General features: G+C 59.0%; 54 protein-coding genes, 4 tRNA genes and 2 pseudogenes (1 of these 60 cut by a window edge). 28 read left to right on the forward strand and 32 right to left on the reverse strand.

The window, feature by feature from the left end:
• From E2F43_RS14245 to E2F43_RS14280, 8 genes and pseudogenes are all read right to left on the reverse strand, one after another.
• On the reverse strand, positions 1-123 hold a 123-nt coding region (locus E2F43_RS14245; RefSeq protein ID WP_238946959.1), incomplete at its 3' end, for a GTP-binding protein.
• Positions 124-204: 81 nt separating this feature from the next.
• Positions 205-280, reverse strand: a tRNA-Thr gene (locus E2F43_RS14250).
• Positions 281-297: 17 nt separating this feature from the next.
• Positions 298-371, reverse strand: a tRNA-Gly gene (locus E2F43_RS14255).
• A 140-nt stretch (positions 372-511) separates the two neighbouring features.
• Positions 512-595: transfer RNA gene (locus tag E2F43_RS14260), tRNA-Tyr, on the reverse strand.
• Positions 596-766: 171 nt separating this feature from the next.
• Positions 767-842 (reverse strand) — tRNA-Thr (locus tag E2F43_RS14265).
• A gap of 170 nt (positions 843-1,012) precedes the next feature.
• Positions 1,013-1,819, reverse strand: coding sequence for a hypothetical protein (locus E2F43_RS14270; protein ID WP_238946931.1), 807 nt, complete (start codon positions 1,817-1,819; stop codon positions 1,013-1,015).
• A gap of 494 nt (positions 1,820-2,313) precedes the next feature.
• Positions 2,314-3,653: pseudogene (locus E2F43_RS14275) on the reverse strand (IS3 family transposase).
• 512 nt (positions 3,654-4,165) lie between these two features.
• Positions 4,166-4,912 carry a hypothetical protein gene (locus tag E2F43_RS14280; protein ID WP_133213800.1) on the reverse strand — a complete coding sequence of 249 codons (747 nt, stop codon included), beginning with the start codon at positions 4,910-4,912 and terminating at the stop codon, positions 4,166-4,168.
• Between the two features lie 256 nt (positions 4,913-5,168).
• On the opposite strand from E2F43_RS14280, the gene E2F43_RS14285 reads away from it, so the two are divergent.
• The 3 genes from E2F43_RS14285 to E2F43_RS14295 are packed head-to-tail and all read left to right on the forward strand — an operon-like array spanning position 5,169 to position 9,273.
• Entirely contained in the window at positions 5,169-6,554 is a 1,386-nt protein-coding gene (locus tag E2F43_RS14285) for a glycosyltransferase family 39 protein (protein ID WP_133213801.1), read from the forward strand.
• Between the two features lie 2 nt (positions 6,555-6,556).
• Positions 6,557-7,312 (forward strand): Stf0 family sulfotransferase, encoded by a 756-nt coding sequence (locus E2F43_RS14290; RefSeq protein WP_133213802.1) that lies wholly within the window; start codon positions 6,557-6,559, stop codon positions 7,310-7,312.
• 11 nt (positions 7,313-7,323) lie between these two features.
• Positions 7,324-9,273 (forward strand): acyltransferase family protein, encoded by a 1,950-nt coding sequence (locus E2F43_RS14295; protein ID WP_133213804.1) that lies wholly within the window; start codon positions 7,324-7,326, stop codon positions 9,271-9,273.
• Here E2F43_RS14295 and E2F43_RS14300 read toward each other — a convergent pair.
• Together E2F43_RS14300 and birA are read right to left on the reverse strand one after the other, a co-directional pair.
• On the reverse strand, positions 9,263-10,003 hold the full coding sequence (locus E2F43_RS14300; protein ID WP_165954325.1) for a type III pantothenate kinase: 741 nt from the start codon (positions 10,001-10,003) through the stop codon (positions 9,263-9,265). The genes E2F43_RS14295 and E2F43_RS14300 overlap by 11 nt on opposite strands.
• A complete protein-coding gene (birA, locus tag E2F43_RS14305; protein WP_133213808.1) occupies positions 10,000-10,977 on the reverse strand; it encodes a bifunctional biotin--[acetyl-CoA-carboxylase] ligase/biotin operon repressor BirA in 978 nt (325 codons plus the stop codon). The genes E2F43_RS14300 and birA overlap by 4 nt, the downstream gene beginning before the upstream one ends.
• A gap of 117 nt (positions 10,978-11,094) precedes the next feature.
• Here birA and E2F43_RS14310 point away from each other — a divergent pair, with 117 nt between their 5' ends.
• The 3 genes from E2F43_RS14310 to E2F43_RS14320 are packed head-to-tail and all read left to right on the forward strand — an operon-like array spanning position 11,095 to position 13,547.
• A complete protein-coding gene (locus tag E2F43_RS14310; protein WP_133213810.1) occupies positions 11,095-11,445 on the forward strand; it encodes a hypothetical protein in 351 nt (116 codons plus the stop codon).
• Positions 11,442-13,004 (forward strand): cation:proton antiporter family protein, encoded by a 1,563-nt coding sequence (locus tag E2F43_RS14315; protein WP_133213812.1) that lies wholly within the window; start codon positions 11,442-11,444, stop codon positions 13,002-13,004. The genes E2F43_RS14310 and E2F43_RS14315 overlap by 4 nt, the downstream gene beginning before the upstream one ends.
• The gene (locus E2F43_RS14320; RefSeq protein WP_133213814.1) at positions 13,005-13,547 is read left to right on the forward strand and encodes a YaeQ family protein; all 543 of its coding nucleotides are present in this window, start codon (positions 13,005-13,007) and stop codon (positions 13,545-13,547) included.
• Positions 13,548-13,705: 158 nt separating this feature from the next.
• Here the strand turns inward: E2F43_RS14320 and E2F43_RS14325 are convergent, their stop codons facing one another.
• Positions 13,706-15,025, reverse strand: coding sequence for a sterol desaturase family protein (locus E2F43_RS14325; RefSeq protein ID WP_133213816.1), 1,320 nt, complete (start codon positions 15,023-15,025; stop codon positions 13,706-13,708).
• A gap of 183 nt (positions 15,026-15,208) precedes the next feature.
• Between E2F43_RS14325 and E2F43_RS14330 the strand changes: the two genes are divergently transcribed.
• Both E2F43_RS14330 and E2F43_RS14335 read left to right on the forward strand, forming a co-directional pair.
• Positions 15,209-16,624, forward strand: a complete 1,416-nt coding sequence (locus tag E2F43_RS14330; protein ID WP_133213818.1) for an AlkA N-terminal domain-containing protein — start codon at positions 15,209-15,211, stop codon at positions 16,622-16,624.
• Positions 16,621-17,088 (forward strand): methylated-DNA--[protein]-cysteine S-methyltransferase, encoded by a 468-nt coding sequence (locus tag E2F43_RS14335; RefSeq protein WP_133213820.1) that lies wholly within the window; start codon positions 16,621-16,623, stop codon positions 17,086-17,088. Before E2F43_RS14330 ends, E2F43_RS14335 begins: the two co-directional genes overlap by 4 nt.
• A gap of 56 nt (positions 17,089-17,144) precedes the next feature.
• Here E2F43_RS14335 and E2F43_RS14340 read toward each other — a convergent pair whose 3' ends face one another.
• From E2F43_RS14340 to cysQ, 3 genes are all read right to left on the reverse strand, one after another.
• Complete coding sequence (locus tag E2F43_RS14340) at positions 17,145-18,041, reverse strand: MBL fold metallo-hydrolase (RefSeq protein ID WP_133213822.1); 897 nt, start codon at positions 18,039-18,041, stop codon at positions 17,145-17,147.
• Between the two features lie 15 nt (positions 18,042-18,056).
• Complete coding sequence (locus tag E2F43_RS14345; protein ID WP_133213824.1) at positions 18,057-18,308, reverse strand: YdcH family protein; 252 nt, start codon at positions 18,306-18,308, stop codon at positions 18,057-18,059.
• Between the two features lie 95 nt (positions 18,309-18,403).
• Complete coding sequence (cysQ, locus tag E2F43_RS14350) at positions 18,404-19,240, reverse strand: 3'(2'),5'-bisphosphate nucleotidase CysQ (protein ID WP_238946932.1); 837 nt, start codon at positions 19,238-19,240, stop codon at positions 18,404-18,406.
• Positions 19,241-19,344: 104 nt separating this feature from the next.
• Between cysQ and yrfG the strand changes: the two genes are divergently transcribed.
• On the forward strand, positions 19,345-20,007 hold the full coding sequence (yrfG, locus tag E2F43_RS14355; protein WP_133213826.1) for a GMP/IMP nucleotidase: 663 nt from the start codon (positions 19,345-19,347) through the stop codon (positions 20,005-20,007).
• A gap of 64 nt (positions 20,008-20,071) precedes the next feature.
• Positions 20,072-20,467: a ribosome-associated heat shock protein Hsp15 gene (gene hslR, locus E2F43_RS14360; RefSeq protein WP_133213828.1), complete on the forward strand. Its 396-nt coding sequence runs from the start codon at positions 20,072-20,074 to the stop codon at positions 20,465-20,467.
• Between the two features lie 312 nt (positions 20,468-20,779).
• Here hslR and E2F43_RS14370 read toward each other — a convergent pair whose 3' ends face one another.
• Positions 20,780-21,982: a GGDEF domain-containing protein gene (locus E2F43_RS14370; RefSeq protein WP_133213832.1), complete on the reverse strand. Its 1,203-nt coding sequence runs from the start codon at positions 21,980-21,982 to the stop codon at positions 20,780-20,782.
• A gap of 144 nt (positions 21,983-22,126) precedes the next feature.
• Between E2F43_RS14370 and E2F43_RS14375 the strand changes: the two genes are divergently transcribed.
• The 9 genes from E2F43_RS14375 to E2F43_RS14415 all read left to right on the forward strand — a co-directional run bounded on the left by E2F43_RS14375 (position 22,127) and on the right by E2F43_RS14415 (position 32,019).
• A complete protein-coding gene (locus tag E2F43_RS14375; protein ID WP_133213834.1) occupies positions 22,127-22,864 on the forward strand; it encodes an SGNH/GDSL hydrolase family protein in 738 nt (245 codons plus the stop codon).
• A gap of 36 nt (positions 22,865-22,900) precedes the next feature.
• On the forward strand, positions 22,901-24,853 hold the full coding sequence (dxs, locus tag E2F43_RS14380) for a 1-deoxy-D-xylulose-5-phosphate synthase (protein WP_133213836.1): 1,953 nt from the start codon (positions 22,901-22,903) through the stop codon (positions 24,851-24,853).
• A gap of 183 nt (positions 24,854-25,036) precedes the next feature.
• Positions 25,037-26,233: a glycosyltransferase gene (locus E2F43_RS14385; protein WP_133213838.1), complete on the forward strand. Its 1,197-nt coding sequence runs from the start codon at positions 25,037-25,039 to the stop codon at positions 26,231-26,233.
• A gap of 11 nt (positions 26,234-26,244) precedes the next feature.
• Positions 26,245-27,570, forward strand: a complete 1,326-nt coding sequence (locus tag E2F43_RS14390) for a flippase (protein ID WP_133213840.1) — start codon at positions 26,245-26,247, stop codon at positions 27,568-27,570.
• 179 nt (positions 27,571-27,749) lie between these two features.
• Positions 27,750-28,247, forward strand: coding sequence for an FkbM family methyltransferase (locus E2F43_RS14395; protein ID WP_133213842.1), 498 nt, complete (start codon positions 27,750-27,752; stop codon positions 28,245-28,247).
• Positions 28,248-28,319: 72 nt separating this feature from the next.
• Positions 28,320-29,276, forward strand: a complete 957-nt coding sequence (locus tag E2F43_RS14400) for a UDP-glucuronic acid decarboxylase family protein (protein ID WP_133213844.1) — start codon at positions 28,320-28,322, stop codon at positions 29,274-29,276.
• 2 nt (positions 29,277-29,278) lie between these two features.
• Entirely contained in the window at positions 29,279-30,301 is a 1,023-nt protein-coding gene (locus E2F43_RS14405; protein ID WP_133213846.1) for a glycosyltransferase family protein, read from the forward strand.
• A gap of 2 nt (positions 30,302-30,303) precedes the next feature.
• Complete coding sequence (locus E2F43_RS14410; protein WP_133213848.1) at positions 30,304-31,107, forward strand: class I SAM-dependent methyltransferase; 804 nt, start codon at positions 30,304-30,306, stop codon at positions 31,105-31,107.
• Between the two features lie 33 nt (positions 31,108-31,140).
• Positions 31,141-32,019 carry a hypothetical protein gene (locus E2F43_RS14415; protein WP_133213850.1) on the forward strand — a complete coding sequence of 293 codons (879 nt, stop codon included), beginning with the start codon at positions 31,141-31,143 and terminating at the stop codon, positions 32,017-32,019.
• A gap of 12 nt (positions 32,020-32,031) precedes the next feature.
• Here E2F43_RS14415 and E2F43_RS14420 read toward each other — a convergent pair whose 3' ends face one another.
• Positions 32,032-32,952, reverse strand: coding sequence for a glycosyltransferase family 2 protein (locus E2F43_RS14420; protein WP_238946933.1), 921 nt, complete (start codon positions 32,950-32,952; stop codon positions 32,032-32,034).
• 91 nt (positions 32,953-33,043) lie between these two features.
• Here E2F43_RS14420 and E2F43_RS14425 point away from each other — a divergent pair, with 91 nt between their 5' ends.
• Positions 33,044-33,946: a rhamnan synthesis F family protein gene (locus E2F43_RS14425; RefSeq protein ID WP_133213852.1), complete on the forward strand. Its 903-nt coding sequence runs from the start codon at positions 33,044-33,046 to the stop codon at positions 33,944-33,946.
• 60 nt (positions 33,947-34,006) lie between these two features.
• A complete protein-coding gene (locus E2F43_RS14430; protein ID WP_133213854.1) occupies positions 34,007-34,930 on the forward strand; it encodes a glycosyltransferase in 924 nt (307 codons plus the stop codon).
• A gap of 445 nt (positions 34,931-35,375) precedes the next feature.
• Here the strand turns inward: E2F43_RS14430 and E2F43_RS19320 are convergent, their stop codons facing one another.
• The 4 genes and pseudogenes from E2F43_RS19320 to E2F43_RS19465 all read right to left on the reverse strand — a co-directional run bounded on the left by E2F43_RS19320 (position 35,376) and on the right by E2F43_RS19465 (position 36,478).
• Entirely contained in the window at positions 35,376-35,522 is a 147-nt protein-coding gene (locus tag E2F43_RS19320) for a GDP-mannose 4,6-dehydratase (RefSeq protein ID WP_238946934.1), read from the reverse strand.
• Positions 35,523-35,533: 11 nt separating this feature from the next.
• Complete coding sequence (locus E2F43_RS19455; RefSeq protein ID WP_275259685.1) at positions 35,534-35,881, reverse strand: Rossmann-fold NAD(P)-binding domain-containing protein; 348 nt, start codon at positions 35,879-35,881, stop codon at positions 35,534-35,536.
• A 29-nt stretch (positions 35,882-35,910) separates the two neighbouring features.
• Positions 35,911-36,000 (reverse strand): annotated as a pseudogene (locus E2F43_RS19460) (NAD-dependent epimerase/dehydratase family protein); the annotation flags it as partial.
• 127 nt (positions 36,001-36,127) lie between these two features.
• Complete coding sequence (locus E2F43_RS19465; protein WP_275259682.1) at positions 36,128-36,478, reverse strand: NAD-dependent epimerase/dehydratase family protein; 351 nt, start codon at positions 36,476-36,478, stop codon at positions 36,128-36,130.
• A 254-nt stretch (positions 36,479-36,732) separates the two neighbouring features.
• Here E2F43_RS19465 and xseB point away from each other — a divergent pair, with 254 nt between their 5' ends.
• Both xseB and E2F43_RS14450 read left to right on the forward strand, forming a co-directional pair.
• Positions 36,733-36,957, forward strand: a complete 225-nt coding sequence (gene xseB / locus E2F43_RS14445; protein ID WP_133213856.1) for an exodeoxyribonuclease VII small subunit — start codon at positions 36,733-36,735, stop codon at positions 36,955-36,957.
• 5 nt (positions 36,958-36,962) lie between these two features.
• The gene (locus E2F43_RS14450) at positions 36,963-37,850 is read left to right on the forward strand and encodes a polyprenyl synthetase family protein (RefSeq protein WP_238946935.1); all 888 of its coding nucleotides are present in this window, start codon (positions 36,963-36,965) and stop codon (positions 37,848-37,850) included.
• Positions 37,851-38,034: 184 nt separating this feature from the next.
• Here E2F43_RS14450 and ribA read toward each other — a convergent pair whose 3' ends face one another.
• The 4 genes from ribA to E2F43_RS14470 all read right to left on the reverse strand — a co-directional run bounded on the left by ribA (position 38,035) and on the right by E2F43_RS14470 (position 41,081).
• On the reverse strand, positions 38,035-38,631 hold the full coding sequence (gene ribA, locus E2F43_RS14455; RefSeq protein WP_133213858.1) for a GTP cyclohydrolase II: 597 nt from the start codon (positions 38,629-38,631) through the stop codon (positions 38,035-38,037).
• A 97-nt stretch (positions 38,632-38,728) separates the two neighbouring features.
• Complete coding sequence (locus tag E2F43_RS14460; RefSeq protein ID WP_165954328.1) at positions 38,729-39,775, reverse strand: GSU2403 family nucleotidyltransferase fold protein; 1,047 nt, start codon at positions 39,773-39,775, stop codon at positions 38,729-38,731.
• Between the two features lie 98 nt (positions 39,776-39,873).
• Positions 39,874-40,515 carry a retropepsin-like aspartic protease family protein gene (locus E2F43_RS14465; RefSeq protein ID WP_165954329.1) on the reverse strand — a complete coding sequence of 214 codons (642 nt, stop codon included), beginning with the start codon at positions 40,513-40,515 and terminating at the stop codon, positions 39,874-39,876.
• 86 nt (positions 40,516-40,601) lie between these two features.
• A complete protein-coding gene (locus E2F43_RS14470) occupies positions 40,602-41,081 on the reverse strand; it encodes a phosphatidylglycerophosphatase A family protein (RefSeq protein WP_133213864.1) in 480 nt (159 codons plus the stop codon).
• Between the two features lie 136 nt (positions 41,082-41,217).
• On the opposite strand from E2F43_RS14470, the gene E2F43_RS14475 reads away from it, so the two are divergent.
• Positions 41,218-42,696: an HNH endonuclease signature motif containing protein gene (locus tag E2F43_RS14475; protein ID WP_133213866.1), complete on the forward strand. Its 1,479-nt coding sequence runs from the start codon at positions 41,218-41,220 to the stop codon at positions 42,694-42,696.
• 122 nt (positions 42,697-42,818) lie between these two features.
• Here the strand turns inward: E2F43_RS14475 and thiL are convergent, their stop codons facing one another.
• From thiL to glyA, 8 genes are all read right to left on the reverse strand, one after another.
• The gene (gene thiL, locus E2F43_RS14480) at positions 42,819-43,742 is read right to left on the reverse strand and encodes a thiamine-phosphate kinase (protein ID WP_133213868.1); all 924 of its coding nucleotides are present in this window, start codon (positions 43,740-43,742) and stop codon (positions 42,819-42,821) included.
• A gap of 173 nt (positions 43,743-43,915) precedes the next feature.
• The gene (nusB, locus tag E2F43_RS14485; protein ID WP_133213870.1) at positions 43,916-44,374 is read right to left on the reverse strand and encodes a transcription antitermination factor NusB; all 459 of its coding nucleotides are present in this window, start codon (positions 44,372-44,374) and stop codon (positions 43,916-43,918) included.
• A complete protein-coding gene (ribH, locus tag E2F43_RS14490; RefSeq protein ID WP_133213872.1) occupies positions 44,375-44,848 on the reverse strand; it encodes a 6,7-dimethyl-8-ribityllumazine synthase in 474 nt (157 codons plus the stop codon).
• Between the two features lie 124 nt (positions 44,849-44,972).
• Positions 44,973-46,082: a 3,4-dihydroxy-2-butanone-4-phosphate synthase gene (ribB, locus tag E2F43_RS14495; protein WP_133213874.1), complete on the reverse strand. Its 1,110-nt coding sequence runs from the start codon at positions 46,080-46,082 to the stop codon at positions 44,973-44,975.
• Positions 46,083-46,213: 131 nt separating this feature from the next.
• Positions 46,214-46,870: a riboflavin synthase gene (locus E2F43_RS14500; RefSeq protein ID WP_133213876.1), complete on the reverse strand. Its 657-nt coding sequence runs from the start codon at positions 46,868-46,870 to the stop codon at positions 46,214-46,216.
• A 48-nt stretch (positions 46,871-46,918) separates the two neighbouring features.
• Positions 46,919-48,034, reverse strand: a complete 1,116-nt coding sequence (gene ribD, locus E2F43_RS14505) for a bifunctional diaminohydroxyphosphoribosylaminopyrimidine deaminase/5-amino-6-(5-phosphoribosylamino)uracil reductase RibD (protein WP_133213878.1) — start codon at positions 48,032-48,034, stop codon at positions 46,919-46,921.
• A 6-nt stretch (positions 48,035-48,040) separates the two neighbouring features.
• On the reverse strand, positions 48,041-48,505 hold the full coding sequence (gene nrdR, locus E2F43_RS14510; RefSeq protein WP_133213880.1) for a transcriptional regulator NrdR: 465 nt from the start codon (positions 48,503-48,505) through the stop codon (positions 48,041-48,043).
• A 533-nt stretch (positions 48,506-49,038) separates the two neighbouring features.
• On the reverse strand, positions 49,039-50,301 hold the full coding sequence (gene glyA, locus E2F43_RS14515) for a serine hydroxymethyltransferase (protein ID WP_133213882.1): 1,263 nt from the start codon (positions 50,299-50,301) through the stop codon (positions 49,039-49,041).
• A 198-nt stretch (positions 50,302-50,499) separates the two neighbouring features.
• Here glyA and E2F43_RS14520 point away from each other — a divergent pair, with 198 nt between their 5' ends.
• The 4 genes from E2F43_RS14520 to E2F43_RS14535 form a co-directional block, all read left to right on the forward strand.
• Positions 50,500-51,948 (forward strand): circularly permuted type 2 ATP-grasp protein, encoded by a 1,449-nt coding sequence (locus E2F43_RS14520; protein ID WP_133213884.1) that lies wholly within the window; start codon positions 50,500-50,502, stop codon positions 51,946-51,948.
• Positions 51,945-52,883, forward strand: coding sequence for an alpha-E domain-containing protein (locus E2F43_RS14525; protein ID WP_133213886.1), 939 nt, complete (start codon positions 51,945-51,947; stop codon positions 52,881-52,883). Before E2F43_RS14520 ends, E2F43_RS14525 begins: the two co-directional genes overlap by 4 nt.
• Before the next feature lie 44 nt (positions 52,884-52,927).
• Entirely contained in the window at positions 52,928-56,281 is a 3,354-nt protein-coding gene (locus tag E2F43_RS14530) for a transglutaminase family protein (protein ID WP_133213888.1), read from the forward strand.
• A 66-nt stretch (positions 56,282-56,347) separates the two neighbouring features.
• On the forward strand, positions 56,348-57,671 hold the 5' portion of the coding sequence (locus E2F43_RS14535; protein ID WP_133213890.1) for a circularly permuted type 2 ATP-grasp protein. Its footprint extends 1,247 nt past the window's final position; 1,324 of the gene's 2,571 nt are visible here — the first part of the coding sequence; its start codon is at positions 56,348-56,350; its stop codon lies beyond the right edge, outside the window.

Raw genomic sequence — 57,671 nt, forward strand, 5'->3', positions numbered from 1 at the left:
GCCCCATACTTCAGCACACACCCGCGTCAGGGCCGCTGTCAGGGTAGTTTTACCGTGGTCAACGTGACCAATGGTACCCACGTTGACGTGGGGCTTAGTACGTTCGAATGTTTCTTTTGCCATTACGACAATCTCCTATGACACCGGCCGTAGCCTTGCATTAAACCGCTTTAAATTTACCAACCACTTACAAAACAGCAGAAGTGGAGCTCATAACCGGATTTGAACCGGTGACCTCTTCCTTACCAAGGAAGTGCTCTACCGACTGAGCTATATGAGCCCTGAGCCTTCTAACTCTGGAGCGGGTAGCGGGAATCGAACCCGCATCATCAGCTTGGAAGGCTGAGGTTCTACCATTGAACTATACCCGCGCACCGCTAAACCTAATTTTCTTTATATGCCAACACGTTAGGCATACAGGGGAAGCCTCACACATCCCCGCCATCCGCCCTTTACCGGGCGTTGCCACCTCTGACCTACGGAAATTCCGCTGATCAACGCGACGTATAGATGGTGGAGGGGGGTGGATTCGAACCACCGAAGCTTTCGCGTCAGATTTACAGTCTGATCCCTTTGGCCACTCGGGAACCCCTCCGGAAGGCGGCATATTGTCCGGATGCCCATCATCAATGTCAACCGCTTCTTCTAATAAAATTATCGACTTACGCACACTTTCTGAGGAAGCCCACCGGCCGCCCGGCGAACACCCGAAAAGCCCGGAGAAGCAACTTCCGGTAGCAATAATTCTGGAAGATCGGGGATGGAATGGAGCTGGCGAGAGGAATCGAACCCCCGACCGGCTGATTACAAATCAGCTGCTCTACCTACTGAGCTACGCCAGCCTGATCCAGACCTGTGAGCAGGTTCGTATAATAGAAGGAAGAGGACCTTCTGACTTGCACCTGACTCAACGGCGGGCAATTGTAGGGAAAGCATTGGGGGGATGCAACAGATTTGGCCCTGGCAAAACAAAAAAGGGCCCGGCGAGGCCCTTAATCTGACAACGAACGGCCTAGCGCTGCATAAACCTGCGCCTGGCAACCACCAAAATCCCCACAATCATCAGGCCAAGACCGGACAGCGGCATGACAGGAACTGGCTTGGGTGGTGCTACAGGGGCAGCGGGCGGGGGGGCTACCCCTACAAAGCCGAGAGCATTACTCATCATGATGTCGCCTTCAGTGGTGGCATCCCAGAAGTCCGAACGGCTATCCGAAGAAGGCGGGTACATATTCAGAGCAATCACATTGCCCAATACCGCGATCAAAGGCACACCATTACTCCATTCGGCTACAAGCGTAGCTCCAGCTTCGAGACTCACAGTATTATGATAACTACTGGAACCACCAGCGAAGCTGCTGACCCCCGCCAACAATCCATTCCCCGCGTCGACAGGCACAAGTGTTAATCCACCAGGTGAACTTTGAGGACCGAGTGTCACTGGCAAGTAACTATCTGTCACAAGGCGGCCGGCAATAGGATTTATATTAAATGCAAATGTCGACAGTACAACCGTGCCACCAGCATCGGCGTAATCGGCCAGAGCATCCCCGAGTGCAACTGGGTCTGCAAAACCGCCATCAGAATAGACAAGAACTGCCGTGTAATTCTGTAAATCCACCAGAGTGGGCGTCACCACTCCTGCATCGAAGAAATCTACGGCCCCCAACGCTCCTCCGGCAGCGGCCGCAATCTTGTCCCGGACTTCTTCATTCCAAGTCTGGTTATTGGCACCATAAACTGCCACATCGGCAAACGAAAAACCTGAAATCAAACAACATACGAGCAATGCTGCTGATCTGAACAATTTAGTTATCACTACTTCCCCGCAGATTAGTCAGTTATAAAAACTTTTTCAGCATATTTTTTGCATGCGACTCATATTAAGCCCCTCCCTACTAATGACGCAAGCCATGAATTCTGGTTTTGCACTGAAGATCAAGGGGTCAGACTCCTCGATTTCCATTCAGGGATTTACGGCCACCACCCCGACCTGAGAACTGGTGAAGCATAAATCTCCCCTACCACAGGCTGCACCTGCAACCAGCGTGGCTGATTCCACCCCCCATATCCCCCCACTTGCCTGCTCCCTCGCTGAACATAACTGACTGCGAACTCAGAGAGGGTCTCTAAAAGGCCCGGCCCTTCACCGCCAGTACTCAAGAATTGCAGCGAGAAGGCCAAAGAATGGTGCAGCTTGGGGAATGTCGCTTTAGGGCATTACCCTATCCATCCCCGTGTACGTCGGCAAAGGATATGGCACCAATCGGGCCGTTTTCTAAAAGAGACTTTTCTGCCAGCTACTGCTCCAGTTTAGCCTGCTAACCGCAGGTTGTGTATTTTTCTCCGGGCCATGGTCCTGGCTTTCACCAGGGCTCGCTGATCCAGAATGTCGTTTCGTCTTCCCGCGTAAACATCTGCTGGTGTCACGTTATCCAGTGACTCGTGGTAACGCTCGTGGTTGTAGTGATGGACCCACTCCGTGATAGCTGTCTCCAACTCCCACGGGTAGTAGTAATGCTCCAGCTTCACCACATTCTTCATCGACCGATGATAACGCTCAATCTTGCCCTGGGTCATCGGGTGATACGGTGCACCCCGCGTGTGTTCAATGTCCTGCTGCTTGAGCCAGGACTTGAGTTCACCACTGATGTAACAAGGGCCGTTGTCCGACAACAGACGGGGTCTGTGCCGAACTTTGGCCTCGAACAGACCGGTTGCCCTCAGGGCATCCTCCAGTGTTTCCGTCACATCCGAGGCCGACATCGAAGTGGTAAGCCGCCAGCAGATGATATAGCGGGAATAGTCGTCCAGGACCGTCGATAAGAAGTACCAGCCCCAACCGACCACCCGGAAGTAGGTAAAGTCGGTTTGCCACAGCTCGTTGATCCTGCTGGTCGGGTTCTGGAACCTGTCCGAGGCGCTCATCACCGTGAACTGGGGGCTGGTGATCAAGTCATGGGCCTTGAGAAGGCGATAAACGCTGGATTCCGAGACAAAGTAGTCGTGCGTATCGGTGATATGCCAGGCCAGTTCCCTGGGTGTAAGATCCGGTCGCTCCAATGCCACTTCGACTATCAGTTCCCTGACGGAGTCAGGAATCCGATTCCAGTGCTGCCGCACAGCCCGACTTTGATTCTCGAGGCCATCGAGACCACTTTCTTCGTAGGCCCGATACCAGCGGTAGAAACTGGTTCGACTGACTTTGATCTCCTGTAGGGTTCGCCTAACCGACAACTCGGATTCCTCAACCAGGCGGATGATCGCCAGTTTCTCGGATGCCGTATACATCATTCGTCGTCCAAGATCACACCCTGCCCAGTCAGACTTTTTTTGAGCCAGTCGTTCCTCAGGTAGAGTTCGGCTACGGCCTGCTTGAGATCCTTGTTCTCCTGCTTCAGGCCAGAGGCTTCATCGGTGTTGGCCTCACGGACGGTATCCCCAGCCAGGCGCTTCTTGCCGGCTTCCAGGAAGTCCTTGCTCCATCGGTAATACAGATTACTGTTGATGTCTTCCCGTCGGCACAGTTCAGCAATAGACATTTCACCGCGAAGCCCCTCCAGGACAATGCGGATCTTCTCCTCGGTGGAATGCTTGCGGCGTGTTTTACGACGGATGTCCTTAACCGTCTTTTCAGTGTTGGACATGCTCATAGTGAGACTCCTCTGCTCCAGTTAAAAGTAGCAGAACTGTCTCTTAGTGAATCAGGACCTTTGGTTACTCATGCTTTGACGGCGCACCGGTATAGGTATACGTATCCGTCACCCCATAAGCCGAACTGGCAACCAGAGCCAGGCCGGCGAGAAACCCCTGTTTAAAGCGCATATCGCAGTTCCCTTTGCAGTTATTGGTAATTATTGGCAATTCAGAGCAACACCTTACCTCAGTACACCGTAGATACAAAGCTGCCGCAGTTACAAATTCACACCCCCAAAATGGGCTTTTATCGCGTAACCAAGGAGTGCGAGGACAGGCAAACCCGGGATCTGCTCAAGTTAGCCCTGGTGACAGCCCGGATCGTTAACCGGAGGGGTGGTCCGGCATACTCGCCGCACCTACTATGGCTGATTTTTTCTGCTCGACCGTGCTGATCTACACGATCCCGGACGGCCAGGAAATAAAAAGCCCCACATGTCGCGGGGCTTCAGGGGACGGCGAAAGCTGATTAATCGTCTTCGGACTCATCCTCATCATCGTCATCGTCATCGTCTTTATTCTTGTTCTTTTCCTTGTCCTTGCCTTTGCCCTTGCCCTTACTGGACGATTCTTCAGGCTCATCCTCTGTCTCCGCCTTTTCCTTGCGGATATTCACCTGGCTGGCTGCATCACCAACCACCAGATCGGAAGACAGCTCGATTCCGAGCGTACTGCTGAGGAATTCCGCCGCCTCAGGCGCGAGGGTCAACCCATATCCCTTGAGCTTGAGCTTGCCGCCATTGCCTGAGACTTCAATGCCCCCTTCGCCAGGCACCAGGAACTCAATGCGATCGAACAGGTTGTTCTCCACCGACGCAAGAGCGGTGATCGAGGTCACATCGTTGGGATCCTGGATGTTGTTCGGGTCCAGCGCCTCGATTCTCAGGTTCTCCAGGGTGACCACATTGATGTCGTTGGGGTCAACCGCATCGGAACAGGAGAGTGTGAAGCCACCGCGGTGTTCCACCTCGCCCAGCGCCGCTCCCAGGTCGAGAGCACCACCAGCCACCGGGAACCTGATACGCTCGCTACCTGGCTTGATAACCGCTGGTTTTACCCGGTCCAACTCACAACCCGCCGAGACCAGGGCATCGAGCACCTCCCCTGACAATTCGACGGAAGTTCTGCCTCCCTTGACCTGAACTGTGGGTGCTGCCACCACCAGAATGGAGGTCAGACTGACGAATACCGCCAAACCACTGAGAATCCTTTTCATAATTACCTCAACTTAACGACGTTGCATTAATTTAACACTCGAGACCAGTGTCGAACAGCCTGGGCCGACTGTCCAATAGCATGTGCTTATAAAAAGATATTCCGTTTGGTTATATCTTGCAATGCCGGCACCCGTCTCCGTCAGTTCAGCTCCACCGGGCCTGGCGGATAAACCGTCTTTTCTCCAGCCTTGGCTGGCTATCGATAGATCCAGGAATTAAGGTATTGCCACAGAATTTCACAATCCTGGCAATCAATTGAATACGAAGAAGAAATCCGGATGGGGGCCCTCGGTGGCGGCTCTTGTTATCGTGAGCTGCGGGGTCTTGTTGCGACTGGCCTACAATAGCGAAACTTTTTTTATTGAGCCGGTGAGGGCGGACGCAGCGTATTACTTTCAATACGCCATAAATTTGGTAGAGCACGGTACATTTTCCCGGGAACGCAGCGAGAACCCGACCCCCGACGCCTATTGGGCTCCCGGGTACCCGGCATTTTTGGCGATGAACCTGAAACTTTCAGGCTCTGCCACCATGCTCGGCTATGACCTGGTACTCCACAGCCAGGTCGCACTGGCCGCCTGCTCAATCTGGCTACTATTCCTGCTGGGGCGCCTGTTGCTACCATCGTACTGGCCGGTCCTGCCAGCGACGCTGTTGGCTTTTTCTCCCCACCACGTCAGCCTGGGCTCTTATGCGCTAACAGAAACGCTGTTCGGTTTTACCCTGCTGGCCACTATTTACTGCCTGGCAAAAGCGCTCGAACGCCAGCAAAGCGGCTACTACCTGGCCAGCGGAACGGCGCTGGCTGCCTCATATATGGTCAACCCGGTAAGTGTGGTGATCGTACCCGCTATTGCCTTGGGCCTTTGGCTATTCCGGACAAGCATCCGCACTGAAAACGGCGTTTTGATGGGCCATCGACATGCCGTCCTGCTGATGTTGCCGCTGGTGCTGGCTGCTTCACTCTGGTCCGTTCGCTCCGCTGTCACGGTCCCGGCAGACCAGTCCGGCAGCGGCGACCGCCTGCTGGCCAACCTGACGGTTGGCCTGTACCCCGACTATCACGAAAAGTGGAAAGCATCCGTTCTGGATCCGGAAGCGGGAATCGTCGTGCCTGGCGCCGGGGTCGCTGAAAGCTTCGACACGTTTTTTCGAGAGCTGGTCCTGCGACTCTCCGACGCCCCGGTAGAAATGCTCAGCTGGTTTGCCTTCGGCAAGCCCTACCAACTCTGGCAGTGGGATATCCTGACCGGCCAGGGTGATATTTACGTGTACGACATTCTTTACTCTCTCTACCACATATCCACCCCGGCGCTTGTCTCCTACTCGATCATGCACGCCCTGCACCCCTGGCTGTTGGTCTGCAGCTTGCTGGGGGCACTCCTGGTCATTGCCCGCAAAACCGACCTGGCCGACCTCACCGTGCCCGTGATCGCTTACTCAACCCTGTTCGCCGTGAGCGCTGTCTATGTCATCACCCAGGCTGAACCGCGCTATTCCGTGCCCCTGCGCCCGGAGCTGTACCTGACAGCCGTGTTCTTTGTCTGGCAGGCATGTGAATACCTGAAAATGCTACGCAAACGGTCGCTGGAACGACATAATGCGGCCAAATCAGCCGTATCGGCCTCCGCCGCAGAGTAGACATGCCGGTCACATTTTTCATTCTCAGTGCGCCGCGTACCGGCAGCACCCTGCTGGTCAGGACTCTCAACAACATCGAATCCATTTGTTGTCATGGTGAGCTGTTTCTCCCGGGACAGGTACGCGGGCTGCGGGATGAGTTCGACCCACGCAGCGCCAGCCCGCAGCAGCGCCAGGCCAGGGCACAGCGACTTCTGCAAGCGCGGGATGCCAACCCGGCCGACTTTCTCAACCAGGCGCTCAACCGGCCGCAGGCCGCTGTTGGGCTTAAAATCATTTACGAGGATTTTCTCAACAGCCGATGGCAGGCGGCCCTGTCGCCAGCGATTGCCCGGCCCGATACCTGTTTCATCCACCTGCAGCGACGTAACGCGCTGCGCCGCTACGTGTCGGAACAGGTAATGCACGCCGGCGGCGCGATCCACTCGGACATGGGCGGCGGCAAGAACCGCAGGGTGAAAGTTGAAATATCACCGGAAGCCTTTGCGGCGCGCCGTCGCCAGCTGGACCAGGAAGCGGAGGCGGCCCTGTCGATGCTGGACGGCAAGCCGGTACTGGACCTGTTTTACGAGGACCTGTCCGACAGGCTGCAGCCCACCATTGTGAGTATCTGTGACTTCCTCGGCTTAGCGGTCCCTGTGGATACGGTCGAGCCGGGGCTGCGTAAGGTGGGCGAACAGGATTTATCCGCCGCGGTGCTGAACTACCAGGAGATCCTGGCCAACCCCCTGACCCGCCCCTTCGCGCTCATGGATTGAATACCGCAGTCATGACCGGCTACCGCCCCGACATCGACGGTCTGCGCGCCTTTTCCATTATTGCCGTGGTCGTTTACCACGCCTTTCCCGGGCTACTGCCCGGTGGGTTCGTGGGTGTGGACATATTCTTCGTGATATCCGGCTACCTGATCACCGGAATCATTCTCCAGGGACATTCACAGGGGGGATTCTCCGCCGCCGAATTCTACCGCCGGCGCATTCAGCGCATTTTTCCCGCGCTCCTGCTGGTCATGGCTTTCTGCCTGCTGGCCGGCTGGTGGATCCTGCTACCCCACGAGTATGTCGCCCTGGGCAGGCAGACGGCGGCGTCTTCGGTGTTTGCCCCCAACCTGCTGTTCTGGACCGAAGCCGGTTACTTCGACACGGATAGTCGACTGAAGCCCCTGCTGCACCTCTGGTCCCTGGGCGTGGAGGAGCAGTTCTACCTGCTGTGGCCGCTGTTGCTGTTGCTGGGTTTTCGCTTCAAACTTCCGGTTGTGGCACTGGTACTCAGCCTGCTGGGACTTTCGTTCTACCTCAACATCGCGGTTACCGGCGATCGCGCAGCCAGTTTCTTCCTGCCACAGTTCCGGGTGTGGGAATTACTGCTGGGGGCGCTGCTGGCATGCTCGGGGGTCACCCCCCGTTCTACCGGGGCCAAAAACGGGCTGGCCGCGGCCGGGCTGGTGCTGATGATCGCGGCCGTCGCCCTGATCAATCGCCAGGCCATGTTTCCCGGCTGGTGGGCGTTATTGCCCACTGTGGGGGCTGCGCTGCTCATACTGAGCGGGCCCGTTACTCCCCTTAACCGCCTGTTGGCCGCCCGGCCCCTGGTGTTTATCGGCAAGATCAGCTTTCCCCTGTACCTCTGGCACTGGCCGCTGCTCACCTTTTGCCGGATCATGGAGCAGGGTGAGCCGGAGCCACCCATTCGCCTGGCGGCGGTGATCATCAGCGTACTGCTGGCCTGGTTGAGCTATCGACTGGTGGAGCGTCGGCTGCGGTACCACCCCGGCAGATTTACGCCCCTGTGGTTACTGGCCGGTCTGTTTTCCCTGGGGCTGGCAGGCCTGGCAATCATCCGGCTGGAAGGCCTCCCCCAGCGCACCGCTGAATTCAACGGGGCCGCTGCGGTTTTTCAATGGCCAGAACCCGGGCCGGAACACCCCAATCATTGCGATTCCGGCACAGCCACCCTGGGCCAATGCCTGCAGGACGGCAAGCCGCCAACCATTGCCGTACTGGGGGACAGCCACAGCACCAACACCTTCTTCGCACTGGCCCATCATTTCCGCCAGTCTGGCGAAGGGGTCATGCGCCTGGGAGAGGGAGGCTGCCCTCCCCTGCTCAATGTCGAGGTGCGTGACTCCGGTAACAGCGATCACTGTCTTGAGACCACCCGCGCCACTATTGACTGGGTCACCCGCAATCCGGGGATCACCACGGTATACCTGTCTTCCATGGGCCCGCCCTACCTGAATACCCGCCTCGGCCGTTACCGCATGCGCTCCCGGGAAAATCCGGCGCTGGCGGACAACGGGGAGATCTTTGCGGCGGGCCTTGCGGCAGCGGTCCAAAAACTGCTGTCAGCGGGGAAGAAGGTGGTGCTGGTCATGGACTGGCCTGGCCTCGGCTTTCACCCCCAGGCCTGTATTGATACCCGCCCCCTGCGACTGACGGGTTTCGAGCCGCAGCCCTGCCAAACTCCCCGCAAGCGTCACCAGGCGCGAAGCCGCCGCTACCGGGACATTGTCACCACGGTCTGGAACGACAACCCGGGAACCTGGTTGTGGGATACACCCGGTGCATTCTGCGACCAACGCCTGTGTCACGGCATTAAAGACGGCGAACTTCTCTACCGTGACCCGGGCCACCTGAGCATGGCGGGCTCCCGCTACCTCGGCGAGCGCCTGGAACTGCAACAAAGCGGTGGCGGTGACGCTCGGCCGATCAGTCGGTAAACACCTCCCGGGCCTGCACCTCCAGCCCTTCAAACACCAGGTCCGGCAGGTAACTGCCGCCGCGGTCCAGCAGTTGCCTCAGGGTCTCCCCGGCGCCGCCGCAGAAAAACAGCGTTGGCTGTTCCCCCCCGTTGTGCGCAATTGCGGCAGCAACGGCCCCCACCTGGGCCAGGGCGATGCCGTGGCGCACCGCTTCGGCGGTGGAGGTCCCCGGTGCCAGGGCGTAACTCACGTCCTCGTCAAAACGCACCCGATCCGTATCCAGTAACAGGGCGCGCTCCATCAGTGCCGGCCCGGGAATGATATAACCGCCTTCGTGTTGACCGGCGGCGCTGACGATATCGATCGTCAACGCAGAACCGGCGTCCACCACGCAAAGGCGTTCCCTGCTGCGCTGCCGTGCCCCCAACATGGCCAGCCAGCGATCCACCCCCATGCGCGAGGGCTGTGCATAGCTGTTGGCAACACCACCGGCACGGGCTGTGCTGCGGGCAAACCAGGGACTTACCCCACAGAGCCGCTCGGCCAGGGCGGTGAACTCGCGCTCAAATTCCGGGCCCGCCACGCTGGATACCCAGATATTGGCCTCCGGACCAAGCGGTTCCAGCAGCCTGGCTTTGGCCGCGCTGTCATGGTGACCGAAATGACCCCGGTCCCGCAGTTCACCCTGCTCCAGCAGGCGCCACTTGACGCGGCTATTGCCGACATCCAGCTGCAGGCAAACACTCACCGGGCCGCCCTCAGGGATATCTCGCCGCCGAATATGGACTGGAATCCGGTGGTGGTCTGCAATTGCAACGCGCCGCGCTCGTCAACGCCACAGGCCTTGCCAGCCATTCTGTGATTACCGCTGTGCAACACCACCTCGACACCGGCAAAGGCATCCAGCGCCTGCCACTCATCCCGCCAGGGACTGAAGCCGGCGCCCTCGAAATGAGCCAGCATGGGCAGCAACTCATCCAGCAAGGCCGCCAGCAGCAGGTTGCGCGGCGGCGCCTGTCCGGCACAGATGCGCGCCACATCGGTCCAGGCCTGGTCGATATCACCGGCCGACCGGGCCGGCATATCCACATTCAGCCCTATACCCACGACAACCTGGCAGGCCCCGGCGGGATCGCCCGTCATTTCGAGCAATATACCGCCGAACTTGGCGCCCTCGAACAACAGGTCATTGGGCCACTTGAGCTGGACCGGGGGCACACCACAGGCAGCCAGCGCCCGGGCTGCCACCACGCCCACCGCCAGACTCATGCCCTCGAGAACCGCCGCGCCCTGTTCATACTCCCAGACAACGGATAAATAGAGATTGCGCCCATAGGGGCTTACCCAGGCCCGCCCCCGGCGCCCGCGGCCAGCGCTTTGCTGTTCGGCGCTGCAGACATAGCCCGAACCGGTTCCGGCGGCAATTTGCGCCATGGCCTCCTCGTTGGTGGAGCCGACCGTATCCCTCAGGTCCAGCCGTGACAGCAGTTGCCTGGACAGGGGCGACAGTCCCGTCAATACCTTGTCCGCGGCAAGCAACTCGATCCCACCGGGAATGCGGTAGCCCTGCCCCTTGACCGATTCGATCTGCAGACCCAGGTCCTCGAGATTCTTCAGCTGCTTCCAGACCGCGGTGCGGCTGACCCCGAGGGCCTTGGCCAGCGCCTGGCCGGAGACGATGTCGCCATCGGCGAGCAGGGGTAGCAGGGATGTATTGGCCATGGAAAACCTTGAATGTCGCGATGGGCAGCATGATAGCAGAAGCAAAGCGCAGGGCAGCACTGCAATCAGCCAGCCAACCCACACAACATTGCCCCCAAAAGTGGTACATTCCCCTCCATGCCCGATCATCTTGTTTCTACCCTACGCCTGCTTGCCGCCAGCCTCGTTACCCTGCTGGGTATCGGTCGCGTGGCGTCGCTGTGGTTTCGCGAACTCGACCAACAGGCAGTCGCGGCACTGTTGCTCGGCACTGTCTACCTGATTACCGGGCTGGGCCTGTTCGGCCAGTCACGATTCACGGTGTTGGTGGCCATTGCGCTCTGCACCGCCGTCGCGGTTCTTACCCTGGTCAATGTCGCCGTGCTTACGCCGCTGCAACAGGCGGGCGTGGCGCTCGATCTCATCACCGTGGCGCTTTGCTCAGTGGTGGCCTGGCATGCGCACAGCAAGGCCAGTACTTCACCATGATTGACCCGATTATCATCCTCATCGCCCTGGCGGGCGGACTGGTCAGCCGCGCGCTGGGCCTGCCGGCACTGATCGGCTACCTGGCGGCCGGTTTTATCCTGCACGAGACCAATATCCAGGCCGGCGAGCTGCTGCATGAGCTGGCCAACCTGGGCGTCACCCTGCTGCTGTTTACCATCGGTCTCAAGCTATCGCCCGGGGAGTTACTCAAACCCAAAGTCTGGGGCACCACACTCATCCATATGGCTGCCATGCAGCTGTTTTTCATGGGCGTGCTGTGGCTGGCCGGCGCGCTGATGCCGGGCCTGGGTCTGTCACTGAACGAGTGGCTGGTCCTCGCGTTTGCGCTGACGTTCTCCAGCACCGTGTTTGTCATCCAGGTCCTCCAGGAGCGGGGGGAAATGTCCTCGCGGCACGCCAATCTCGCCATCGGCATCCTGGTGATACAGGACCTGGCCGCGGTGCTGTTCCTCTCTGCCACCAAGGGCACCATGCCTCCCCCCGAGGCGCTGGGCCTGTTACTGCTCTGGCCGCTGCGGCGCCCCATCACCCAGCTGATGGAAAAGGCCGGCCATGGTGAGCTCTTCACCCTGTTCGGCCTGGCATTGGCCCTGGGCGGCGCGTCACTGTTCGAGTTGGTGGGTATCAAGGGCGACCTGGGCGCGCTGGTCATCGGCGGACTGCTCGCCGGCACCCAGAAGTCCAAGGAGCTTTATCGCAACCTGATGAACTTCAAGGACCTGTTTCTGGTGGGTTTTTTCCTGACCATCGGCCTGGATGGCTGGCCGCGGGAGGAGGTGTTCATACTCGCCCTGGTACTGGGTGCACTGGCCACAGTCAAGGTGGCCCTGTATTTCCCGCTGATGACCCTGTTCCACGCCGCTCCCAGGACAGCGCTGCTCAGTGCCAGCATGATGGGCAATTTCAGCGAGTTCGGCCTGGTCGTGGTTGCTGTGGCCGCCACCACCGGCTGGATCGGGGGCGAATGGGCCAGCGCCGTCTCGCTGGCCATTGCCACCAGTTTCGTACTCTCTTCCCCGCTGAGCAAACGCGCCCACCAGTTGTACCGTCGCTACCACGATTTCTGGCTGCGCTTTGAGTCCGACAAGGTGCAGGCGCAGCGACCCGACACCAGTGGCGCCCGCATAATCGTTCTGGGCATGGGCAATATCGGCACCGGCGCTTACGATGCCATCGCCGAAACTCGCGGCTATGAAGTCCTGGGCGTCGACCTGAACGATCGCAAGCTGGCGGAACACGCGCGCAAGCATCGCCGGGTGGTCATGGCCGATGCCTCCGATCCCGACTTCTGGCACCAGATAAACCTCCAAGAGGTGGAACTGGTACTGCTGGCCCTCACCCACCACCAGGAGAATATGCTGGTTGGCGGCCTGCTCCAGGACCTGGGTTACAGCGGGCGCATGTCCGCCGTGGTGCGCTTTTCCGAGGAAGCGCGGGAGTTGGAAAAACGCGGCTTCTCTACCTTCAACCTTTACGCCCAGGCCGGTGCCGGCTTCGCCGACCACGCGGTGGCGCAGTTGTCGGACCGGGAGGGGTAAGTGGCGCTAAAACCCACCATCTACAAGGCCGATATTGAACTGGCGGACAGCGACCGCGGTTGCTTTGAATCCCTGGCGCTGACGATCGCCCTGCACCCCTCGGAGACGGTGGAGCGCATGGCCACCCGGTTGCTCGCCTACTGCCTCAATGTCGGCCGCGGACTCGAATTCACCCGCGGGCTGTCAACCACCGATGAACCCGACATCTGGCGTCACAGTGACAGCGGCGAGCTGGAGTTGTGGATAGAGATCGGCCAGCCGGAAGAGCCCAGGCTGCGCAAGGCCTGCGGCAGGGCCGGCGCGGTGAAAGTGTATGCCTTTGGCAAAAGTGCAGACACCTGGTGGCAGTTGCAGGGAGAGGCCATCCGCGGACTGCCACGACTGGCAGTCTGGCAATTCGGCTGGCACGAGGTCCAGTCGCTGGCGGGCATGCTGGCCAGGACCATGCAGCTCAGCGTCAGCGTGGTGGGTGGTGTGGTGTACGTGGATAACGGCAAGGAATCGGTGAGCCTGGAGCCGGTACCGCTGGCCAACCAGGAATAACCAAAGCCCGCCGATCAGCTTGGTCATCGCCAACAGCCAAAGTCGTCACTCCCAGCGAGTCACCATCGTCATCCCGCAGCCTTGAACAACGTCATCCCCGCGCAGGCGGTGGTCCGGCATACCGGGATCCAGAGACTTCAAGACCGATAAGGCAAAATTTACTGAACCCCGGTCTGCCGGACCACCGCCTGGCCCAAGGCACCCTCTCCTGCGCTTGCAGCGCAATTCACATTGTGCGCGGGGATGACGGGCTCGGTTACACTTTCAACAGCAGCATCAGACAATCGCCTCAGCAGCCAGAGATTCACCAACAAATAACCAACACCGACAGCAACAAGGCCAAGGCCTGCTCCACCAGTCAGAGCCAACCCCAGCAAAATCCCCAGCCCCCCGAGCCGCAGCCACTCCCACCTGATCACCGAATCCGCCCCCCGCGCCTCCAGCCAGAAGGTAGTCGTCATGGTGGTGGCCAGCAACACCGCCCAGCAGGCCACCCCGGCCCAGTAGCCGAGCTCGCTCGCCTGCATCCATGCCAGCAGGGCCACCGCCGCCACCAGTTGGAAGACGCCGTACCAGGCCACCAGGCCCGGCACCCGCGGATCATATTTTTCAAAGGTCGACAAATCGTTCTTGTGCCGGGGGTAGGTCCTGGCCACATCCTCGGGTTGCCAACCGGTTCTCGCCACCCAGACCCGGAGCTTGTCGCGCCAGCGGCGGGCATGCCAGCAGTCCTGGATCATATCCACATACACATGGGTCAGGGCATGCCAGGGATTGAAGCTTTTCAGGGGACCGCGAATACCAAAAATCACCGGTTCCTCGTCCAGTTCCTCCTGAAAAGTGCCAAACAGCCTGTCCCAGAGGATGAACACACCGCCGTAGTTGCGATCCATGTAGATATCGTTTTGGGCGTGATGCACCCGGTGGTTGGACGGAGTAATAAATACCCACTCGTACCAGCCGAGCTTGGGCACGTGTTCGGTGTGCACCCAGAACTGGTACAGCAGGTTCAGGGAGCCGACGGTGACCACCACCTCCGCCGGAATGCCCAGGAAAAACAGCGGCAGGTAGAAGATCCACCCCAGCAGGAAGCCGGTACTGGTCTGGCGCAGGGCGGTGGTGAGATTGTATTCCTCACTCTGGTGATGGGCAACATGAGCCGCCCACAGAATGGTGCGCTCGTGGCCCAGGCGGTGCAGCCAGTAGTAGCAGAAGTCATAGAGCACAAAGGCCAGCACCCAGGTCCACCAGGACGAGGTATCCATCTGCGGCAGGGAAACATATTCACTGACCAGGTGGTAGACGTAGCCGCCAATACCCAGGGTGACAAAACGGCGGGCCTGGCTGAGCACGCCCAGGGACAGGCTGCTCACCGAATCGTTGAGGCGGTACGTGTTGCGCCCGCGATACACCCCATAGCCCAACTCCGCCAGCATGGCGAGGATGAAAAACGGTACGGCGTAGGCGATTAAATCCATGAGAGTCCCGGTAATGCTGCCGACGGCAATCATCCTGCTGGCGGAGGGCCGCCTGTTGCTGTCGCGGCAAGATAAAGGTCAAACGCTCGGGACATTCTAATACCACCAGAGCATAATTACAGCCGGCTAATCCAGGGCCGATTCTGGCTAGTGTGACAGGGCCGGGAGGGCTATATTGGCGCCATGGACATCCACCCCGATTCATCACCCGCGCTGGATCCGGATCTGTGTCGTCGCGCCCGGCTGGCCCGCGACCCGCGCTTTGACGGAGAGTTTTTCCTGGCGGTAAAGACCACCGGCATTTACTGCCGCCCGATCTGCCCTGCCCGCCAGCCAGCGGAGAAAAACGTCAGCTACTATCGCCTGGCGAGCCAGGCAGCGGAAGCGGGTTACCGCCCCTGCCTGCGCTGCCGCCCAGAATCCGCCCCGGGCAGCCCCGCCTGGGAGGGGACCTCTACCACGGTGAAAAGAGCAGTCAGGCTCATTGACGCCGGGGCGCTCAGCGAGGGCCGCGTCGCCGACCTCGCCGCTCGGCTTGGTATTGGCGAGCGCTACCTGCGCAAACTGTTCCAGCAGGAACTGGGCGTATCACCCCAGGCAGTGGCCCTTAACCAGCGACTGCTGTTTGCCAAAAAGCTGCTGGCCGAAACCGCCCTGCCCCTGACCGAGGTCGCTTTCGCCGCCGGTTTCGGCAGCGTGCGTCGCTTCAACAGTGCGGTAAAGACCCACTTCGGGTTGACCCCAGGCGACCTGCGCGGCAGCAAGACGCAGGTCCCCGAGGCCGGCATCCGCTTACAGCTGCAATACCGTCCCCCTTATGACTGGCCAGGCGTGGTCGACTTTCTTGCCCATCACGCCGTGGATGGGGTGGAAGCGGTGTCCGGCGACCGCTACCACAGGCACTTTCGCACGGCGGCGGGCACCGGCGCTGTCGCGATCAGGCCGCTGCCGGGAAAGCATGCGCTGGAACTGACGCTCCAGCTGGCCGACAACAGCCAGCTGATGGGCCTCGTCGGGCAACTGCGGCGCATGTTTGACCTGGACGCCAATCCGGCGGAGATTGCCACCCGGCTGCAAGGCGACCCTGTCCTGGCGCCCTTGTCGGAACGCTCCCCGGGGGCGCGCTCACCCGGACACTGGAGCCTTTACGAATCCGCCGTGCGCGCCATTGTCGGCCAGCAGGTGAGTACGGCGGCCGCCCGCACCGTGCTGTCGCGACTCGCCCGGGCCTGCGCCCGCGGCGCTATCGTCACCTTTCCTGCCGCGGCCGATGTCGCCGCGCTGCCCGACGAGCACTTCCCCATGCCCGGCCGCCGTCGGGAAACCCTGCGCACCCTGTGCCGGCAGTTTGCCGGGAGAGAGGAAGAACTGGACCTGGACACCCTGGCCGCGCTGACCGGCGTTGGCCCCTGGACCGTGGGCATGGTCGCCGTGCGCGGCGCCGGCGACCCGGATGTATTTCCGGCGGGTGACCTGGGCCTGGAACGCACCTGGGCCGCCCTGCCCGGCAGCAACGGCAGGCTGAACGACGCCGCCCAGCGCTGGCGTCCCTGGCGCTCCTACGCCGCCAACCTGCTCTGGAGGAGCTACACCCCATGAATTACCAATACCTGGACAGCCCTGTGGGCCGGTTACGGCTGGTGTCCGACGGCCATCACCTGACAGCCATCGAATGGGAAAACCGGCAGGGAGCGGACCCCGCGGGCGAGGAAAGAACCGATCCGGCACTCAAGGCCTGCGCGCAACAGCTCGGGGAGTATTTTGCCGGTAAACGACGCCACTTTGACCTGCCGCTCCTGCCGGCGGGTACGCCGTTCCAGCAACAGGTATGGGCGGCGCTGGCAGCCATACCCTACGGCGCGCTTCGCAGCTACCGGGATGTCGCCCGAACGCTGGACAGGCCAAAGGCCGTGCGGGCCGTAGGCGCCGCCAACGGGCGTAACCCGCTGCCCATCGTCGTGCCCTGCCACCGGGTGATCGGCAGCGATGGCTCGTTGACCGGATTCGCGGGGGGCCTTGCGGCGAAGCAGGTGTTGTTGCGGCTGGAGGGGGCTATCGAGTAGGACGCGTATTCGTCATTGCGGCGCAAGCCGGGATCACTGCATACACGAGTAGTCCTTCAAATGCCCGCCGCCACCGTCCGAATCCAGAAGTCTTCCTTGATAAAGCCCTGGCCGTAGGACGCGTACGCTGTCCCCAGCCCCCGCTCAATCACCTCATCGACGGTCATCCCATCCTCCAGCAGGGCGGAGATCAGGCTCACCGAGGCCTTGATCGCACTCACCCAGGCCTGGTAATCCTGCTTTGTCATCAATGACTTGCCATGACCGGGCACAATCAACGTGTCCTCATCGATCATCGCCAGCACCTGCTCGACATTGGCGATATAGCCGAGCACATCACCGCCGGAGTCCAGGTCGACAAAGGGGAAGGCTCCCACAAAAAACAGGTCCCCCACGTGGACGACATTCTGTTCCGTGAAGAACATCACCGAATCTCCGTCCGTGTGACCGTTGGGGAAGTGTTGCGCCTGGATGACATCGCCGTTGAAGCGGACGGCGATGGAATCCTCGTAGGTGACCACCGGCAGGGCAAGCGCCGGACTGGGCTCGACCACCGTCCCCCGGGCCTTCATCTCCTGGCGGGTGCTCATGCGCCGGTAGATATTTTCATGGGCCATCACCACCGCACCCTGCTCCGCCCAGAAGCCATTATTACCGGTATGGTCGCCATGCCAGTGGGTATTGAGCATAAACCGGGGCGCGCTGGCATCGGCGTCGATTGCTTCCAGGGCAACTGAGTAGGCGTCGGACCAGGCCGCGTAATCGCCGTCTACCAGCAGCACACCATCTTCCCCGACCGAAGCGACCACCCGTCCGCCCTGGCCGGTCAACATGTATAGCGGCCCCTTGATGGGGGTCACCTGTACTTGTTTGCCGGTAGCGTCCTCGGCGAGAGAGGCGCTGGCCGCCAGTGACATCGCGAAACTGGCCAGGACAGTGAGAATCTTGTTCATGCTTGCTTCCCGGGTTCAGGCGTTGAGGTCGGGGATCATCTCGTCTTTCAGGCGCTCGATCGCATCCTTGAGACGCAGTTTTTCCTTCTTCAGGCGCTGCAGCAGAATCTGGTTCTGGTAGGGATACTGGTACATCTCGTGGATACGGGTATCCAGGGCCCGGTGCTGGGTCTGCAGTTCCAGCAGGCGCATGGCCGGGGTCATCATGTCATTGGCGGCTTCCTGCGCCTCATCCCCGGTATGGCCTGTGTGTGAAGTGTCGGTCATGCAGTCATCAATCTACAGCGAACAGAATCTGATCAGAATGCAACACTATACCCAGTTGAATTAGCGGCACAAGCATTCTTCGGCGGGCATCGGGGTCAGTTCGCCTCCCGGGAGAGCAACTGCTGCCAGATGGCGTGGGTGGGGTCGGCGATCGCGAGGAAATGCGGACTCAACAGGGTATCGCGGCGATTGTATTGCAGCGGCTCACCATCCAGGCCCAGCAGCGCACCGCCGGCGGCCTCCAGCAGCGCCTGCCCCGCCGCGGTATCCCACTCACAACAGGGCGAATAACGGGGGTAAAAGTCCCCCTCGCCCGCCGACAGCTGGCAGAATTTCAGCGCGCTGCCGCTATTGTCACGCTCCAGGTCGCCCCACTCCTGCTCCAGCCAGTCCAGGGACGACTGCAACCGGGGGCCCCGGTGACGACGGCTGGCAAGTATGGTCATCGCCTCGCCCTCGGCCAGCGGTCGGGTTGCGAGCTCCGAATACCTCCAGTCCGGCCCCTGGTACCTGCGGGCGAACTCGCCGGGAATGCCGAGGTAGGCGTCGCCGGTGAGGGGCAGGTAGATCAGCCCCAGTACAGGCGAGTGATCCTCGATCAGGGCGATATTGACGGTAAACTCGCCAGTGCGGGCGAGGAATTCCTTGGTGCCATCCAGCGGATCCACCAGCCAGTACACCGGCCATTCCCGCCGCCGGGCCTTATCCTCCTCACTGGATTCCTCCGACAGAATGGGCAGGTCCGGCGTAATTTCCGCGAGCCCGTCTGCCAGGATATGGTGGGAGGCAATATCTGCCTGGGTCAGCGGGGATTCATCCCCCTTGGACCGGTACTGGTCCGCGCCGGGGGCGTGGTAGTGATCACAGATGGCCTGCCCCGCCTGCCGGCAGAGCATCAACAACGGCTGGACCAGTCCGGGTAAATCGCGCACGTGAGCTCCTCTGAAAAGCCGCGCATTATACGCCCTGTCGCCGCGGGATGCGCGCCGCCGCCGGACAGGGCATAATCTGCCTTCCCTGAGACATCGGCCCCACTATGATCGACTGGAACAGCATCGACACCGTACTGCTGGATATGGACGGCACCCTGCTGGACCTGCATTTTGACAACTACTTCTGGATGCAGCACGTCCCCGAAGTCTATGCCAGAACCCACGGCCTCAGCCCGGAGGATTCCATCGAGCAGCTCCATGCGGCATTCAGCGTCGACCAGGGTACCCTGGACTGGTACTCACTGGATTACTGGTCACAGCGGCTCAACCTGGACATACCGGCCATCAAACGGGAGCTGCGGCACATGGTGGACGTGCGGCCCTACGCGGTGGAATTTCTCACCCGGCTGCATGAGTCCCACCGGGACGTGGTGATGGTGACCAACGCCCACCGTAAAACCCTGGACATCAAGATGGATCACATCGACATCACCGGCTGGTTCGACCGGGTGGTGGTGTCGCACGAACTGAACGCCCCCAAGGAAGAACAGGCCTTCTGGCACAACCTGCAGGCGCTGCATCCCTTCGACCCGGGCAGGACGCTGCTGATCGACGATACCGAGCGGGTACTGGAATCAGCCCGGGATTACGGTATCGCCCACCTGTTGACCCTGCTGCAACCGGACAGCAAGCGACAAAAACGCATCGACACCCGCTTCCCGGGCATCCATCACTTCGATGAGATTATGCCGGAGGCGCTGCCATGAGCCGGATAGTGCCGCGAGTCGGAGACAGCCTTGAGCCGGAAAGGGCCATGAGCCGGAGGCAGCCATGAGCGAATTCCAGGGCGACAAACTCCGTCTCGACAAGTGGTTGTGGGCGGCCCGCTTCTTCAAGACCCGCAGCCTGGCCAAGGCTGCCATCGAAGGCGGCAAGGTCCACCTGGGCGGCCAGCGGGTGAAAGTTTCCAGGGAAATTTCCGTGGGAGACACCCTGCAGATTCGTCAGGGCTGGGACGAGCGCGTGATCGAAATCAAGGCGCTGTCCGACCAGCGCCGGGGGGCGCCGGAGGCCCAGCTGTTGTACCAGGAAACTGAAGCAAGCCTCAAAAAACGGGAATCAGAAGCCGCCGCCCGCAAGGCCGCCGGGGGCATGATCGAAAGGCCGGAACGCAGGCCGACCAAGAAGCAGCGGCGGCAGATTCACCGCTTCAAGCAGGGGCAGTGAGCTGATTCGTCAGTCATGCCCGAATGGCCATCATCCCCGACCAAACTATCGTCATCCCCGACCAAACTACCGTCATCCCCGACCAAACTATCGTCATCCCCGACCAAACTATCGTCATCCCCGCGAAAGCGGGGATCCAGAGTCACTCGGATATAGCCCACTATAATAAGGTCGCTGGATCCCCGCCTGCGCGGGGATGACGGACTGGAAGAGTCATGCGATAACGGAATGGAGGAGGCACGGAAGTACGGGGTGAAAGCCAAAAAGTGAATGCTCGATTTCAGTGTCATTCCGGCGGACGCCGGAATCCACCTACCGCGCCACCATAATCCGATTCCGACCCGCCTGCTTGGCCTCATACAGCGCCTTGTCCGCCCGCGAAATCACCTCGGATGGCAGCAAATCCCCATCCGGCTGCACCGACACCACGCCCTGGCTCACGGTAATGACCGGTGCCACCGAGGACGTTTCGTGCTGGATCTGCTCTTCTTCCACCAGTTCCTTTAACCGGTTGGCGGTGCGCAACGCGGCGTCCTGGGATGCCCCGGGCAGAACCAGGATAAATTCCTCCCCACCGTAGCGGGCTACCACTTCACCGGCCCGTGCCGTGGCCTTCTGCATCACGTCCGCGAGCCGCTGCAGCACCCTGTCCCCCGCCGGATGACCGTACGTGTCGTTGTAGTGCTTGAAGTAATCCACATCCAGCAGGATCACGGACAGGTTGGCGCCACTGCGCCGCGCACGGTTGATTTCGTCTTTCAGGGCATTGTTCACCAGCCGGCGGTTACCGAGGCCAGTGAGTTCATCCACGTTTGCCAGGTCGGTGAGCTGGCGCCTCGCATCCCGCAACTGGCGATTTCTGTCGCGCAGTGAATTGGTGAGATCGCCCAGTTCCTGGGCCATGGTTTCGCGCTCCCAGGTCAGCGATATCATATTGCGGAACGAATGATAAACCCGGTTGGAGACCACCACCAGCACCCCGCAGAATGCGAGCAGGGAGAGCCCGATCACCAGGTTGTAGGGTTGCTCCCAGTAGTGGGCGAGACTCCACCAGGCAATTGGCCAGATGGCGCAAAAGAGATAGGCGATAAAATATTCGCGGATGATCACCGAAAAACCCAGGGAGATTGCGGTGATCATCAGGATCAACAACAGAAAGGTGTACTGCATGGTGATCGGTACATAGTGGGCGGCAAAAATGTACACTGCCGACCACACCCCGCCGGTGGCGGCGGCGCCCAGTAGTAACTTGAAATAGACTTTGCGCGCGTGGGTGAGATAGCTGCGGTTAACCAGCGCATTGCTCATCTGCAGCGAGCGCAACAGCAAGAGGATGAGGAATGCTGCCGCCCACAGCAGAATGGTGGTCATCTCCAGAAACGGCCAGAAAATGGCAATGGTGGCGGCCACACCGATCAGGTGCGCGGCAACCGTTGCCAGCTGCCCATTCTGCATGAGCATCTCTAGCTGGGCGGCAAAAAGCTCCTCCCGGGGTATGTGGCGCTGGTAAATCATGCAGTAATCCTACATCTCACCCAGTAAAATCATACACTTACAGGCGAAAGCTGCGACCTGCGTCACACCCTGAATGGGTCATTCATTGCTCACTATGCCTATTTCGGCGACACTGGGGCAAACCAACGGGAACAGGACTTTCCTGTGATTTCCTGGAAAACACTCCGCACCCTCTGCCTGGTGCTGCTGCTGATACCGGTTGTGCACCTGGTTTACCTGGTGTCGAGGGACACTGTTGCCACCCTCAACAGCTCCCCCGATGCCTGGGCCGCCGAAATTGACGCCTACGCACGACAGGACAGGGCGAGCAAACTGCCCGAAAGACCCGTTGTTGTAGTGGGTGGCCGCAGGGTGAAACTGTGGTCCGGTCTGGAGGACATGCTCAGCCCGGTGCCCGTGTTGATGCGCGGCCTCGGTGACGCCACCGTCGATGACCTCATTTACAACTACGAACGCCTGATCGGCTTTTATCGCCCCGGGGCCGTTGTACTACTGCCCAGCGCCAGCGAATTTCATATCCGCGCCAACAAAAGCGCGGAGGACCTCGCCAGTGGCATTGAGGAGCTGGTTGAGCTGAACGCCTACCATGCAGATGACAGCCGCTTTTACGTGATCACCCCGTTGAAGGCCCCGCTATATGCATCCGAGGCCAGCACCGTGGAGGAAACCACCCGCCTGCTGAATGACTGGGCGGCTGCGCAGGACCATGTCGAGATCCTCGATGCCAACCGCCTGCTGGTCAGGCCGGACGGACGGCCCAATCCGGCCTATTACCGGCCCGATGGCATTAATCTCAACGAGCACGGCTACTTACGCCTGTCGGTATTGCTGCAATCCGCCCTGGATGCCCAGATGGCAACCCTCAATAAGCCCAAAAGCTGAGAGCACATCCGCCCCGATATGGGATAGAATTGGCCCATGTTTTCGGAAATCCCCACTACCCTGCCCGACACCCCGCTGCTGACCGCTGTCGACCAGGGCCGCAGCGTGCACGCGCTCAACAGCGACGAGCTGGTGCAGCTGGCGGAAGAACTGCGTGCCTTCCTGCTGTACAGCGTGGGGCAAACCGGCGGCCACTTTGGCGCCGGCCTGGGGGTGGTGGAACTGACCATCGCCCTGCACCACGTATTCAACACCCCGGAGGACCGCATCGTTTGGGACGTGGGCCACCAGACCTACCCCCATAAAATCCTCACCGGCCGCATGCAGCAGATGCACAGCATGCGCCAGGCCGGAGGCCTCTCTGGCTTCCCCAAGCGCAGTGAGAGTGAATACGACACCTTTGGCGTCGGCCATTCCTCCACCAGCATATCCGCCGCCATGGGCATGGCCCTGGCCGCGCGCCAGCAGGGCATTGATCGCAAGGCCGTGGCGGTCATTGGCGACGGCGCCATCACCGGCGGCATGGCCTTCGAGGCCCTGGCCCACGCTGGCCACGAACGGCCCAATATGCTGGTCATCCTCAACGACAACCAGATGTCCATTGGCCACAACACCGGCGGCCTGGCCAACTACTTCGCGAGGATATGGGCCACCAAGACCTACCTGGGTATGCGCGAACGCTCCAAGAGCCTGTTGCAGCGCTTCAGTTTCCTCTGGGAGTGGGCCAAGCGCACCGAAGAGCACATGAAGGGCATGGTGGCGCCCAGCACCCTGTTTGAGGAGCTGGGGTTCCACTACATCGGTCCCCTGGATGGGCACGATTTGCCGCAACTGGTAAAAGCCCTGAGCAACATGAAGGACCTGGAGGGCCCGCAGCTGCTGCACATCCGCACCGTCAAAGGCAAGGGATTCGCGCCGGCGGAAGAGGACCCGGTCGGATACCACGCCATCAACAAAGTGGAGGCCGCACCGAAACAGCCCACACCCGCAGTGCCCGCCAGCCCCCAAGGTCCCAAGTACCAGGACGTGTTCGGGCAATGGCTGTGCGACATGGCTGAACAGGACGAGCGCCTGGTGGGCATCACCCCCGCCATGTGCGAGGGCTCGGGCATGGTGGAGTTTGCCGAGCGCTTTAAGGACCGCTACTACGATGTCGCCATCGCTGAACAGCATGCGGTAACGCTTGCCGCCGGCATGGCCTGTGACGGCCTGAAACCGGTGGTGGCCATTTACTCCACCTTCCTGCAGCGCGGCTACGACCAGCTGATTCACGATGTGGCCCTGCAGAACCTGGATGTCACCTTCGGCCTCGACCGGGCCGGGCTGGTTGGGCAGGACGGGCCGACCCATCACGGCACCTTTGATCTGAGCTACCTGCGCTGTATTCCCAATATGGTGATTGGTGCCCCCTCGGATGAGAATGAGTGTCGGCAGATGTTGTATACAGCGTTTCAGCATCCGGGGCCGGCAGCGGTGAGGTACCCCAGAGGAACCGGGCCCGGTGCAGAGATCTCCTCGCAGATGTCATCGCTGGAAATTGGCAGGTCGGTGACGCTGCGCGAAGGGACGCAAGTGGCTATTTTGAATTTCGGCACATTGCTGCCGGCAGCCCGTGAGGCGGCGCAAGCGCTTGGCGCCACACTGGTGGATATGCGCTGGGTGAAGCCCATGGATGAGGCCAGAGTTATCGAGCTGGCGAAAACCCACGAACTCTTGGTTACGGTTGAAGAAAATGCGATAGCAGGTGGTGCGGGCGCGGCGGTGAGCGAACTCCTTTCACGGGAGAGCATTGAAACCCCGGTTTTGCACCTGGGTATTCCCGATGATTACATCGATCATGGTGACCATGGGGCACAGTTGGCCGCGCTGGGGCTGGATGGCACTGGCATTATCGAGACAACCAAGACCCGGCTGGGCCACCTCCAAAGCACCACTCCCGCCCCTGCCCCCGTCGTCATTCCGGCGAAAGCCGGGATCCAGCGGCCCTGAAGCGCGATCGGGCTATCACCCCGAATGATCCACATCTTTCTAGGCAGCAAAGCCCAACTGATCAAAATGGCCCCGGTAATGGTGGAACTACAGAACCGCAATATCCCCTATAAGTTCATCTTTAGCGACCAACACCAGGCCAAATTGGATAACATATGCGAAGAATTTTTAGGATAAGGTACATTGACTAAACATCGGGGAAAACTATGTATTTTTGGATGCTACAAGGATTCTGAACTTTACCCCCGAAACCGCACGTTAATTGCAACGCTGTCCTCTTTGTTTGACAGCGCGATTGAAATTCGAGCCCAGACCGACCTCAACGGTAATGGCAAGCATCGTCCACTGACATCCCCCCTAGGCATGGCTCAAGCCATTTGGAGGTCGGTTACAGGTTTTGGTTCTTTATACAGACAGCGGGATAAATTACATGATGCTGACCTTTATTACATTCCCTATCCTGCATATCTAGACTTGTTTTATCTCCAATTGTTAACCGGCAAGCGTCACCAACACAGAATTGTCATCGATAGCTTTCTTTGCCTGCACGACACGATAGTCCATGACAGGAAAATGCTAAAACATGGCAGCATACTGGCTCGACTAATCAGCCGGATAGAAGGTTACACACTACGACAGGCCAGCTTAATCCTGATCGACACAGAACAACAGAAAAAACTGCTAGTCGAAAGCTATGCTCTCGACAAGAACAAGGTCATCGTGACTCCAGTAGGAATTGATGAAAGTACGTGGACCGAATGCCCCCCATTGCCTCTTTACAATCAATTTAGAGTACTTTTCTGGGGAACCTTCATCCCTCTTCACGGAATTGAAACGATTATCGAGGCAGCGAGGATATTCGCCAAGAAACAGAGTAATATAAGATTCACCCTGATTGGTGACGGCCAAACCGCAGACGAAATTTCTAAAAAACTCATTGCCCAGCCTGTTGAAAATCTAGAATGGAGGAGAGAACTTGTTAGCGCACAAGTGCTGCGATCTGAGCTTGAGAATTCACACTGTATTTTGGGTGTATTCGGTACATCTGCAAAGACCGGCAACGTAATACCGTACAAGGCTTATCAAGCCATGGCGTCAAATAAAATCCTGATCACAAGAGACAGCCCGGCTTTTAGAAAAATATTTGGTGACCAAACCACAATAGTCGGCTTGTATCTGACGGAACCCGGATCAGCGACACTTCTTGCGGAAGCGATAACTGATGTCTTTATGAACTATGATGAAATTTTTAAGCACATTGCCACACGAGTGGCATATGACCTGAAACTCAGCAATTTTCGCTTATCTAAAATATTGTCAGAAGAAATTCCGCACCTTTTCGATGGAAACAGGCAGAACGATGGAGAATCAGCACCCTGAAGAGCCGCAGCTTGAAAATTGTCCCCCGCTTCCTGCAGCGTCGAATGTCTCATCGGCCCGATCTGCTAAAGATTGTCGACAACGTTAGCTGGTTGTTCTTTGACAGATTTCTGCGCATGGGTATTGGCCTGCTCGTCGGCGTCTGGATCGCGCGCTATCTGGGGCCTGAAAAATTCGGCTTACTCAACTTCGTCATGGCTTTTGTCGGGCTTTTCGGTGCCATTGCCGTCCTGGGTTTGCAAGAGATAATAGTGCGAGACCTCGTACGCGATCCTTCCCACAAAGAACAGACCCTTGGCACCGCCGCCTTGCTGCTGTTGTTTAGTGGTTTCCTGGCCTATGGATTGGCCATGGTTGTAATTTTTTGGCTGCGGCCCGAAGACCAGTTAGCCAGAATCCTAGTCGCAATATTCGGGTCCACCCTGCTGCTCAGGTGTTCCGATGTCGCCAAATACTGGTTTGAATCTCAGGTTCTATCAAAGTACACCGTTTGGGTCCAGAACGTATTCTTCGTTATTTTCGCGGCGATCAAGGTTGGTTTGATACTTGCTCAAGCACCTCTTGTCGCCTTCGTTTGGGCGATGGTGACTGAGGCAGCACTCGTTGCTGCAACAATGCTCGCGGTGCTGGATCTGAGTGGCACCAGGTTGATGAAGATGACCATGAGTGCGCGTCGCGCAAAGACCCTATTAGCAGATAGCTGGCCCCTCCTGCTCTCCGGTATCGCGGTGATGATTTACATGCAGATCGATCAAATTATGCTGGCACAGATGGTTGGTGAAAATGCGGTCGGCATATACAGCGCCGCAGTACGCATCAGCGAAGTGTGGTATTTTCTTCCCCTGGCGATAGTTGCGTCGGTTTTTCCCAATATCCTGCAGGCCAGAGAGAAAGGCGAGAAGGAGTACTATTCCAAATTGCAGCATTTGTACGACCTGATGGCGTGGCTTTCGATCACCGTCGCACTTCCGATGACCTTCCTCTCGACATTCGTGGCCACACTCTTGTTCGGCGCCCCCTACGCTGCTGCTGGACCGGTACTAGCGGTGCATGTATGGACTTCCTTCTTCGTCTTCCTGGGGGTGGCAAGCAGCAGGTGGTTTGTCGCGGAAGGACAACAGTTATTGCTGTTACAGAAGACTGTTTTGGGTGCGGCTGTTAATGTTATTTTAAACCTAATTCTGATCCCGCAATATGGGGCAATTGGAGCAGCTTGGACAACCGTATTTTCGTACAGCGTGTCAGATCTGTTTGCGGACTTGATACACAGAGAAACACGCGCAATGTTCCTAATGAAAATAAAGGTGCTCAATCCCGGCAGGTTATTTGGTTGGTAGAACGTAGGTTAAAAGTGATAATGAAGGCGCGATTGCCTGAACCCTTAAAATATACCGTGAGGTGAGGGGTCGACTGCCTTGCCTGGAAACCCTGGCGGCAGGCCAGCTAGTCACGGGGAGGTGAAGATCAAATATTACGCCGAATTTTTGAGCACCAACCTTAGGATTTCTATGCCGACATTGGGGCTCATCACCCGAAGAGATTTTCTAATACTTACCTGTTTTACAAGAAGGGTTGGTCAGGTATAAATATTGATGCGATGCCCGGAAGCATGGAGCTATTCAATAGGTTCCGTATCCGTGACATTAATTTGGAGTTGGCGATTGGCCAAGTTCTCGATGAGCTTGATTACCAAATGTTCAACGAACCCGCACTGAATGGGTTTTCACGCGAATCGGGAGAGGAGCGCAATGCCCAGATATCACCTTACGAGATAGAAAAGGTTATCAAGGTATTAGTGGTTCCGTTAGCTGAGGTTCTGGATCGCTATCTCCCTGACCGACAACTGATAGATTTTTTGTCCGTAGATGTAGAGGGCTTCGACCTTGAGGTATTGAAGTCGAATGACTGGGAGAACTACCGCCCCAAGTATGTGTTGGTTGAAGTGTTAAGAAGTGGTTTACAAGAAGTACTTAACTCCGCAACTAATAAGTTTTTGGGAAAATGTCGATTATAAAGGATATGCCTTGTCTGCGAATACGGTCTTCTTTAAGGTTAGTAGATAGTATTTTTTGGGGCAGCAAACCAAATGAAAGAATATAGCCTCCAACCCAGAGTACTTGTCACTGGAGGAGCCGGATTCCTTGGCTCACACCTCTGCGATCGACTTCTCCGTGATGGTGCCGATGTTATTTGCCTGGATAATTTTTTTACTGGTTCCAAACAGAACGTTGGCCACCTATTGGCAGATCCAGGTTTTGAGCTGATGCGACACGACGTGACATTTCCGCTCTACGTGGAAGTCGATCAGATATTTAATCTTGCATGCCCGGCCAGTCCCATCCATTACCAACACGATCCGGTGCAAACGACCAAGACCAGTGTGCACGGCGCCATTAATATGTTGGGCCTGGCCAAGCGCACCAAAGCAAGAATACTCCAGGCTTCCACCAGCGAAGTGTATGGCGACCCCGAAGTGCACCCGCAGAAAGAGAGTTATTGGGGACGCGTGAATCCAATTGGCGCCCGTTCTTGCTATGACGAGGGAAAGCGATGTGCCGAGACGCTTTTCTTCGACTATCAGCGGCAGCACAACCTGGACATAAAGGTCGTACGTATTTTCAATACCTACGGACCGCGCATGCATCCCAATGATGGTCGTGTTGTCAGTAATTTTATCGTCCAGGCACTCAAGGGTGAAGACATTACGATATACGGTGATGGCCAGCAGACGCGCTCTTTCTGCTACGTGGACGACCTGATAGAAGGGTTCGTCCGTATGATGAATACCGAGACAGGATTTACTGGTCCGGTAAATATGGGCAATCCGCAAGAATTCACCATGATCGAGTTGGCTGAACTGGTCATCAAATTGGTGGGGGGTAAATCTAAATTAGCATATCGTCCTTTGCCGGAGGATGACCCCAAGCAACGACAGCCCGACATAGACCTTGCCCGGCAAAGGCTTCAGTGGGAGCCGAAGGTGCCGCTGGAGGATGGTCTGCGAGAGACCATCTTCTACTTCAGAACAATGCTGAACAGCTGAATATGATCAATTCCCGCCGCAGATCAAGGATATCGCCCTCAGGTTGCGACAATATCGACCATGCCGACAACCAGGTTCGCTTGGATACAGCGGTGTTGTTTCTTGTCTTCAATCGCCCCGGGCCAACAGAGCGGGTTTTTGCCGCAATTCGCCAGGCGAGGCCGCAACGCCTGTACGTGGCAGCGGACGGTGCACGGTCAGACCGCGATGGAGAAGCGGAGAAGGTGTTGCGAGTGCGAGAAATTGTCTCTCGGGTAGATTGGCCGTGTGACGTCATGACTCTCTTCAGAGAAAGCAACCTGGGCTGCAAAGCTGCAGTGAGTGGCGCGATCAGCTGGTTCTTTCAGCATGAAGAGCAGGGGATTATTCTCGAAGACGATTGTTTGCCGCATCCCGATTTTTTTACCTACTGTGACGCGTTGCTGGATCGTTATGCGGAAGACGAGAGGGTATGGGTGGTTACTGGTGATAATTTCCAGCAGGGAAACCAGCGCGGTGACGGCTCATACTACTTCTCGATTTTTAATCATGTATGGGGTTGGGCGACCTGGCGCAGGGCATGGGCCAGGTGTGATCTCGCTATGAGCTACTGGCCCCGGTGGCAGAAATCAGATGCCTGGCGACAATTACTACCCGACAAGGTCATGCGGGTCTACTGGGCACTGATATTCGACAAAATGTATCGCAATGAAATCGACACCTGGGATTATCCCTGGACAGCAGGTGTCTGGTTTCATGGTGGCTTGACCGCAACACCCAATGTCAATCTGGTCAGCAATATCGGTTTTGGTGAGGATGCAACCCACACGACATCAGACACCTCCGATACTGCGGCATTGAAGACCCAGCCTATTGGCGAACTCACACACCCTTCATCCGTGGCACAAGATGTTGAAGCCGATCGCTTTGTTTTTCAATCGGTTTATGGCGGGCAGGATATGAAATTCTTCAGGTTGCTGCTCACGCGGTTGGCCGGCAAATTGCAATCCCGGGCTGCATCTTTCGGCCGCCCGAAGGGTGGATAGCGATGACGGCTTGTCGCAACTGCGGAGGGCAGACTCGCTTATCTCACAACGCCACAATCATGGGAAAACATCCTGTAGATTATGTGGTATGTACTTGCTGTCAGTATCTGCAGGTTGTCGACCCGCATTGGCTTGAACAGGCATATGCAGAATCGATTAACCTGTCGGATACAGGGTTGGTTTCAAGAAATATCAATTTATCCAGGTCTGTGTTGATAAGCCTGTTCGCTGTTCATGGAGTAGGGAAAATACGCAATTCAAGATACCTTGATTACGGTGGTGGCTATGGACTTTTTGTCAGGCTGATGCGTGATATCGGCCTGGATTTTTACTGGCATGATCCCTTCAGCGAAAACCTGTTTTCGCGCGGCTTCGAGCGATCCGGTGGTCAATATGACGGTTTCGTAGCCTTCGAGGTCCTGGAGCACCTCGAATTTCCAGGGCGATTTTTCGAGGAAGTTTTCCAGCAGACGGATCTTCTCATCTGTTCAACTGAACTGTACGGAGATAGTCCGCCACCAACAGCTGAGTGGGATTACTATGCCTTGTCTCACGGGCAGCATATTGGTTTTTTCAATTCTTCAACCCTGCGCTTTATCGCCAGTAAATATCAGTTGGATCACGCATCGGACGGGCGCGGCTTTCACATCTTCAGCCGCGATAGATTGCCGCAATGCTTGATCCTTCTCGTCAAGGCGCTGCGGTTTATGCGGATAGACCGAATGATATCAAGAGCCTTCACCTCGAAGACTTTGAGTGATCATGCAATGATGGTCGAATTGGAATCACAGGCGAAAGTGAAATAGACGCTTCCTGTTTTATGAGTAGACGTAGCTGAAATGTTGATCGCGGTGGGTTTAGCCAGGAACTGTGCTCCAGTGATAGAGGGCAATGTTCGAAACATCTATTCGATACTGGCGAATATCGCGCCTGGGAACTTTTTGTTTCTTATCTATGAAAACGATTCCAGGGATGAAACCTCGCAGATACTGCTCGATCTGCAGTCGAGCCTTCACGGACTGAAAGTGATCACCGAGACAGGTGTTGATCGTTTATATCCCGAGCGCTACCGGCGATTGGCTCTGTGCAGAAATAGACTGCTGCAAGAGGTCTTTCAGACTATTGATCCATCTACCCAGGGACATCTCATGATGGTGGATCTGGACGACAGAATAGGTGCTTCACTGCAGGAAGACCAGGTCAAGCTTGCTCTTGGAACAATGGATCAGCATGGTCTCGATGGTGTATTCCCTGTCTCCAGGCCAAACTACTACGATATCTTCGCCCTGCGAGCCCCGGGCTGGTGTGAAAGCGATTGCCTCGAGCTATTCAATCGTGATCGAAGCAGGTACGGCGAGATGGCGGCCTGGTTCTTGCGCGTAACGTCCAAACAGAAGTCCGTCGACGAGTTCCCGCGCGGTCAACTCATCCCGGTTGAAAGTGCCTTCGGTGGCGTAGGTATCTATAACTTGCAGGCAATACGTCATAGCAAGTATGCGGTTTCATCGAATCACGAACAGACCGTTTGTGAACACGTGGTATTTAATCGCGGATTAGGTGAATTGGCGATACTTTCGGACTTCGTGGTGGAAGCGCCATTTGAGCACATGACCTGGCAGCTTGAATCAAACAGAAAAATACTGCTGAAAAGGCTTGGCTGTTTCATTGCCGATATCAGGCTCATGGTACAAAGCCTGTTTCAGGGCCAACCCAGATAGTGTGAACAGGGCCTAGCTTGATCCCCGGTTTTTGCGCTTTAGCAGGTTGGTGATTCCAGGAAGCGATCTCCCATAACGTTCCCGCAACGTTATCCAGGCCATTCGCATCAAGTTGGTATTGCCGAAAAGATAATCGACGGCATTTTTCTCTCTCACGTGCGAGAGATCGGTAGAAATCCCACCTTCAAGATTGTTGCTGATCGGATGGGGGCTCTTCACAAAAGAGTCGCGATCCAACAGGTTGAAGAAAAGATAGTCTGATATTAACAAGCCCGGTTTGACCAGATAGGGGCCGTGTATATGGTGCAGTGATCTACGATAAACCAGCGACTGGTGCAGAAGGTAAAGGCGCTCTGCTTCACAGGTGATCTTGCGGGTAATCCCGACGGACTCATTATAGCGATAATGATCTGAATATATTACATCGGCCCCCGGACCGCAGAAGGCCATTGCCCGGTTCAAGGCATTCTGGTCAACGAATACGTCACCCGAATTCATGAAATTTAACCATTGGCCACTGGCCACGGAGATAGCCTTATTCATCGCATCATACAATCCCCGGTCGGGCTCGCTGACCCAGTAATCGATTTTGTCATCGTATTGCCGGATTATTTCCAAGGTGCCGTCAGTTGAGCCGCCGTCAATGACGATATACTCCACGTTGTCGTAGGTTTGTTCCAGCACGCTACTTATTGTTCGCTCAATATACGCGGAATTATTAAAAACCACGGTCACAACCGTGACGACGGGGCTGTCGGGGGTGGGTTTCTTAAACAGGGATTTGGTGCGCAGGCCTCCTTCGGCTTTCCGAACGCCACCCTCCGGCAGTCGCAGCAGAATCCCAAACCTTTCCTCGGCCGTCACTGAAGGGCTGGGGGCATCACAAGATAGCTGCCTGGTCGTGCTATATTTGGAATTAATATGTTTGGTCACCTGGTAACACCGGATTGATCGCGTTGGGTGCACTCATGATAACCCAATTAATACTGGAGAAGGTTTACCGTATGCTTGTCTCGAACTCAGAATGTTGCAGATGAAGACGGCTTGCGTATTCGCACACTATGACAGGGACGGTATCGTAGACAGTCACGTTACGTACAGTCTTTCCGAACTGCATCGCTGCGTACAGCGCCTGGTATTTGTAAGCACGAGCAATCTCTCAGATGAAACGGTTGGCAAGCTTGTTGCCATGGGCATTGAGGTTATTGTCAGAAAAAACCGGGGATACGATTTCTACAGCTACAAAGTTGGAATTGAGCACCTAACACTCTCGGATTACGACCAGTTAATCCTGTGCAATGACAGTGTTTACGGTCCGCTGACGGACCTTTCGGCGTTTATAGGCAAGATGAATGAAATCGACGGGGATTTCTGGGGAATCACTGAAAGCTTCGATTTTGCCCACCACCTGCAAAGTTATTTTCTGGTATTCAAGCGCACGGTGTTGAACAGTTCCGCTTTTGCAGAATTCTGGAGTTCCCTGGACTTAATCGATGACAAGAATGAAATCATTCGCCGTTACGAGGTTGGTCTGTCGCAGGTGCTCACCAGCTGCGGATTCAAGTTCTACTCGGTGATGCCCCTGGAAGACAGGGGGACGGTCGATCGGATTTGGCATGCCAGGAGAGAGTACGGCAGGACGCTGAAGCGGCGTTGGCGCGACCCTGCATTCTGGTCGGATGTGGGCTCACTATTGACGGGACGATTGGATGTAGGGGTGAACCACTCGCATCTCGACTGGGAAGTGTTGCTGATCGAGCATGGCTCACCCTATATAAAAGTAGAGCTGTTGCGAGATAATCCCAAAGATGTACGAAACCTAGAGCCGGTGCTTGATGTTGTCAGGTCAAAAGGCGAATATCCCGTCGAGCTGATATCGAAACACCTCGCCAGAGTTGGGGGCTCGGGACCTCTAAGTCCAAACTGAACATATGGATACTTGTATCTCGACTTCGACAGTGTGCGGATCACGCGTATTGGTGAGGTCTTGAAGCGAATCGCCCCACAGGGTTTGAGCGGGCCGGTTACCGGTGAAGTCGCTCTCGTCGTGGTGACCTACTGCCCGGGCGAACGCCTGGTCAGGAATATGCAGGTGGCGGCAGACCAGTTCGAGCGTGTATTCCTGGTTGATAACACTGTTGGTGGTGAATCCATTCTCGAAAATCTCGACGAGCAAAAATTTGAGATCATTCTCAATCATCAGAATCTTGGTTTGGGAGACGCGTTAAATACCGGCTGTCGCCGTGCCATGGAGTCGGGATATGAGTGGGCGGTTACGCTCGATCAGGATACGGAACTACTGACGGGATTTCTTGGCGGGATGCTTGCAGCCTGGAGCGCATCTCCAGTACCAGCGGTTGTTCTCGGTAGCAACTACTATAACGCATCCAGGGGGGTAAGCCGGTTCCCGGAAAGCGTGATGCCCGAGGCTATCGAGCAGACTACCGTGATTACTTCTGGCAGCCTGATGCATCTTCCGACCTGGTGCTCACTGGGAATGTTTCGGGAAGACTATTTTATTGATTCAATAGATCATGAATTCTGTTTGCGCGTTAGGCGGGCGGGGTATGCGGTGGCCGTAAACTGCCAACTGGGAATGAGGCAATATATCGGGGAAGATTCGGGGCATTCAGGCTATATTTCCCGTTTTCTGCCTTATCGCCACAGCGAGTGGAGAAAGTACACCGGTGCGCGAAACTCTATTCGTACACTTATGGACTACGCATGTAGAGAGCCTTCATGGGGGCTAAAAAAATTTTTGGGGCTTTGCACTGACTTCATCGCTATTCTATTTCTTGAACCGAACAAAGGCGCAAGATTGAGGGCATTTTTTCTCGGTCTTGCCCATGGATTACAGGGGAGATTGGGCTCAGTTCCGGAGCAGGTCAAAAACTTTAGCGTAGACAGCTGAGTTATGCACAGCCGTATCACGAAGCCCACAAGAGAGCCATGCATCGTAAGACAGGTCAGGTATTGAAGACGTTGACACTTAATATGTGTTATTTTGGGCACTAGGGTTAGCTGGCCCTGTAGAGGTTCAATCTAGAAGCTCAAGGTCCTGAAACGTGAGTCTGAGCGTCAACTGAAGGGAACTGATCCGGCCAATCACTTCTACTCTCGCCCCTGAAATACCTCACACCCAACAATCGCACCGTTTCCAATACCCACAGGGTGCCTATACAGTCCATATCCGCGGCATATTCGGGCTCCTCAATGCTCGCGGCCACATGGCTCTAGGCACCCAAGTTGTAGATTTCGCCGGGCTACACCTGCCGGATGATGCGGGTGATGTTGGAAATATCAGTCAGATCTCCATAATGCAGGATAAAACTCCGATCCGCTTCCTGCGGCCCTTCTTAAATGTGGTTTATCTGTTCACTGTTGAAAGAAAATGCACGATATTTGACACCATGCACCTCGTAACCTTCTGCCAGTAAAAGTTCGGCCGGGTAGGAGCCATCCTGCCCCGTCACACCGGTAATCAGGGCCGTTTTGCGGCTCATTTTTGTTCGTCCTAAAGGTCTTCTGTGAACCAATCATAGGTCTCTGCCAAGCCATTCCGCAAGCAAATTGCGGGCTTCCATTCCAGTCGACCCAGCTCGTAGATATCCAGCAGTTTACGCAGCGCACCATCAGGCTTTCCCGTATCGAATTCGATCCGGCCCTCGAAACCCGCAGTCTCGCGGATCATTTTTGCCAGTTCCGCCATCGTAAAATCAGCGTATGACCTGACATTCAGATGACTCAGGCGCGGCTCTGTGATTTCCTGGTAGCGATCAAGGGACAGATCCATCGCCCGTTGGCAAGCCCGTGCCATGTCGCCTTCATGGAAAACTCGCGCCTCGCCGTGCCCGAACCCCATACGCTAACGGCATCGGCGTTAGCAACCCGGGCTTGGCGAAAACGCCTTATCAGCACTGGTATCAAGTGGCTGTTTTCCGGATGGATGCTGTTGCCCGGGCCATACAGGTTAGTCGGCATAACGCTGCGTTAATCCGTGCTGCATTGCAGGTTCAAGGTCTCGCACAGCTTTATGCCTCCTATCTTGGCCAGTGCGTAGTGTTCACTGGTGGTCTCGAAGGGGCCCTGCAACAATTCAGTGCCTTTATTAGCAGCTGCGCCTGCCAGAATAAATACAGGGACTGCCTAGAAACAGCAGTTTTTTGATGCCCGGCTGCCAGGCCGAGTGAATCACATTGCAATCGAGCATCCGGTTTTCATAAATGGAGTAAGCGGGATAGGTACTGCTGGCATGTATACCGCCTACTTTAGCGGCACAGAGGTAAACCTCATCCAGCTGCTCGGTTTGGAAAACAGCCTTGACCGCCGCCTGGGCAGTAAGATCCAGTTCGTCCCGACTGCGGGTGACGACCTCAACGCTTGAATCCTGCAGCAAAAGGCGATGGACTGCTGACCCCACCATGCCCCTGTGCCCGGCAATAAAAACGCGCCTGCTCACCTCAACAACTCACCGATGGCCGGCACGATAGCTGGCTTTTGTATTCAACCCGGTTTTCAAACTGTATCAGTCCTATTGTGGCCGCGGCACTGCATTCGGTATTCTATCCTGAATCGCCGACTACTTCACAGCTGGCTGTAACACTACCCTCCCGGCAAGCGGGGTAGTATGATGCCCGCAGCCACATTCAACGTGATGATGCACCCGCGTCTGCTTTGAACCCGCATAACTCCGATAGCAAATAGACACAGGCTATGCCCAAGAGCAAATCCCCCTCCTCCTTCGCCGAGCGCATACAGATGCTACAGGCGCTGGTTAGCCACCTCGAAGAAGCTGACCTTCCCCTCGACCAGTCCCTGAAGGAATTCGAGGAAGGCATACAACTCGTCCGCGATGCCCAGGAAGAGCTGGCGACCGCCGAGCAAAAAGTGAACGAACTGCTACAGCCCCCCATAGGCCAGCCAGCTGAGCAAGATTAACATCCGTGACTAACACACTGGACGGATTACTGGGCAGCTTTCGCGCCAGACTGAACGATGACCTGGCGGCGCTCTGGGAGCCATTCGACTCCGCCGCTTCGGGAATGAGTGCCCCTGGCCGCTATGCCACCAGCAATGGCGGCAAGCAGGTACGCCCCACGCTCTATTTTGCCGCCTGGAACGCCATGGCCGACTCCTCCCCAGCCGACACGGCGCCGGCGCTCGCCCTCGAACTCATCCACACCTACTCCCTAATCCATGACGACCTCCCCGCCATGGATGACGACGATATGCGCCGTGGCAAGCCCAGTCTGCACAAGGCCTACGACGAGGCCACTGCCATCCTGGTCGGCGACGGCCTGCAGGCTCGGGCCTTCGAGCTGATCGCCGATGCTCCGGAGCTCTCCGCCGAACAAAAAGTGAGGATGATCAAAGTATTAGCGCAGGCTTCCGGCTTTGAGGGGATGGTCGGCGGCCAGTATATCGACATCCAGGCCGTGGATTCAGACATGACCCTGGAAGAACTCCGTGCCATGCACGAGATGAAGACCGGGGCGCTTATTCGGGCTTCGCTGGCGCTGGGGGGGATTGCCGCCAATGCCACGGAGGCGCAGCTAGCGGCGCTGGATGAATATGGGCGCAATATCGGGCTGGCGTTTCAGGTGGTGGATGACATTCTGGATGTTGAGGGTGACCCGGAGACACTGGGCAAAACCCAGGGCAAGGACGCCGAGGCCAACAAGCCCACCTACGTGAAGCTGCTGGGGCTGGATGGCGCCAAAGCCGAGGCGCAGCGCTTGCTGGACGAGGCCATTGCCGCGCTGGATTCATTTGGGGAATCGGCGGATATGCTGCGGGAGCTGGCCCGGTATATTGTGGGGAGGGACAGGTAGGGTGTTACCCACCTTTTCGCTCTGCTACATGGTCTCTGGATTCCCGCTTTCGCGGGAATGACGGGGGTTAGGGGCCGGGAATGACGGGGGTTAGGGGCCGGGAATGACGGGGGTTAGGGGCCAGGAATGACGGGGGTGAGAGGCGGGAATGACGGGGGTTAGGGGCCGTGGATGACGGTCGGGGTTAGCCCTGGGCTTCGAACATATGGCCTAATTTGCCCGCCTTGGTGCTCAGGTACTTCTCGTTGTGGGGGTTACTGGCGGTTTGCAGGGCAATGCGCTCCACCACGTCCACGCCCTGTTCTTCCAGTGCCGCCACTTTGCGCGGATTATTGGTCATTAATCGCACAGATTTGATCTTCAGGTGCTCCAGCATGGGCTTGAGCAGGCTGTAGTCGCGCATATCCGGACCGAAGCCCAACTGCTCGTTGGCCTCCACGGTGTCGGCGCCGGCGTCCTGCAGCTTGTAGGCCTTGATCTTGTTCAGCAGGCCAATGCCCCGACCTTCCTGGCGGAGGTAAAAGATGGCCCCCCTGCCCTCTTCCGAGATCGCCTTCATGGCGGCGTGCAGCTGCATGCCGCAGTCACAGCGCATGCTGAACAGGGCGTCGCCGGTCAGGCATTCGGAGTGGACCCGGGCCAGCACGGGCTCGCCATTGCCCACGTCGCCCATGGTCAAAACCACGTGCTCCTTGTTGCCTTCCGCGTCTTCGAAGCCATGCATCTCGAACTCGCCCCAGGCGGTGGGGAGACGTGAGGATTCTACGTAGCGTGCGGTCAATGGAGCTTATCCGTGCAAAAGGGCGCGTATTCTAACAGGTTTGGCGGGGAATGGGACTACCCGCCAGCGCTGGCCTGGGAGCGTGCTCTACTGGAATTTATCCCTGGATTTCAGCCAGGCGGGCTTTCAGTCCAGCGCCGACATCGAGGCTCTGAATACCAGCCCTGAGTGTATCCCGGAACTTGCGCGAAGGATGAGAAAGTGCGGCATCCAACGCCAGCCAGACGTCACCGGGGTTCTGGTCGAGCAGGCACGTCAGGAGTTGGGTTGCCTGCTTCACGTCTTTGGTCGCTTTGGTACGCTGAGATGCGGGGCGGCGACGGGCTACCACCAGTTTGTGCAGGGCAAACCTTGCCGGATTGGGCACGTTCACCAGCACTCCGCCCTTGTGCAGCAGCACGGCCTTCTGGGTATCTTCCAGTAGATACTCCAGGAACGCCACGGGTTCTGCGTATGACTGTATGGCACGTACGTATTGCTGGCCTTCCGGTTTACCCTTGCGAGGCGTCACCAGGTCCACCCGAAAACTGCCCCCACGTATCTTGAAACTCGTCGAATGGGCCCTGGGGTTCAACATCGGTACGCTGAGCAGCCCTGTTTCAGAATCGAGAATTACGTCTCCCAGGGGCCTGGCGTTCTCGGGGATAGCGACCATTGCTTCATCGCTGGCGGCCAGGTCTATATCCTGGGTGGCTGTGGTGTCCCGGCGCCAGGAAACCCCCAGCATATTGCCCATGGCCAGAAATGCGAACGAACCGACCAACACCCCACCAGCTCGGAAAAGGCCAGCCTGCTCGGCAGCGTAAAGTACTTTGTAGGCGCGGTGACTGATTCCGGCACACCCCGCTGCAAGTGCCATCGCGACCAGCTTTTCCACCTGCGCTGTATCGGCCTTACCCTCATCCCAGCGCGCTTTCTGCTGTGCTATGCGGCCCCGGATTTCTTCGTTGTCCGGGCCAAAATAATATTGCTTTTTTTTCCCTGCCAGGGTGTGCTGCAGATACCAGTGGTCGCCGCGAGTAACTGACTTTTTAACAAACCCAAAGCCATCTCCGGAAGACGCGCTGGCTTCCCGGGTCATCACGCTTTCCAGCGCTTCCGCATACGCCATGGAGGCAGAGCCGCTGAGTTCGGTGTAAGCCATCGCTGCTATCATCCAGGTAAAACAAGTTGGATGATAGCGCCGCTATCATCCAATTGCAACTAGTTGGATGATAGCCACTACACTACCGGGAAGGTTTCCTAGTGGCTACGCGAGAGCGTCAGAATCCCCTGATTTTCCTCGATTTTTACGTGTCGAAGGTAGGTCATACCAAGCAGTACCATGGCCGGGAATTCGCCTTCCACCACGGTCGCAGGAACGTTGTCGACCTTGATGCCGCCAACGCTCACGGATCGCAGCTTGACACTCCAGGCCCTGGCGATGCCGGAGGCAGTCTCTACCCGCGCCGGGGTGGCTTTTTCAAGGTCGATACCCAGGCGACTGGCTTCGGACTGGTTGAGGGCGACCACGTTGGCACCGGTATCCACCAGCACCTTGACCTGGCGCCCGTTGATCCTGGCACTTGTCTGGTACTGGAGGCGGGAGTCGCGGCGGATAGTCACTGTCTGCGCTGGGGGCGGCTGATAGTTAGTACCCACTTTACGGGAGAGGCCCAGCACCATCTGGTTGCCGTTGACTTCGATGGTGGCGGTGTTGGAGTAGGCTGAAACCAGGGTAACACCGTTGTGGGACTGGCCTTTTTTCAGCAGTTTGCGCTCGCCGTCTATAAGGAGAATGGCGGCGTTGGGCATCAGGCCTTCAAGGTCGATCTGGGGATTGGGGGTAGCGGCTCTGGCTTGCAGGCACAGGCTTAAAAGAACGATGCACCCGAACAACCACAAGACGCTGGATTCCCGCCTCCGCGGGAATGACGGAGGTTTGGCAGGGAATGGCGCAAAAAGAGACCTGGACGACGGCAGATGGAAAGTCATGTAAGCAACCATAACGCAACATGCAGGCAGGCGCAGGCCATCAGGCCGGCAACCACGTCGTCGATCATGATACCCAGGCCGCCGTGGACTTGCTTATCGAGGGGGCCGATGGGCCAGGGTTTGGCAATGTCGAACAGGCGGAACAGGACGAACCCGGCAAGGATCCAGGGCCAGCTGTTGGGCAGAGCCCACAGGGTAATAAAGAAGCCGACGAATTCATCCCAGACAATACCGCCGTGGTCGTGAACGCCCAGTTGTTTGCTGGCTTCGCCGCAGATCCAGATACCGGCGGCAAAGGTGACGAGGACGACCAGGGTGTATACGCCGAGGTCAAGGTGGGACAGCAGCCAGTATAGGGGAATGGCGGCCAGGGTCCCGGCGGTGCCGGGGGCTTTGGGAGACAGCCCCGAGCCGAAGCCGAAGGCCAGGAATTGCACGGGCGAGCGGAATGGCGTTGGCTGGGCGGTTGCGGTCATGGGGGGAGTATACACCTGACTGGCGGCGCTCAGCCCCCGCGGATTGACCGAATTTGATGGAACGCGCGGGTAGCGATGAGCGTGGCCGGAGCCTACGATACTGTATAAATATACAGTTATACGCGGGGTGACCCCAATGGCTCTACCGGCGCTTCTTACCACAGATTCGAATGACGAGCAGTTGGGTCAGGCAATCACCCTGCTCGCGGCACAAATCAATATCGCCAACCAACGCCTGTTGCGGATGATCGCCGCCTTTGATCGCTGCGGCGGCTGGAAGAAGGACGGCAGCATGCGCTCCTGCGCCCATTGGTTGTCGGCCCACTGCGGCATGGATATCGGCGCAGCGCGTGAAAAGCTACGCGTGGCGCGTTGCCTGGCGGGGCTGCCGGAGGTTGATCAGGCCTTTGCCGATGGTGATCTGAGTTATTCCAAGGTGCGCGCCATCACCCGCGTCGCCACGCCTGAGAACCAGGGTTTTATGGTAATGCTGGCGGAAGGCAACAGCGCCAGTCATCTTGAGAAGCTGGTGGCGCGCTATGAACCGGTAGCGGAGCCGGGCTTGCAGGGTTTGCTGGAGGATTCTGCGGCTGTGGCTGTGGATACTGACGAGGGTGGTGAGCCTGCGGAAGCGCCGGCCGATGAGGAACGCCAGCGGGAACAGCAGCGGGAGTTGTACTGGTTCCAGGATAAAGGCGGCATGTGGGTGAATCACGCCCGGTTGCCGCCGGAGGAGGGGCAACTGGTCGCGAAAACGCTGCAGGCGGTAGCTCGCCCGCTGGTAGAGGAACGGCAGAAGGACTGGCAGGCGGCACAAAAGTCCCGCATGCAGGCTGTCGCGAGAAAGATTCTGGCGCGCAGCCGTGATACCGCTGAGGGTGTCTCCCGGGACGAGGGGGACACGGCGGAAGAAAACGACGCAACCCTGGCAAACGACGTGGCCTATCAGCGGGCGGAAGAAAAAGTTTCCGCGGAAACATTTTCCCAACACATGAACCAGATTCGAGCCGATGCACTGGTCAACATGGTGGAGCACTTTCTGGCCTCCGGGCCGGATTACCACGACCTGCAGGGGCTGAAAGGGGCCGAACGCTGCCAGGTGGTGCTGCATGTCGACGTCAACACCCTGCGGCAGCAACGATCGGGGGGTTGTTGCACCCATGGCAAGGCGTTTTATGAGGACAAACCCTGGCTGTCGCCAGCCACGGCACGACGGCTCAGCTGCGATACCTCGCTGGTGACCGTTCTGGAAGATGACACAGGCCAGGTGCTGAACGTGGGTCGACGATCACGTGTAGTGGCGGGGCCGATTCGGCGGGCGCTGCAGGAACGCGACGGCGTTTGCCAGTATCCGGGCTGCCATGAATCGGTGTATGTGGAAGCACATCATATCAAGCACTGGGCCGAGGGTGGGGAAACCAGCCTGGATAATTTGGTCACCCTGTGCCGGTTTCACCACCGGCAGCTTCATCGCGGGTGTTTCGATGTGCAGGTAATGCAGGACGTTTCTGCGGAAACGGGGCGGCCGGGTGTGGAACTGCAGTTCGTAGACGCGGGTGAGGGCCCCGGTGAGAAGGCCAGCGCGGGTGCGCGCAGAGGCCGGGGTGGCGGCTAGTTTGGAGGTGGTGACGAGCTTGGAGGTAGTGGCTAGTTTAGAGGTGGTGTCTGGCTGAGGGGTGGTGACAAGCTGAGGGCTGAAGGCGAGGTAGAGAGTGGAGGCTCTCTGCGAGGTTGCGACTAGCTGAAGTGCTGGAAGCCCGTCGGTAGGTCACTGTCTAAACCGGTGTGCACACCCTGCCCCGCTTGCACTTCACCAATGCGGGAGCAGCCCATCGGTGCAGACTCGTCCCGCGGCAGGGTGAAACAGAGTTCGTAGTCGTCACCGCCGGCCAGGGCCCAGCGCAGGATGGTGTCGCTATCTTCGTGGGATTGCAGCGCCGTTGAGAGCGGGATGGCGGCTGGATCAATATGCAGCGCCACGCCGCTGGCGGCGGCGATATGTCCCGCGTCGGCCAGCAGGCCGTCGGAGATATCGATCGCCGAGGTGGCTTTACCCAGCAACTGCTGGCCCAGTTCAACGCGGGCCCGCGGGCGGTTGTAGCGCTGCAGCAGGTACTCAGCAGCGTCCGGCGCCGGTTGCCACTGGCCGTTGAGGAAGGCCAGGGCGCCGGCGGCATCCCCCAGGGGGCCGGAAACGAACACCGAGTCACCCGGCCGGGCGCCTTCCCGCAGCAGTGCCTGGTCCGCTGGCAGCGCGCCCAGCACCTGCACGGTGATCGTCAGCGGGCCGCGGGTGGTATCGCCCCCCACCAGTGGGATTCGGTACTCGGCAACGGCCTGTGCCAGCCCCTGGCTGAAGGCGTTGATCCAGAACTCGTCCGCTTCAGGCAGGGTCAGGGCAACTGTCATGCCGATGGGACGGGCGCCCATGGCGGCCAGGTCGGAGACAGCCACGGAGACGGCACGAAAGCCGGTGTCCTCCGGGAACAGTTCCTCGGGGAAATGGACGCCCTCGACCATGGTATCGACAGAGGTGGCGAGTCGTTCGCCCGGCGCAAGTGAGAGAATCGCGCAGTCGTCGCCTACCGAAAGGTCGACGGCTAGGCCGGCGCCCAGGGAGGCGAAGTAGCGGTAGATGAGGTCAAATTCTGAAGCGGACATAGCAGCCGGTATTCAAAGTCACTGGCTCCCCGCCTGCGCGGGGATGACGGTTATCGTGCCCCACGCGTATGCGGGTATGAACATGCTTCCTATAAGACCGAGTGTCCATGAATTCGGTATGCCGGACCGGAGGTTAGCCGTGGTCGGGGATTTCGGAATAACAGTACGGTAGCTCAGGCTTCGGTTTCTGCTTTACGCAGTTCCCTGGCCGCCTTGTCGAGCACGCCGTTGATGTACTTGTGGCTCTCGCTGGCGCCGAACTTCTTGGCCAGGGCAACTTCTTCGTTGATCACCACCTTGTAGGGCACATCGATGCGCTCTTTCAGCTCAAAGGTGCCCATGCGCAGCAAGGTCCGTTCAATGGGGTCCAGGTCGTCGATATCGCGGTCCAGCAGGGGCTGGAAGATGGCTTCCAGTTCGTCCACGGAAGCGGGGACGCCGTGCAGCAAGGCCTGGAAATACTCCAGGTCAACATGGGCGAAGTCGTATTCGGCGCGGAACTCTGCCTCAATCGCGTTGAGCGCCGCATCCGCCATCAGCCACTGGTACAGGGCCTGCATGCCGTAGTGGCGGGCCTTGCGGCGCTCCGCTGCCAGCGTGTTGTGGGGCTTTTTGGGGGCCTGCTTGCTCATTCAGTCCAGCTTGTTCATCAGGCTGACCATCTCCAGCGCGGACATGGCAGCTTCCTCGCCCTTGTTACCGGCCTTGGTGCCGGAGCGTTCAACGGCCTGCTCGATGGTGTCCACCGTGAGCACGCCAAAGGCTGTGGGCACGCCGTACTCCATGCTGACCATGGCCAGGCCCTTGGTGCACTCACCGGCCACATATTCAAAGTGGGGAGTGCCGCCGCGGATTACCGCGCCGAGGGCGATAATCGCGTCAACATCGCCTTTGGCGGCGACTTTCTTGCAGACCAGGGGAATCTCGAACGCGCCCGGTGCGCGAACGATAGTGATCTGGCTCTTGCTGACGCCATGACGGCGCAGGCAGTCAATGGCGCCTTCGAGGAGGTGCTCCACCACGAAGCTGTTCCAGCGGCCGACCACGATGGTGTAGCTGCCCTTGGCGCCGGTGAAGTCGCCTTCTATGGTTTTGATGTCAGTCATTTCTCTTTCCTTGCTCACCTCCTTCCATCGTCATTCCCGCGCAGGCGGGAATCCAGGGAAGGATTACTGGATCCCCGCCTGCGCGGGGATGACGTTATTTTGGCCTGCGCTCATGGGCGACCAATCAATCCTCAGGGTTTACGAAATCCAGCACCTCAAGGTCAAACCCGGAAATCGCATTGTACTTGATCGGGGCGCCCATCAAATGAATTTTTCCCACGCCCAGGTCGCACAGAATCTGGGAGCCCAGTCCCACCGTGGTGTAGGTGTCCGGGGCTGCGTGAGCCTCTGCGGGGGCCTCGCCCAGGGCCAGGTCAATGCTCTCGAGTATCTGCTCCGGGCCTTCATCCCTGGCCAGCAGCACGATCACGCCCCGGTCCGCCTCGGCCAGCTTGCGCAGGCAGCGGCTGATGCTCCAGCTGGGGCGTCCGTCAATTTCACTATTAATCATGTCGCGCAATGCCGATTGCACGTGCACCCGCACCAGGGTGGGTTCATCCGCCTTGATCGTGCCCCGGGACAGGGCGATATGAACATCACCCTCGTTCTGATCCCGGTAGGCGGTGAGCTGGAATTCGCCGTAAGCGGTGGTGATCCTGCCCTCACGCACCCTGCGAATCGTGCGCTCGTTCACCATGCGGAAATGGATCAGGTCGGCGATGGTGCCTATTTTCAGCCCATTGCTGGCGGCGAATTCCGCCAGTGCCGGGCCATCGGCCAGGGTGCCATCCGGGGTGAGGATATCGGCAATCACTGCCGCCGGCAGCAGGCCCGCAAGGCGCGCGTAGTCACTGGCAGCCTCGGTGTGGCCGGCACGGGTCAACACACCGCCGGGCATGGCCGTCAGCGGGAAGATGTGGCCCGGCTGCACGATATCTGACGGCACGGCGTACGGCGCCACGGCCGCCTGCACGGTGCGGGCACGGTCAGCGGCAGAGATGCCGGTATCAATACCCACGGACGCCTCGATGGACAGGGTGAAGTTGGATTTCTCCCCCATGGCGTCATCGACCATGGGCGGCAGGTCAAGCTGGCGACAGCGTTCCTCGGTGAGGGTGAGGCAGACCAGGCCGCGTGCCTGGCGGGCCATGAAATTCACGTGCTTGGCATCGCAGTGTTCGGCGGCCACCATCACCACGCCCTCGTTATGGCTGTCGGCGTCATCATCTACCAGCACGACCATACGGCCCTGGCGGAGGTCTGAGATTAATTCGTCTACTGTGTTTACTTGCATGTATTGTGTTCCGTCTCCTGTGGAGACTCACTGTCGTCATGCCCGCGAAAGCGGGGTTCCGGCGACTTCAGGGAAGAGTAATACCCGGAGGTCACTGGATTCCCGCTTCCGCGGGAATGACGGGACTGTTGTCAGGTGTATCCGTTTTCAGCCAATGTCTGTAATGACAGCGAGCCGCTTCCGGGCTTCGCCGCCGCATCACCCTGCATCAGGCGCTCCAGGTAGCGGGCGATCACATCCACCTCCAGGTTCACCTTCGAGCCCGGTTTGTAGTCGCCGAACACGGTCTCCGCCATTGTCTGGGGAATGATGTTCAAATCAAACTCGGCGCCGTTGACCGCGTTAACGGTCAGGCTGGTGCCATCCACGGTAATGCTGCCCTTGTGGGCGATATACCTGGCCAGATCATCCGGGGCCCGCAGCACAAAGCGCACCGAGCGGGCATCTTCATGCCGGCTGACCACCTCGCCGACACCGTCCACGTGGCCGGATACGATATGACCGCCGAGGCGGCTCGCGGGGGTCAGGGCCTTTTCCAGGTTGACCCGGGCACCCGCCTTGAGCCCGCCCAGGGTGGTGAAATTCAACGTTTCCACCGAAACATCCGCCCAGTAGCCATCACCGGGCAGTTCGATAACCGTCAGGCAGACACCATTGGCGGCAATACTGTCGCCCAGTACCACGTCAGCCAGGTCCAGCTTGCCGGTATTGATGCGCAGGCGCAGGTCACCCCCGGAAGGCTCCATTGCGGCGATTTCGCCAACTGCCTGAATAATGCCTGTGAACATAGACTGCCTGTGTCCGTGAAGCTGGCCGGGGTCAAATCCCGGCTGCCGTTAATACTGAGGGATGGCGGTAATCCGCCAGTCGTCTCCCACCCTGCGCATGTCGTCGATCACCAACGGGACCCTGGCCGACATGCTGTCCAGCGGCAAATCCAGTAAGGGGCGCGCCGCGCTGCCCATGAGTACCGGCGCCACGTAGACAACCATTGCGTCCAGCAATCCCGCTTGCAGGAATGCCCCGGCCAAACGGGGGCCGCATTCTACCAGAATTTCGTTACTTTGCCGCATGGCGAGATGGTCCAGCAATGAGGCCAGGTCGAGGCCGGTTTCGCCCCGGGGCAGGGCCAGTTGTTCCACCCCCTTGGCGGCAATGTCAGCGGAGGGTGGTAGCTGCGCATCGTGGCACAGCAGGGTGGGGGCCGCGCCATCCAGCACCCTGGCGTCGAGCGGTGTTTGCAGCCCGGAATCCAGCACCACCCGCAGCGGCTGCTTGCGGCTGCCCAGTGCTGCCTCTGCCGGCGGCAGGCCCAGTTCCTCCGCTCGCACGGTGAGGGAACAGTCGTCCGCCAACACCGTGCCAATGCCGGTAATCACCGCACAACTCATCGCCCGCAGGCGCTGCACGTCTGCCCGGGCCGCCGGACCGGTAATCCACTGGCTCTCGCCAGAGGCCATGGCGGTACGGCCATCCAGGGACATCGCCAGCTTGGCCCGCACCCGGCCCCGGCCCCGGCTCATGCGGGCGATAAACCCGGGAATCACCTGACGGGCATCGGTTTCGAGCAGTCCCACGTCCACCTGCAGGCCCGCGGCACGCAGTTTGTCCAGGCCGGCGCCCGCCACCCGGGGATTCGGATCTTCCATCGCGGCGACCACGCGCCTGACCCCCGCAGCAATCAGGGCGTCGGCGCAGGGGCCGGTTTTGCCGGTGTGGGAGCAGGGTTCCAGGGTGACGTAGGCGGTTGCGCCGGTGGCATCGCCGGCGGCCTGCAGCGCCTCGATCTCGGCGTGGTTACCCCCCGCCGGCTGGGTGAACCCCTCCCCGATCACCTGGCCATCGCGCACCAGTACACAGCCCACATGGGGGTTGGGCATCGCGGAATACCGGCCACGGCGCGCCAATTGCAGGGCGCGGGCCATCATTCGGGAATCAAGGTCGGCGGTCATGGGAGGTCAGTCTGACCGGGGTTCGGATTCCAGCGACTCAATGGCATCGCGGAACTCCGAGATATCCTCGAAGCTGCGATAGACGGACGCAAACCGCACGTAGGCGACCTTGTCCAGCTTCTTCAGTTTTTCCATGACAAGCTCGCCCAGAAACACGGAATTGACCTCGCGCTCGCCGGTGGCGCGCAAGGCGTTCTTGATCTTGTTGATCACCGCCTCGATGTCTTCGGTGGATACCGGCCGCTTCTCGAGGGCACGGGTAAAGCCGGCGCGCAGCTTTTGCTCGTTGAAGGGTTCACGGGTACCGTCCTGCTTGATGATGCGCGGCATCACCAGTTCTGCCACCTCGTAGGTGGTAAAGCGCTCGCTGCAGCTCAGGCACTCGCGGCGACGGCGCACCTGGTCGCCCTCGGCAACGAGGCGCGAATCGATAACCTTGGTGTCTTCGGCGGCGCAGAATGGGCAGTGCATGGGTCAGGTCTCTAGGGCTAAGTGGCTGAACTTTAACACATTTCTTTCTGAACTACGCCATGCTTCTGAACCGCTGGAGCGAGCGGGCCGGCAGCACTTGCGCGGGTATTATGGATCCCGGCGTTCGCCGGGATGACGGGTGTCGGACCGAGGTGAAAAGTAGCGGGTCGGGATGACGGGTGTCGGACCGTGACGACAACTGGCAGGCCGGGATGACGGGGCGGGTGTTGGGCTGGGCGGACAACTGGCGGGTCGGGAAGTCGGTCGGCGGATCGGGATGACAACTAGTGAGCGCTGATAACAAATAGCGGGCCCGGATAACAACCAGCGAGCCAAGGTGGCTGGCGGTAGCAAGGCAACCGACTGAAGCGAGAGGACACCTTCGATCGTCGTCACGCCGGCGAACGCCGGGGTCCACCTGTTCCCAAAGCAAAAAAGGCCGCTCACGCGGCCTTCCCTGGATTCCCGCCCACCCCAAGGGCGCCTTCTCTTGCTTCGCAATTCAGCTTGCGAGCGGGGATGACGATATTGCTCTACTTGTAAACTGGGAAGCGGCTGCAGATTTCCAGGACTTTGCCTTTCACCTCGGCGATCACGTCCTCTGAATTACCCGCCTCCAGCGATTCCAGCACATCACACATCCAGTGTGTCAGTTGCACCGTCTCCTCTTCACCAAAACCGCGGGTGGTGATGGCGGGCGTACCGACGCGCAGGCCGGAGGTAATGAAGGGAGAGCGCGGGTCGTTGGGCACGGCATTCTTGTTGACGGTGATATTGGCCTCACCGAGGGCGGCGTCCGCGTCCTTGCCGGTGTAGGGCTTGCCGATGAGGTCTACCAGCATCAGGTGGTTTTCGGTGCCGCCGGAGACGATGTTGATACCGCGCTCGATAAACGTGGCAGCCATGGCCTTGGCGTTTTTGACCACCTGCTTCTGGTAATCGACAAACTCCGGGCTGGCGGCTTCCTTGAAGGACACGGCCTTGGCGGCGATCACATGCATCAGCGGGCCGCCCTGGCCACCGGGGAAGACGGCGGAGTTGAATTTCTTCTCCAGTTCCTCGTTGGCCCGGGCCAGGATGATGCCGCCGCGGGGGCCGCGGAGGGTCTTGTGGGTGGTGGAGGTCACCACGTCGGCATGGGGCACCGGGTTGGGGTAGATACCGGCGGCGATAAGACCGGCCACGTGGGCCATATCGACCATCAGGTAGGCGCCGACCTTGTCGGCGATCTCCCGGAAGCGGGCCCAATCCATCACCTGGGAGTAGGCGGAAAAGCCGGCGATGATCATTTTCGGCTTGTGCTCCAGGGCCAGAGCTTCCACCTGGTCATAATCGACCTCACCGGTTTCCGGGTTCAGGCCATACTGCACGGCGTGGTAGTTCTTGCCGGAGAAGTTGGGCTTGGCGCCGTGCGTGAGGTGGCCACCGTCGGCCAGGCTCATGCCGAGAATGGTGTCGTTGGGCTGCAACAGGGCCAGGAATACCGCGGCGTTGGCCTGGGAGCCGGAGTGGGGCTGGACGTTCGCGTAGTCGGCGCCGAACAGGACCTTGACCCGTTCGATGGCCAATTCCTCGGCCTTGTCCACGTACTCGCAGCCGCCGTAGTAGCGCTTGCCGGGGTAGCCCTCGGCATACTTGTTGGTCAGCACCGTGCCCTGTGCCTGCATAACCCGGGGGCTGGTGTAGTTCTCGGAGGCAATCAGCTCGATGTGCTCCTCCTGGCGGCGCTCTTCCTCGCTAATGGCAGAGAAAATTTCGTCGTCAAATCCCTCAATGGTCATGCTGCTGTCAAACATGCGGTGCTCCCGGCGTGCTTGGGACCTGTTTCAGTCAAGGGCCCCGATTGGAAAGCGGGGCATTTTACAGAAAAAGGGGGGTGGGCAGAAGAGCGCATTGCAGCCTCACTCCTTATCAGCTATACCCTGTATTAGGGCACAGAGATTGCAGGGGCTGTCATGGCGCTGCAATATCGCTCAATACCAACAAGGGGGCACATGAACAAAAGCTGGCAATCGTACGAAACCGGGCCGTATTACGACGAACTCGTCACCGAGGCAGGCAAGCCCAGGGTCGTGGCGCGACGGGCAGTGAACATGCTGCAGTCGCTCTCCGATGAGGAAATGTCCGCCCGGCGCACCGCGGCGGAGTTGGCCATCAACGACATGGGTATCTCCTTTACCGTGTATTCGGAGGGGGAAAACATCGATCGGGCCTGGCCTTTCGACATCATCCCGCGAATCATCAAGAGCAAGGACTGGGCCCGGGTCAGCAAGGGCCTGGCACAGCGCACCCGTGCGCTGAACTGCTTTATTGATGATATCTACAACAAGCAGAAGATACTCAAGGACGGTATCGTGCCGGCGGAGACCGTACTGGAATCCGGTAATTACAAGGAACAGTGCGCCGGCATGTCGCCTCTTTATGGTGCATGGGCCCACGTCTGTGGCACCGATCTGGTGCGCGACCGGGATGGCAAATTCTATGTGCTGGAAGACAACCTGCGGGTACCTTCCGGCGTCTCCTATATGCTGGAGAACCGGGAAATCACCAAAAGGGTGCTTCCCGAGCTGTTTGAAAACTACAGCATCCAGCCGGTGGATGATTACCCCTCCCGGCTGCACAGTACCCTGGCGGCGCTTTCCCCCCGCAAACATCGCCGCCCCTGCATCGTGGTACTCACCCCCGGTATCTACAATTCCGCCTATTTCGAACACTCCTTCCTGGCCAGAGGCATGGGGGCTGAACTGGTGGAAGGCTCAGACCTGTTCGTCGACGATGACGACTGTCTATACATGCGCACCGTCGACGGTGCCGAGCGGGTAGACGTGGTCTACCGACGCATCGACGACGACTTTCTCGACCCGGAAGTGTTCAACCCGAAATCCATGCTCGGCGTGCCCGGCATCATGCGCGCCTGGAAGGCCGGCCACGTGGCCATCGCCAACGCCCCCGGCTCGGGCGTGGCGGATGACAAGGTCGTCTATGCCTTTGTCCCCGACATGATTCGCTACTACCTGAACGAGAAACCTGCCATCGACAGTGTCAAAACCTATCTGTGCATGCACGAAAAGGACCGGGAATACGTACTCAACAACCTGGACAAACTGGTGGTCAAGCCCGCCAATGAGTCGGGCGGCTACGGCCTGCTGGTCGGTCCCCACTCCACCAAGGCCAAGCGCGATCAGTTCGCCAAACTGATTGAAAAGAACCCGCGCAATTACATCGCCCAGCCCACCCTGTCCCTGTCCACGGCGCCGACCTATGCCGGCGACCGGGTGGAGCCCCGGCACCTGGACCTGCGACCCTTTATCCTCTCCTCCAGGGAGACCTGGGTCACCCCCGGCGGATTGACCCGGGTGGCCATGGTAAAAGGTTCTCTGGTGGTGAATTCCTCCCAGGGTGGCGGCAGTAAAGACACCTGGATCGTGGAGGGCTCGAAATGAGACTGCTCTCCCGAGTCGCCGAACGGCTGTACTGGATGGCCCGCTACATGGAACGGGCCGAGGATACCGCCCGCCTGACCCAGTCCTACAGTCACCTGTACATGGATACGCCCGAGGGCGCTGATCTCGGCTGGGACGTGCTGGTCAATATTCTTGATGGCCAGCCGGCCTTCGAGAATCGCTTCCGCGTCTACAATGAACAGAATGTCCTCAAGTTCCTGATTTCCGACGAGGACAACTTCGCCAGTATCCGCCAGTCGGTCAGGGCCGCCCGGGAGAATGTGCGCACCACCCGCGACGTGCTGCCCGAGGCGGTATGGGAGCACGTCAACGAGCTTTACCTCTATACCAAGGAGCACGCTGAGACCTCCATCGGCCGCCGCAACCGGCACCGGTTCCTGGATGAGGTACAGGGCCGCTGCCAGATTGTCGCCGGCCTGGTGCTGACGACCATGTGCCGCGACAACGCTTTTCGTTTCATGGCTTTGGGTCACCTGCTGGAACGGGCGGATATGACCACCCGTGTCATCGACGTGGGCGCGGGCGCCCTGCTCGGCAGCGGGCGCAGCAACCAGACCATCGATCCGCTGATCTGGGGCAGCCTGCTGCAGAGCCTGTCCGCCATGAGCACCTACCGCCGCAACGTGGGGCCCCTGCCCGAGGCAGCCCCGGCGGTAGAGTTCATCTTCAAGGACCCCACCCTGCCGCGCTCCCTGCAGTTCTGCCTGAACAGTATTCGCGGTGAACTCAAGCAGCTGAAACACAATGAGCAGGCCCTGAAAACCCTGGAACGGGCCCGCCGTCGCCTCAAGCGCTTTAACCCGGCGCAGGCCAGCTGGCAGGAGTTGCACCAGTTTATCGATGACATTCAGGTGGACCTCTACAACCTGGGCGAAAACATCAACCAGAGCTGGTTCCTGACCGATCCTGCTTAGCGACAATCACCCCAAGCGCTGACGCGCCGGAGCTGTAACCACTAATGACCATTCGGGTAGCGATTAATCACCGAACGTCCTATCAATTCGACCGGCCAGTGAACATGTCACCGCATACGGTGCGACTGCGCCCTGCGCCCCACTCACGCACGCCGATCCACAGCTACAGCCTGAAGATCAAGCCCGAGGCGCACTTCATCAACTGGCAGCAGGACGCCTTCGGCAACTACCTGGCAAGGCTGGTATTCCCGGAAAAGTGCACCGAGTTCGAGGTGGACGTGGAGGTGATCGCCGATATGACGGTGATCAACCCCTTCGACTTCTTCGTTGAGGACTATGCCGAGAACTATCCCTTCGAGTACCCGGAGCAGCTGAAGAAAGAGCTGCAACCCTACCTGGAAAAGGAGGAGTACGGGCCCCTGTTCGACGAGCTGGTGGCAGGCATCGACCGCAGTGAGGTGCCCATCAACGACTTTCTGGTCAGCATCAACCAGAGCATTGAACAGAAAATCGAGTACCTGGTGCGACTGGAACCCGGGGTGCAAACCCCCGAGGAGACCCTGGCGCTGAAAAAAGGCTCCTGCCGGGATTCCGCCTGGCTGCTGGCCCAGCTGCTGCGCCACCTGGGCCTGGCCGCCCGCTTTGCCTCGGGCTATCTGGTACAACTGAAGGCCGACGAAAAGTCCCTGGACGGCCCCTCGGGCACCGAGGAGGACTTTACCGACCTGCACGCCTGGTGCGAGGTCTTCATACCGGGGGCGGGCTGGATCGGACTGGACCCCACCTCCGGCCTGTTCGCCAGCGAGGGCCACATTCCCCTGGCCTGCACCCCGCACCCGGTGTCCGCCGCGCCCATTGTCGGCGCCACGGACAAATGCGAGGTGGAATTCGACTTCAGTAATACGGTCACCCGGATTCTGGAAGACCCGAGGGTCACCAAGCCCTACACCGAGGACCAGTGGGCTCACATCCTCGCCCTGGGCAGCGCGGTAGACCGCCTGTTCGACATCAACGACGTGCGCCTGACCATGGGCGGCGAGCCAACCTTTGTCTCCATCGATGACATGGAATCGGACCAGTGGAACACCGACGCCCTCGGCGACGACAAACTGAGCCTGGCCAAAACCCTGCTGCTGCGACTGCGTGACCGCTTTGCGCCCCAGGGCCTGCTGCACTATGGCCAGGGCAAATGGTATCCCGGGGAGGAAGTTCCACGCTGGGCGCTGGGGGTTTTCTGGCGCAAGGACGGCGAACCCCTGTGGCAGGACCACAGCCTGCTGGCCAGGGTCGACAGGGACTACCAGCGGGATGTGAAAGACTGTATCCGCTTCGGCAGTAAACTCTGTGACCTGCTGGGCCTGCCCCGGGCCTGCAGCCAGCCGGCCTTCGAGGACGGCCTGCACTACCTGATGCAGGAGCAGAATCTGCCGAAAAACCTCGACATTCTGTCCCACAAGGTGAAGGGAGACCTGGACCGGCGCCGGCTGGCACGGCTGATCGAGCGCGGCTTTTCCATTCCCACCGGCATGGTACTGCCCCTGGCCCGCAACACCGGCTGGCCCATTGCGGAAAAAGCCTGGCATTCCAGCCTGTGGCCAATGAAGCGGGAGCGCATCACCCTGATCCCCGGGGACTCCCCCATGGGCCTGCGACTACCCCTGGCGGATCTGCCGGAACTGGCGGAAAAAGCCAGCCACTTCCAGCCCCAACGGGACCCCTTCGAGAAACGCGAGGCACTGACCAGACGCGAGGATATACATTTCCCGGAAAGCGCGGGCAAGAATGCCGACGCGCCACTGCCGGAGCCGGAGTACGAGGAGGTGGTGCGCACCGCCATGTGCATCGAGGCCCGCGAGGGCAGGCTGTACGTGTTCATGCCGCCGCTGGAATACCTGGAGGACTACGTCGAACTGATCGCCGCGGTGGAAGAAACCGCCGCCAGCCTCGAGCTACCGGTCATTATCGAGGGCTACGAGCCGCCGAAGGACCCGCGCATACAGAAACTGCTGGTCACCCCCGACCCGGGGGTCATCGAGGTCAACGTCCACCCCTCCAACAACTGGGACGAGCTGGTGGAGAACACCACCGCCCTCTATGAAGAGGCCAGGCTGTCGCGCCTGTCCACTGAAAAGTTCATGCTCGACGGCCGCCACACGGGCACCGGCGGCGGCAACCACATTACTCTGGGCGGTGCCACACCGGCAGACAGCCCCATGCTCCGGCGACCGGACCTGCTGCGCAGCCTGATCACCTTCTGGCAGCACCACCCGAGCCTGTCCTACCTGTTCTCCGGCATGTTTATCGGCCCCACATCCCAGGCGCCCCGGGTCGACGAGGGCCGCGACGAAATGCTCTACGAGCTGGAGGTCGCCTTTTCCCAGATGAGTGAGGGCGAAGTGCCACAGCCCTGGCTGGTGGACCGCCTGCTGCGCAACCTGCTGATTGATGTCACCGGCAATACCCACCGCGCCGAGTTCTGTATCGACAAGCTCTACTCTCCCTCGGGACCCGCCGGCCGGCTGGGCATTCTCGAGTTCCGTGGCTTTGAAATGCCGCCGCATCCGCGCATGGCGCTGGTCCAGGCGCTGCTGCTGCGCTGCCTGGTAGCGAGGTTCTGGCAAACGCCCTATCACAAGCCACTGGTGCGCTGGGGCACCGAGCTGCACGACCGGTTCATGCTGCCCCACTATATCTGGGAGGACATGAGGTACGTGGTGGGCGACCTGCGCGAACACGGCTTCGCCTTCGAGCTGGACTGGCTGCTGCCCTTCGAGGAATTTCGCTTCCCCCATTACGGCCGGGTGCAGCTGGACGGCATCGAGATGGAATTGCGCTGGGCGGTGGAACCCTGGCACGTGCTGGGCGAGGAAACCACCAGCTTCGGCACCTCGCGCTACGTCGACTCCTCGGTGGAGCGGCTGCAGATTCGCTGCACCAACATGACCGACGGCCGCTACGTGGTGGCCTGTAACGGCCGCCGGGTGCCGATGCGCACTACCGGCACCCAGGGTGAGTACGTGGGCGGGGTGCGCTACCGGGCCTGGCAGCCGCCCTCGGCGCTGCACCCGCTGATCGGGGTGCATGTACCGCTGACCTTCGACCTGATCGACACCTGGAACGGGCGTTCCCTGGGAGGCTGCACCTACCACGTCTCTCACCCCGGGGGGCGCAGTTACGAAACCTTCCCGGTGAACGCCTTCGAGGCGGAATCCCGGCGCATCAACCGCTTCGATACGGTCAGCCATACCCAGGGGCCGTTTATCCCCATGCCCGAAGTCTCCGCCATGCGCGAGTTCTTCCCCACCGGCGCGGTGCCCAGGCCGATGGAGCCACCACCGGAGGAGCCCGCCGGGGAGTACCCCTATATTCTGGATATGCGCAGTCCCGGGCCACGCTAGCCTCACCGGCCCGTATTGCGTATATTGATCGGCCGCTTCTACCGCCCGGCGCCAGAAACCAGCCCTATGAACCAGTCACAGTCGATCAACCAGACGCCGGTGGGGACCCCCGCCGGGCCGCTGGAATACCCGTCCAGCCCCGGGGTGCTTGACGAAACCCGGGGCGCCGACGGTGCCCTGAAGCCGGGCTGGGACTACCTGCTGGACAGCATTGGCAACCTGGGCGCCGAGGTCATGCGCCAGCGTGAGCAGAAAGCCCGCCGCATCCTCCGCGACGACGGCGCCAGCTACAATATCTACGGCAAACCCGGCAGCGCCAGCAACAGCTGGGAGCTGGACCCGGTTCCCCACGTCATCAGCAGCGAGGACTGGTCCGGCATTGAAACGGGACTGGTGGAACGCTCGGAGCTGTTCAACCTGATCCTGCGGGACCTCTACGGTCCCCGCGACCTGATCCGCCATGGCGCCCTGCCCCCGGAAGCGCTGTACAGCCACGGCGGCTTCCTGCGGGCCTGCCAGGGCATGCAGATGCCCGGCGAACACGAACTGATCCTGCACGCGGTAGACATGGTGCGCCAGGCCGATGGCACGATGTGCATACTCTCCGACCGCACCCAGGTACCCTCCGGCGCCGGCTATGTGCTGGAAAACCGGACGGTGATGTCGCGGGTCTTTCCCAGCCTGTACCGCGACAGCCATGTGCACCGGATTGCCAATTTCTACCAGCGACTGCGGCTGAAACTGACCTCCCTGGCACCCTCCGGCGACATCCCCCGCATTGCCCTGCTCACCCCCGGCGCTCACAACGAGACCTACTTCGAGCATGCTTATCTCGCCAACTACATGGGCTTCTCCCTGGTGCAGAGCGGTGACCTGGTGGTTCGCAACGGCTTCCTGTGGATGAAGTCGCTGGACGGTCTCAAGCGGGTGGAAGTGCTGCTGCGCCGGGTCGATGACGAGTTCTGTGATCCGGTGGAATTGCGGCCCGATTCCCAGCTGGGCGTTCCCGGGCTGCTGGAAATTGTCCGCAACGGCCGCCTGGTCGTCGCCAACCCCCTGGGTAGCGGTGTGCTGGAAAACGCCATACTGCTGAAATACCTGCCGAAGATCGCCACCCAGCTGCTGGGGCGCGAACTGCGCCTGGCCACCGTCAAAACCTTCTGGGCGGGTGACGATGCTGACTTCGAGCACATTACCCGTGATTTCGATAACCTGATTATCAAACGCGCCTGGCGGGCTGCCGGCCAGGCCAGCGTTTACGGCGGCGACCTGGACGATAACCAGAAGCAGGCACTGCTGGCGGATATCCATCGCCACCGCTACCACTATGTGGCCCAGCCCAGGTTGGCGAAACCCTGTATACCGGCATTCAACGGCACTGCCCTGGAGC

The organism is Seongchinamella unica (assembly GCF_004354085.1).
In the GTDB taxonomy this organism is placed as follows: Bacteria; Pseudomonadota; Gammaproteobacteria; order Pseudomonadales; family Halieaceae; genus Halioglobus; species Halioglobus unicus.

Bases quoted from the DNA above. Each gene is read 5' to 3' on its own strand.
- E2F43_RS14280 (WP_133213800.1), bottom strand. From the start codon at position 4,912: ATGAAAAGGATTCTCAGTGGTTTGGCGGTATTCGTCAGTCTGACCTCC.
- E2F43_RS14290 (WP_133213802.1), top strand. From the start codon at position 6,557: ATGCCGGTCACATTTTTCATTCTCAGTGCGCCGCGTACCGGCAGCACC.
- E2F43_RS14295 (WP_133213804.1), top strand. From the start codon at position 7,324: ATGACCGGCTACCGCCCCGACATCGACGGTCTGCGCGCCTTTTCCATT.
- birA (WP_133213808.1), bottom strand. From the start codon at position 10,977: ATGGCCAATACATCCCTGCTACCCCTGCTCGCCGATGGCGACATCGTC.
- E2F43_RS14310 (WP_133213810.1), top strand. From the start codon at position 11,095: ATGCCCGATCATCTTGTTTCTACCCTACGCCTGCTTGCCGCCAGCCTC.
- E2F43_RS14315 (WP_133213812.1), top strand. From the start codon at position 11,442: ATGATTGACCCGATTATCATCCTCATCGCCCTGGCGGGCGGACTGGTC.
- E2F43_RS14325 (WP_133213816.1), bottom strand. From the start codon at position 15,025: ATGGATTTAATCGCCTACGCCGTACCGTTTTTCATCCTCGCCATGCTG.
- E2F43_RS14330 (WP_133213818.1), top strand. From the start codon at position 15,209: ATGGACATCCACCCCGATTCATCACCCGCGCTGGATCCGGATCTGTGT.
- E2F43_RS14335 (WP_133213820.1), top strand. From the start codon at position 16,621: ATGAATTACCAATACCTGGACAGCCCTGTGGGCCGGTTACGGCTGGTG.
- E2F43_RS14340 (WP_133213822.1), bottom strand. From the start codon at position 18,041: ATGAACAAGATTCTCACTGTCCTGGCCAGTTTCGCGATGTCACTGGCG.
- E2F43_RS14345 (WP_133213824.1), bottom strand. From the start codon at position 18,308: ATGACCGACACTTCACACACAGGCCATACCGGGGATGAGGCGCAGGAA.
- yrfG (WP_133213826.1), top strand. From the start codon at position 19,345: ATGATCGACTGGAACAGCATCGACACCGTACTGCTGGATATGGACGGC.
- hslR (WP_133213828.1), top strand. From the start codon at position 20,072: ATGAGCGAATTCCAGGGCGACAAACTCCGTCTCGACAAGTGGTTGTGG.
- E2F43_RS14370 (WP_133213832.1), bottom strand. From the start codon at position 21,982: ATGATTTACCAGCGCCACATACCCCGGGAGGAGCTTTTTGCCGCCCAG.
- dxs (WP_133213836.1), top strand. From the start codon at position 22,901: ATGTTTTCGGAAATCCCCACTACCCTGCCCGACACCCCGCTGCTGACC.
- E2F43_RS14400 (WP_133213844.1), top strand. From the start codon at position 28,320: ATGAAAGAATATAGCCTCCAACCCAGAGTACTTGTCACTGGAGGAGCC.
- E2F43_RS14405 (WP_133213846.1), top strand. From the start codon at position 29,279: ATGATCAATTCCCGCCGCAGATCAAGGATATCGCCCTCAGGTTGCGAC.
- E2F43_RS14410 (WP_133213848.1), top strand. From the start codon at position 30,304: ATGACGGCTTGTCGCAACTGCGGAGGGCAGACTCGCTTATCTCACAAC.
- E2F43_RS14415 (WP_133213850.1), top strand. From the start codon at position 31,141: ATGTTGATCGCGGTGGGTTTAGCCAGGAACTGTGCTCCAGTGATAGAG.
- E2F43_RS14425 (WP_133213852.1), top strand. From the start codon at position 33,044: ATGTTGCAGATGAAGACGGCTTGCGTATTCGCACACTATGACAGGGAC.
- E2F43_RS19320 (WP_238946934.1), bottom strand. From the start codon at position 35,522: ATGAGCCGCAAAACGGCCCTGATTACCGGTGTGACGGGGCAGGATGGC.
- E2F43_RS19455 (WP_275259685.1), bottom strand. From the start codon at position 35,881: ATGGGGTTCGGGCACGGCGAGGCGCGAGTTTTCCATGAAGGCGACATG.
- xseB (WP_133213856.1), top strand. From the start codon at position 36,733: ATGCCCAAGAGCAAATCCCCCTCCTCCTTCGCCGAGCGCATACAGATG.
- E2F43_RS14460 (WP_165954328.1), bottom strand. From the start codon at position 39,775: ATGGCTTACACCGAACTCAGCGGCTCTGCCTCCATGGCGTATGCGGAA.
- E2F43_RS14470 (WP_133213864.1), bottom strand. From the start codon at position 41,081: ATGACCGCAACCGCCCAGCCAACGCCATTCCGCTCGCCCGTGCAATTC.
- E2F43_RS14475 (WP_133213866.1), top strand. From the start codon at position 41,218: ATGGCTCTACCGGCGCTTCTTACCACAGATTCGAATGACGAGCAGTTG.
- thiL (WP_133213868.1), bottom strand. From the start codon at position 43,742: ATGTCCGCTTCAGAATTTGACCTCATCTACCGCTACTTCGCCTCCCTG.
- nusB (WP_133213870.1), bottom strand. From the start codon at position 44,374: ATGAGCAAGCAGGCCCCCAAAAAGCCCCACAACACGCTGGCAGCGGAG.
- ribH (WP_133213872.1), bottom strand. From the start codon at position 44,848: ATGACTGACATCAAAACCATAGAAGGCGACTTCACCGGCGCCAAGGGC.
- ribB (WP_133213874.1), bottom strand. From the start codon at position 46,082: ATGCAAGTAAACACAGTAGACGAATTAATCTCAGACCTCCGCCAGGGC.
- E2F43_RS14500 (WP_133213876.1), bottom strand. From the start codon at position 46,870: ATGTTCACAGGCATTATTCAGGCAGTTGGCGAAATCGCCGCAATGGAG.
- ribD (WP_133213878.1), bottom strand. From the start codon at position 48,034: ATGACCGCCGACCTTGATTCCCGAATGATGGCCCGCGCCCTGCAATTG.
- nrdR (WP_133213880.1), bottom strand. From the start codon at position 48,505: ATGCACTGCCCATTCTGCGCCGCCGAAGACACCAAGGTTATCGATTCG.
- glyA (WP_133213882.1), bottom strand. From the start codon at position 50,301: ATGTTTGACAGCAGCATGACCATTGAGGGATTTGACGACGAAATTTTC.
- E2F43_RS14520 (WP_133213884.1), top strand. From the start codon at position 50,500: ATGAACAAAAGCTGGCAATCGTACGAAACCGGGCCGTATTACGACGAA.
- E2F43_RS14525 (WP_133213886.1), top strand. From the start codon at position 51,945: ATGAGACTGCTCTCCCGAGTCGCCGAACGGCTGTACTGGATGGCCCGC.
- E2F43_RS14530 (WP_133213888.1), top strand. From the start codon at position 52,928: ATGACCATTCGGGTAGCGATTAATCACCGAACGTCCTATCAATTCGAC.